A 56,384-nucleotide genomic window follows, 5' to 3' on the forward strand; every position below is an offset into this window, starting at 1 on the left:
CGCAATTAAGCGATGATCTTAGCTACAACACCAGCACCAACTGTACGGCCACCTTCACGGATTGCGAAGCGCAGACCTTCGTCCATCGCGATTGGGCAGATCAGAGTTACTGTCATCTTGATGTTGTCACCTGGCATTACCATCTCTACGCCTTCTGGCAGTTCGATAGTACCGGTCACGTCAGTTGTACGGAAGTAGAACTGTGGACGGTAGCCTTTGAAGAATGGAGTGTGACGACCACCTTCTTCTTTAGACAGGACGTAAACTTCTGATTCGAACTTGGTGTGTGGAGTGATTGAACCAGGCTTAGCCAGTACTTGACCACGCTCTACTTCATCACGCTTGGTACCACGCAGCAGGATACCGCAGTTCTCACCGGCACGACCTTCGTCCAGCAGCTTACGGAACATTTCTACACCAGTACAGGTGGTCTTGGTAGTGTCGTGGATACCCACGATTTCTACTTCGTCACCAACTTTGATGATACCGCGCTCTACACGACCTGTTACTACAGTACCGCGACCAGAGATTGAGAATACGTCTTCGATAGGCAGCAGGAATGGCTTATCGATATCACGCTCTGGCTCAGGGATGTAGGTATCCAGTGCTTCTGCCAGTTCAATGATCTTGGCTTCCCACTGAGCGTCGCCTTCCAGAGCTTTCAGAGCAGAACCCTGAATTACTGGCAGGTCATCACCTGGGAAATCGTACTCAGACAGCAGTTCACGAACTTCCATCTCTACCAGTTCCAGCAGCTCTTCATCGTCTACCATGTCACACTTGTTCATGAATACGATGATGAAAGGTACACCTACCTGACGAGACAGCAGGATGTGCTCACGAGTCTGTGGCATTGGGCCGTCAGTAGAAGCTACTACCAGGATTGCGCCGTCCATCTGGGCAGCACCGGTGATCATGTTTTTAACATAGTCAGCGTGACCTGGGCAGTCTACGTGGGCGTAGTGACGAGTTGGAGTGTCATACTCGATGTGAGAGGTATTGATGGTAATACCGCGCTCACGCTCTTCTGGAGCGTTATCGATCGCTGCAAAGTCACGCGCCTCACCACCGTAAGTCTTAGACAGTACAGTTGAGATAGCAGCAGTCAGAGTGGTTTTACCATGGTCAACGTGACCAATGGTGCCCACGTTAACGTGGGGCTTACTACGTTCAAATTTAGCTTTAGACATGGTATTGCCTCAATCTAAGATTTTCTGGTGGTGAAACCATATATAGTGAAAAAGTCCGATGCAAATGAATGTCATCGAACAGATTATAAAGGTAGAAGTAGAATTTAAGAGAGGCTGGTGCTGATAGGCAGATTCGAACTGCCGACCTCATCCTTACCAAGGATGCGCTCTACCACCTGAGCCATATCAGCATGCAAATTTGGAGCGGGCAGCGGGAATCGAACCCGCGTTATCAGCTTGGAAGGCTGGAGTAATACCATTATACGATGCCCGCGCAACCTACTTAAGGCTACCTACTTACCTTGAAAATGGTGGAGGGAGAAGGATTCGAACCTTCGAAGGCGGAGCCGTCAGATTTACAGTCTGATCCCTTTGGCCACTCGGGAACCCCTCCAATAAAATTGGTGCCGGCACCAAGAGTCGAACTCGGGACCTACTGATTACAAGTCAGTTGCTCTACCAACTGAGCTATGCCGGCACTTCATTTCGGTAGCGGATATTAGGTAAATGTTGGGTCGAGTGCAATAGTAAATTGGTTTTTTTTCGCAAAAAAGCCCTGAATGGTGTTTTTTTACTCTGGCACTGCGTAGCGATTAGACTTCCCCCTAACCCTTTGTACACGGGATAAACAATTCGGTCTGGCATAGGGATTTTTTATTGTTCACGAATAATTCATGGTGTACTGTGCCTTGCCTGAGCAGAGGAAATCAGATGACAACAGCCAACTCAATTCAACAGGCATTGTATATGCCTTTTCACCGCCAGCAATGGGCCGAACTTCGTGAGTCTGTGCCTTTGACCTTGAGCGAAACCGAATTGAAGAAGCTGCGGGGGATTAACGAAAAAGTTTCCCTCACAGAAGTTACCGACATCTATCTGCCCCTCAGCCGTCTGCTTAACTTGATCGTTGGCGCCAAGCAGCAAAGAGGTTTGGTGTTAAATGAGTTTTTGGGGCAAACCCCAGCGAAGAGCCCATACATTATCAGTATTGCCGGCAGTGTCGCCGTAGGGAAAAGCACTACAGCCCGTATCCTGCAGGCACTGTTGAGCCATTGGCCCGAACACCCTAAAGTCGATCTGATTACCACTGATGGTTTTCTCTACCCGCTGGCCGAGCTGAAACAAAAAGGGTTGTTGCAGCGTAAGGGCTTTCCGGAAAGCTATGACATGAAGCTATTGGTGGAGTTTATCGCCGCCATTAAGTCAGGCGCCGAGTTGGTCGAGGCTCCTCTATATTCCCACATCAGTTACGACCGGCTTCCCGAAGTGCAGCAGGTCAGACAGCCGGACATTTTGATCCTGGAAGGCTTGAATGTACTGCAGACAGAGCTGGATTCTCCAGTGAGTATCAAGCGGCCTTTTGTTTCTGATTTCGTAGACTTCTCTATCTATGTAGATGCGGACGAATCACTGCTGAAACATTGGTATATAGACAGGTTCCTGCAGTTCCGGCATACAGCTTTTGCCAATGAACGCTCCTATTTCCACCACTATGCCAAGCTGAGCGATGCCGAAGCCGAACATATAGCCGCCAATATCTGGGACACTATCAACGGCCCGAACCTGAATCTGAATATCGAGCCCACCCGCGAGCGGGCACATCTTATTCTGAAAAAAGGTCAGGACCACCTGATGGATCAAGTGCTACTGCGAAAATAATCAAGCACCGCGTAAACTGATTTCCCCACCAACAAAATGCTGTGTGCCTGTATCTGTCTGCAGGATAACGCCGCCTTGCTCATCCACTCCCAGGTAGTGGCCGCTAATCTGCTGCTCACCCAGCAGCAGTTTGACCTGTTGACCGGCAAAGATATCGGCACTCTGCCACCTGGTGCTGAATGCCGCCAATCCTTGAGTTTCAAACAGCTTAATATCTTTCAATAACTGTTGGTAAAGATTAATAGCCAACTCCGTCTTGTCCGGCATAGAATCAAGGCCACTGAGATCGCTCCAGGGTTGATCCAGTTGTTCACCCAGTTCAGCAGGCATAGCCATATTCAAGCCTATTCCGATCACCAGATCGCATTCGCTGTCGGCAGTACCACTCATTTCAATCAGTACACCGGCAAGTTTACGGCCATCGAGATAGATATCATTGGGCCACTTCACTCCCAAACCTGTAATACCGAAAGACTCCAACACACTAACCAGAGAACAGGCGACCACCAGACTTAAGCCCATCGCCTGGGAAAGACCTTGAGAGAACTGCCAGTACAGGGAAAAGTAGAGGTGACTGCCGTAGGGCGACAACCACTGGCGTCCTCTACGCCCTCGTCCAGCCGATTGGTACTCGGCAATACAGAGATCACCATTACTCAATTCATCGACATGGTTGAGCAGGAAGGTGTTGGTACCAGCCAACTCATCAAAGTAAAAGCAGCGGTTATCTATAGCGGAAAGCAAACGCGGCTTGTCGATAAGATGCAAACTTCTCGCTAACTTATAACCTTTGCCTTTCACGCTGAAAATATCGATCCCAAAGGCGGCCAAGGCGCTGATATGCTTGCTGACGGCGGTACGGCTGATACCGAGCTGTTCGGCCAGTATCTCGCCGGAAACAAACTCACCCTGCTGCAACAGCTGTAATATTTCCCGCTTGCGCTTCCACTGTTCGGTCATCGTCAGAGACTCCTCTCTCCTGTTGCCGCAAAAATTCGCGGCTCGGGTAGTAATTCAACACCGAAACGCGTTTGCACTTGCCTGATAATTTCCCGCGCCAAATTAGCCACATCTTCACCGCTGGCGCCGCCTTTATTCACCAGCACCAAGGCTTGCTTATCATGAACTGCGGCAGCTCCCATCTGGAAACCTTTCAAACCTGCCTTATCGATAAGCCAGCCCGCGGCCAACTTAACAGTACCATCCTGCTGAGCATAACCCACCAAATCAGGAAAGCGTTCGGCCAACTTAAGATAGTCGGCAGCAGCAACCACTGGATTCTTGAAAAAGCTGCCAGCATTGCCAAGCACGGTAGGGTTAGGCAGTTTTTCCTGACGAACCTGACATACCTGCTTAAAAATCATAGGCGCGGTCACTTTTGTCTCTTCAGCAAGTGACTGCAACGGCCCATAACTCAGTTTGGGCTGCCAGTCTTTAGGCAGTTTCAAGCCGACAGAGGTGATCACAGCCCTGCCCTTGAGCTCGTTTTTGAAAATTGACTCTCGATAGCCAAAACCACAATCAGCGGCCTCGAGACGAGTTATCCCCCCGGTTTGCAGATCCAGATACTCAACCCAGTCACATACCTGGCACAGTTCAACCCCATAGGCACCTATGTTTTGAATCGGCGCAGCACCAACCGTTCCAGGGATAAGAGCCATATTCTCAAGTCCCGGCATCCCCAGCTTAAGCGTTTCACAAACCAATTCATGCCAGTTTTCACCGGCGGCAACCTTTAAATAGAAATGCGCTTGGTCCTCACTGACGTCGATTCCCTTGGTAGCGACTTGAATCACGCTCCCTTGATAATCCTCAAGCAACAATAGATTACTGCCGCCACCGAGGATCAGCATAGGGACATCATCATCCTTGTGCTGCATACAAGCCCGGACAAGCTCAGCGGTAGAACTCACTCTGATGAGTTCCCGACAATAACAATCGATTCCAAAAGTGTTCAAGGATTTAAGGGAGTGGACTAGGGCTGACATCTAAAGCTTTCACTGCAAATAAAAGCAGCATTGTAACGGGATTAACCGACTATTTCAGCCTTCAGCGGTTAAACATACTCAAACAAGTCAATCGTCTATCCAATAGAACTGATATCACACTTTAGCGTTCAACAGGAAACTCATTAGGGGGACTATGATGTAGCGATCATAGTGGTAAAAAGCTTCCGGTGTTATGACAGGCAATTGCAGATTAACTTTACCGGGAATGTGTCTGAATCACTGTGCTCCAAGCAAGACAGTCAAACAACAAGAAGCGTTGTTTGACTGCCATGAAAGGATTAACCGCCGAAACCGACATCCTTGATATCGACCCGGGTCACCTCGCCATACTTGGCCGCTATCGGGGCTATCTTGTCGCCACTGCCAATCAGCACCATCTGCAACTTATCCTTGGGGAAGTAGTTGTCAACCAACTGCTTGGTCTGCGCCAGAGTCAGTCCATCCACCCGTTGCTGGAATTGATTGATATAGGACTCATCAAAACCGTACAGGTACATGTCTGACAGCAGACCTGCCAACTGGCCGCTGGTTTCAAACTTGGGCGGGAACTGGCCTTTGACGTAGGCCTTGGCCGAATCCAGAGTCTGCTGATCTATCCCTTTCTGCCACAGGCGGCTGTAGGTCTTGAGTGCCAAGTCAATGGCTTCCTCTGTAGTAGCCGACTTGGTGAAAGTACTGATCATAAACACCCCTGAGTCACGATAGGGGACGAAACCCGAGCGCGCGCCATAGGTTAAACCGGCATTCACCCTCAGCTCATCGTTGAGCCAGGAGGTAAAACGGCCACCGAGTATGGTGTTGACCACAGTCAGGCCCACATAGTCAGGGTTATCCTGAGTCACACCCAGGCCACCTATGGTGAAGGTGGTCTCTATCGCGTCCGACTTATCCACCAGCAAGACTCGGCTGGCAGACAGAGTCGGCAGCCCCTGCTTGAGGTCAACGGCACGCAGCGATTCACTGTTGCTCCATTGACCGAATGCCGCCTGCAGCTTGGCCTTCATCTGCGCCGGGTCGAAATCGCCCACCACGCTGATAGCGGTATTGGCCGGTTGATAGTAGCCCTTGTGGAAGGCTCTCAGCTGGTTGACCGTCAACTGGGACACAGATTCGCTGGTTCCCGAAGTGGCATTGCCATAAGGATGCTGACCGAAGACCAACTTGTTGAAGTAGCGCCCAATCACAGACTTGGGACTCTCTTTCTCCTGCGCCAGCTCGGCGACTCTGCGGTTCTTGAGTTTATCAAACTCGCTAGCATCAAAGTCGGGACGGGTCAGCACATCGGCAAACAATCCCAGCATGGTATCAGCATCTTTGGCCATAAAATCGGCACTGAGGTAACTGCCCTCACGGCCGGCATCGGCATTCAGACTGGCACCGAGAAAGTCCACCTCCTGCTCTATGCTGGCCTTGGTGCGACCGGCGGCGCCAAGCAACAAGCCCTGAGCCGTCACCTCTGCCACACCGGCTGTGGTGTCATTGACGCTGCCGACTTTCACCACGGCGTTCAGGGTGATCAACGGCACCTCTTTCTGCGGCATCAGCATCAGCGTCAGGCCGTTACCCAGAGTGACTCTTTCATAAGTTGGCAGTACAAAGTGGCCGGTATCCTGGCTCACCTTCACCTGGGTAGACTGACAACCTGAAACCATCAAGGCTGCAGCAATGGCCACGGCGCCCAGAGAGGCCTTGAGAGAAAAAACCTTGCTCATTGATCCGCCTCCTCTTGTGCAGCCAGTACCCCCACAGTGCGGTTGGCCCGGCGCAGGTATGTTTCTGCCACCCTTTGAATGTCGGCCACTGTGACCTGGTTATAGGCATCCGGTGCCTGGAACAGCTTGTCGAAGCTACCGAAATAAAGTTCGTAGGTGCCCAGGGTATTGGCCTTGCCATTGATGGTTTCCATACTGCGATAGAAATCCATCAGCTTGATATTTTTGGCTTTTTCCAACTCTTCAACCTTAACGCCGTCACGGGCAATACGGTTGACCTCTTCAATCAATGCCTGTTCCAGAGTGGTGGCGCTGACACCTGGGGCCGCCACCCCAAGGATGTACAACAGGTTGGGGTCAAAAGACATGGGCATATAAGTCTCGGCGGCAATCGCCAACTGCTGGTCCACCAAAGCCTTGTAGAGACGCGAGCTGTTGCCTTCACTCAGAATCGAGGTCAGCAGATCCAGCGCGTAATAGTCTTTATTGGTGGTGGCCGGTACGTGATAGGCCAGCATGATATTAGGCGTGCTGACAGACTCTTTCTTGACGAAGACCCGTCGTTCCCCTTTTTGCAGCGGCTCGACTGTCTTCACCGCCTTGGGTGGCTCTTGCGCCGGGATAGGGCCAAAGTAACGCTGGGCCAGACGCTTGACCTCGGCCAGCTTAACGTCACCGGCAATCACCACAACCGCATTGTTGGGGGCATAGTAGGTCTTGTGATACTGCACCAGATCTTCCAAGGTCCAGGCCGCAATATCAGATTCATGGCCAATCACTGACCAGCTATAAGGATGCGCCCTGAAGGCCACACCTTTTACCTCTTCCTGCAGGGTACGCCAGTTGGAGTTTTCCAGCCCTGTGGTACGTTCTGAGGCAACTACGCCGCGCTCACTCTCTACCATCTCTGCATTGATATCCAGCGCCGCAATCCGATCGGCTTCCAGATCAAAAATGGTTTCCAGAGCATTGGAAGGGAACCAGTCGGTATAAACGGTCACGTTTTCAGTAGTGTAGGCGTTGTTGGCGCCACCGGCCGCTTCCATGGTGCGGTCAAACATCTTGGGGCCGTATTTCTTGGAGCCATTGAACATCATATGCTCGAAGAAGTGAGAGATCCCTGTGATCCCGGGCACCTCGTTGCGTGAGCCCACCTTCCAAAACAGATACATGTTGGCATTGGGAATGGATGAATCTTCCAATACCATGATTTTCATGCCGTTATTCAGGGTAAAACTCTGAATATCTTCGGCCGTGGTCGCCTGTGTTGTCGCCGCCCCAAGAAGGCTGGCTGACATCAGCAGGGCGGTCAGCGTACGCTTCATTGGGTCGCTCCTTGGCTGATTGCTGATTTCAAAAGATCCAATATCGGGTAAAAAAGCACTGCAAATCAAGTAACAAGTGATACAGAATTGTCAGATTTTGTAAGCAAAGTGCTTTATCCCGTACGGTTTATTTGCTGCTTAAGCTGGAGAGTGCCAGTGTGGTCAACGCCTCTATCCCCGTATTGAACGCTGCTTCATCGGCATAGAAATAGGGGGAGTGATTGCTGGCCGCCGTTGACGGGTCAGTCCCCTTAGGCGTTACCCCAAGAAAGAAGAAAACTCCCGGGGTTTCTTGCGCGTAGAAAGCAAAGTTCTCAGCCCATGTGATAAGCCCGGGTTCCACCAGCCTCTCCCCTTGCCGACCACTTGCTCCAGCAAGGGCCTGACTTCGGCTACCAATTCAGCACTGTTCACCAGCACAGGATAGCCTTGGACTGCCTCTGTCTTCGCCTCAGTGCCATTGGCTTGCGCTATCATTTCAGCGGTCTTGCTCAGTTGCCGTTTAATATTGGCTCGGCTAGAGGTTCTACTAATAGTAAATTGAGCGTCAGCCGTTATTGAAGACCTCCAAGTTTAGTTAAACGGCAAACACTTTAACTTGGGGGGCTGAAGTACTGATTTGGCTTAAGGCTCTATTTTCTTCTGTTTCAGCTTCTTCATCTTGGGCTCGTCGATTTTACGCTCTTTGGCCGCCGCCTCTTTGGCTTCCTGCAGGTATTTCTGTTCCCGCTGCGCCCTCTCATCAAACTGTTTACTGGCTTTTAACCTTTGCTCCTCCTGCCAATCTCCCGATTGCTGGCGTTTGAGCACCTTCTGTTCCCGCTCGGCAGTTTCCGTGGCGGCGGCCCTGGCTTTTTCCAGTTGCTCCTGCTCCAGACGCCGGGCATCTTCACTGGCCTTTTCACTCAGTTGAGTCAAATCAGCCGCACTCACGCCAAAGGCCAGCAACCAGCTCAATAACAGTATTAATCTCGCCAAAATTCGCTCCTGCTTAGAGAGAACAAAAATCCATCTTCCAAGGACTATCACACATTTTTTCACCAGTTTGACCGATAATGAAGGTTTTTAGCAACAAAACGAAATTTTGATTGAGCCAAAGAGTAGATCTGTTTAGCTTTAAACTAACGGATTGAAATGCTGTTCCACATAACCGTTTGCCCAACCAATAAGCTATAGGGTGCAAGGCAGGTCACCACATAGTCGGAAGTGTTAGCTTCCTTCCTGTTGGTTGAAAAGCCGAATATGCGGAGCTGTGTAAACATAACAAAGGGAAGTGGTTCTCAACGGAGAACGACAAGGGAGTATCCTGGATGATCCGATGGACACAACTGTTACAGAGCCTGGTGGCCGACACAAAACTCGGCCCCCAGTTGCAACTCTGGCGCAGCGAGCCTCACTCGACACCTCTGGCCTTATTCATGGGGTGCAAAATTTTTGCCGCCAATCAGGCAGCATTGGATTACTTCGCCTGTGTTCACCAGGAAATTCTCGATGCCACTCTCTACGACTTTGCTCCCCGACTGCAATTAGGCGGTCAGAGCAGTATAGAGTTGGCCAAAAAACTCATGCAAGCCGCGGCGGCCAGCTCTCAAGTACAGGAGTGGTTACACCTCAATCGCCACGGCAAAGAGCTGCCAACCCGCCTCTACCTGGAACCCGTCAGAATAGATAGTAATAAGATGATCTTGGTGAGGTTCGAAGCCTTGGATCGTCGCCTTAGTCCCAGAGGTGAAGCTCAAGACGTATTCGGCCTGCTGCCCCGCAGCGTATTGGCCGGAATTCTCGAAGAAAGTGCCGAAGCCGTTGTCATCAGTGATACCTCGGGCAAAATCCTTGCGGTCAATCGAGCCCTCTGCCGTCTTTGCGGCTTTAGTCAGGCGCAGCTGATAGGTCAGCAGTTGCAGATCCTCGAAACCGCAAACGATCCCAAGCAGAGAGAATGTCGTGCTGCGCTGGCGCAGCGGGACTTCTGGCAGGGAGAGGTCAGCCATACCCGGGTCGATGGCAGTCACTTCCCCGCCTGGCAGAGCAGTCGCAGGTTGCAGACTGAATCCGGTTGTTATCTGGTCACCATCTTCAGCGATATCAGCGAGCGTAAACAGCTGGAATCACGCCTGACAGAACAAGCCATGTTTGACATGCTGACAGGGCTTCCCAATCGCCGTCATATGAAGCGCAAGCTGCGCCAGGTTCTCAGAGCCAGTCTAGAGGCCTTCAACCAAGGAAAGCCAACCACGGGAGCCTTGATGTTTCTGGACCTCAACGGCTTTAAACATGTCAACGACTGTTTCGGTCATTCCATGGGGGACAGAATACTGCAACTGGTCGCCGCCAGGCTGGAAGCCGGTTGTATAGAGAGAGCCGATATCGCCCGTATGGGCGGCGATGAATTTACTCTGGTGTTGCAAGATTGCCGCGACAGGGAAGATATCTACCTTTTTGCACAGCAGATATTGGCTCTATTCGAGACCCCATTTGAACTGGAAGGACAAAAGTTTTACCTGGGTACCAGTATAGGTATCAGCCTTTTTGGCAACCAGGAGATAGACCCTTCCGAACTGCTGAGCCAAGCCGACACAGCCATGTACAGTGCCAAACGCAGCGCCAGCCATATCAATTTCTATGACAGCTCCATGAGTGAGGCCGCCGAACATAAACTTAAACTGCTCGGCGATCTGCGTCACGCCTTGGGTCTGGGACAACTAAGCCTGTTTTATCAACCCATAGTCAGGCTCAAAGATAACCATATGGCCGGTGCCGAAGCACTGCTGCGCTGGCACAAGAGTCCTCATGAACTGTTGGAAGCGGCCGATTTTGTACCCTTGCTTGAAGAAACCGGTCTAATAGTCACTGTCGGCAACTGGGTCGTAGAGCAAGCCTGCCGACAACTGGCTGTTTGGCGGCAACAGGACAACGACTTTATTATTTCAGTCAATATATCGCCGCTGCAATTAGAGCACCTGGACTTTTACCAACAGGTAAAATCTGCACTGCAACATCATCAGCTTCCCGCAGAAGCCTTGATTCTGGAGATCACCGAATCGGCATTGCTGGGCCACCCACGTCAGGCCAAACAAACCCTCAAACAGCTCAGGGCACTGGGCGTCAAAATAGTTCTCGATGATTTCGGTACCGGGCTGTCATCATTGAGTCGTTTGGGCAGTCTGCCACTGGATGGGCTAAAAATTGCCGGTGAATTTGCCGAGCAATTACAACATCAAAAAGGCAAACGTTTGTGCCAAGCCATAGTACAGCTGTCACAAGCACTTGAACTCAAATTTGTTGCCGAAGGAATAGAAACCGAATATCAAAATAATATGGTACGACAAATGGGGGATGGACTGGCTCAGGGATTCTTTTTCGGTTACCCCTTGCATCCAGAACAGTTTGCCTTGGCGCATTTTGATCTATAAGAGCTCGATACTAAGAAGGGTGAACAGAACTGTCGGCAACAGAGTTACTCTGCTACCACTCCCCTGCAAAAGCGGTAAGCCGACAGTCCCACTCCATCATCAAGGATGATGTAGGCTCATTAAAACCGGATTCACTTATAAATGTCGTGATCTACACGGAATTTTCGCGACTACTTACTCACTTACTCAATACCGCTCACGCACTTTGGCCGGCATCCGCCGTAGCCTCTGCTCCACCAGCTCAGCAAGTAATGCGTACATAGGTGCCACATCCAGCCCAGGCTCCAACTGAGACAGAGCTGCAGCTGCAGCCTCGAGTGTCGATAAGCTATCACTGCGATTAGCCTTGCGGATGCGATACGCTGTCGGCACCGCCAGTGGCAAATGCCTTTGAGGCAACGCCTGTAACCAAGGGTTAAGCCGATACATTTTCAAGGTTTTGCGCCAGGTGCCGTCCAGCAGGATAAGCCTTACAGCTTCTGATGAGTCATCCGCCTGCAACAGCTGACTGTTATCAGAAGGATAGAGCAAGAAAGTCGGCATGCTATCTGTTGTCAGTTCAGCTCTCAACTCGGCAAAATCCGCCTCGGTTTCTCCCACTATCACCCGGGTGTCCGGCACGGCCAACTGCAACAAACGCACACTATTTTTGGCATGCTCGACCTCCGCAGGATGCTGCAGCACCAGCAGCTGGCTACCAGGATATATTGCAGACACTGCAGTACAAACACAGGCCGTTTCTGGGTACCCACATTGTTCACAATAACAGCGCGACATACCTAATATCTTTCCTTAATCAGCACTTGCTCTCTTCAACGCCATCTTGCTATTTATAGTCAGGCTGATAGTCGATCATCTGCCAAGACGGCAGCTCAGTAATGCCAATATTAACACATGCCCCAGGTTAAATTCGGCTCAGAGTCCGATGCCAAAATGAAACGGTTAATGAGAGTCCACTGTATGACAACAATGCTTTATAAATAGAACAACTCTGTCCTCATCGCCTTTGCTTCCAGTTAGGTGACTAACAGAACTTGTCGAAAATCCGACCTCAAAAACAATGGTAAAAGATATAAAAAAGCCCCGCTCAAAGAGCAGGGCAAGCCAGTTAGCACATAAATAAGAAGGGAGAAACCCGCAGAGCCCTTAAGCTCTAACCAAAGATCGCCAGCAAGATTAAGCACTCTTGATGACAGCGGCATGACACTGATGCGGGATTTTTATGACAAACTCAATCCTGCTGTGCTTGCAGGTACTGACGCAAGGCGTCTCCCGGAATCGAGGTTTCCGAGGCAACCGCGAAAGCCGCCCACAAAGAGGCTTCCTTCATGGCCTGTTCCACTGCCATTCCCGATACCAAACCATGGATAAGCCCGGCGGCAAAAGCATCACCAGCACCCGTGGTATCCACCACTTTCGCCGGAACAGCAGCTATCAGAGCCTCACCATCCTCCTGATATAACACCGCGCCCTGCTCGCCTTGAGTCACAATAAAGTATTTAAGTGCGTCACCGGCTATCTGACGCCCAAACTGCCAGGGGCTGAGCTCGCTGCGTCCTTGCATATCTGTTACCGAAGACAGCAATACATGGCAGGGTCTTGGCCTGTCATCTTTGGCCAATTGTGCCACCACCAGAGTGTGTTCCAGCGCGGTTCGCGCCCAACTGACCGCACCTTCGGCGGATGAGTTGATATATAAGGCATCCCACTGCGACCACTTGGGCGGCGCCGGCAATTCAAATATCGGCCGTTGCGGCCGAATAATGGTGCGCTCGCCATCCGGGGTCATCACCAACAGCATTTCACAGGTATTGCCTGCTCGCCGCTGCACCCTGCGACAATCCAACCCTTGGGTACTGGCTTCGGCCAGTAGCCAATCGCCCATCTCGTCGCGTCCAACCTGACTCACCAGAGCCACATTATGGCCGGCCCATTCCAGACCTATGCCTGTATTGGCGCCACCACCACCCAAGCGTTGGCCACCATCCTGATAATGGAATCTGCCTCCGGTACGCAAGGGTTTATCCAGCAATAAGATTCGGTCACAGTTAAGGTTGGCAACGAGCAAAATCTTGGCCATAGAAATAATCCACAGAAACGAATGACCCCATCTTACCCCAGGGCAAACACTAAATGCAGCGCAGCCAACAACAAAGGCCACAAGAGGTGATATTGCCAAACGGCTAAAAACACCGTTTTAACTCAGCAAAAATTGCCATTTAAGCGAGTTTTTATTTACATTTATTCAAAGTTAAAACAGACTATTAAACATCCAGACTTTGGTGAAATTTTCTTTCCAAGACAACAAAATAAACTCACTTTACCCGAGCGCTACAGACTCCTATATTCGCGGAAAATTTCACCATTCAGACTTTTTAAACAGATCTCCGTTTAAAAGGTCGTTTTTCTATTTGGAGTCTGAGTTGTCCCAACCTCACGCCACCGCTCACAACAACAGTGCCTGGGTACCTGTTGCGGGTTTGACCCTGTTTGCTCTGGCTTCCGGCTATCATATGAGTCTGCTGCCGCTGGCATTGGACGGTTTTGGCTTGGCAACAGATCTGGCGGCTTGGCTGGCGAGTATTTTCTATTTCGGCTTGCTACTCGGGGCAACTTGTATTTCACCTGTCGTGGCACGCCTGGGACACAGAGGCGCCTTCATCCTGTTTCTATTGCTGCTGGCGGCGACAGTGGCTGGCATGCCCTTGGTGGTTAATGGTCAGTTTTGGCTGGCGGCGCGCTTTATTGCCGGGATTGCCGTGGCCGGCATCTTCGTAGTGGTGGAGTCCTGGTTGTTGATAGCCGACACCGCCAAGCAGAGAGCCAAGCGTTTGGGCTTCTATACAGGCTCACTCTATGGCGGTAACGCTCTGGGACAACTGGGTGTGGGACAATTGGGTGTCGATGGTGCCATGCCGCATATTTTGGTGGCGATAGTACTGGTGTTGGCCGTATTGCCGCCACTGCTGGCCAAGCGCTGCCAGCCACAAAAAATACAGCATCAGAAGATTAGCTTCAAAGAAGTCAGGCATGTCAGTCGCCCTGCCATCATGGGCTGCCTGGTTGCAGGTTTGGTATTGGGCCCCATCTATGGCCTGATGCCTGTGTTTCTCAGCGAGCAAACGGGTGACCATCAACTGACGGGCAAACTGATGGCCATAGTGATCCTGGGAGCCATGTTGGTGCAACCCCTGGTCAGTTGGTTGTCTCCCAGATTCAGCAAGACTCTCTTGATGGCGTTTTTCTGTTTGTTGGGCGCCGCCGGGGTTGTGGGTATTCTGCTGAGTCACAGCACTTTGGTGATGGGCTTCAACCTGTTGCTGCTGGGGGCTGCCGCCTTCGCCCTTTACCCTATCGCTATTACGCTGGCCTGTGACAGCCTCGACAGCAGCAAGATAGTGGCGGCAACCGAACTTATGCTGCTCAGCTACTCTGTGGGTTCGGTTATCGGGCCTCTGGTAGCCAACGGCTTCCAGCAACAGCAGGGGTTGCCCATGTACCTGGGCTTGTGTCTGACCACAACTTGTATCTATATGCTAATGTCCAGTGTGCGACCAACCCGTGGCCGGATGCCGGCACTGCGTCCCTGAGTCCACTTCCCGAGCTTAGTGTCAGCCATTCAGGCTGACACTCACTTGGAATGACCCGCTAAGCTCCTGAGTCATTTATGCTCTGTGGGCGTCGCTAGGCTTGTCAGCATAGCAACAAAACGCCAACACAGCAGGCAATGCCTCACGACCATCGGCCAGCCCTAAATGATACACAGCCTCTACCTTGTTGATGTCGCGCTCCAGCCTCGACAAGTCCAGCGCCATCTTAGGCTGGAGCACCATGGCACTTCCATCGGCAACTGCCTGCTGTAATTGCTGTTGTGCCTGGTTGTACACCTGATGACGCCTCAGCAAAGCATCGACAACCTTGGGGTAACGCCGATAAGCTTTTTGTGCCAGCCATTTAAATTTAAAGGCTGACTTTCTGTAATCTGCGGCCTGAGTCAGGATAATCAGTTGTTTTTGATAGCCATCTACTCTGGCTTGCTCTAGCGGAATAGGTGCCGCAATGCCACCATCAAGATAAGGCACCCCATTGATGACGACGGGTTTGGAGATAAAAGGCAGGCTGCTTGAGGCAATCAGTATCTGCAACAGCTCGTCGTGGCCACCAAAATCACTCATGCCAAAGAAGTCAGTTTCACCGGAAAGGCAGTTGAAAGCCCCTATCTTGAATTCGGCTCCCGAGGACAGGAAGGTCTCAAAATCGAACGGCAGCAACTCGTGAGCCATACGTCTATAGGTGAAGTCAGTATTGACATAATTGCCCGTCTTCAGCAGATGCCTCATGCCCATGTAGCGCTTATCTGCAAGATAACGCTGCTGAATTAACAGGTTACGCCCTTTCTGCCTGGAAAGGTACGAAGCCGGATAGATAGCGCCGGCGGAAACCCCTACCTGATAATCAAACATGACCCCGGCTTCCAAGAAAGCATCCAGCACCCCGGCGGTATAAATGGCGCGCAGGCCGCCGCCCTCCAGTACCAAAGCCGTGCCTTGCTGTTGCCTAAACGCTGTGACCATTATGATTCCCCCAATACAGCCAATAGCGCAGCATAACCAAGCATACCTCACAGGGAAAGCTGCTCTTGAAATACCCATACTTTAGAAGTAAGTGATTTGCCTTTGATTACTTAAGCTTATACTGATTTTCCATTAAGAAATCTGCCAAAAACATTCTAATTGATTACCAGCTTATCCTTGGTAAACCCTGGTGGCATCGGGTTTGGCTATGTTTGGCAAAATCACAACATTACGGTTATCAGGCGAGCCGGCATTATCAAACAACTGATTAAAAAGTAACTTATCTACCGTGGCAGGAAGCCATGCTGTATTGCCGGACAGGAGTTAAAAGAATGGATGCTAGAAATCAAGGGGAAATCTGCTTACTACCGCAGTTGGCCAACAAGCACAAACTCAAGCTCTATCGCTGTTGTCTGGAAGAATTTCGACAGTTGGGCTACTGGGACAAATATGTGCAGCAAGTGCAAGACGAAGTTAATAGGCTCCAAGCCTTGGCGGAACAATAAACAACATGACACCCGGCAACAGGGTGGCGCAGCTCAAATTTAAGTTGAAACATTTCCCGGAACAAGCTGCAATATCGACGCAAAATTTCACCTTGGACTGTCTAGCCACTCAGAAATACAAAGCCAACTTCAATTTGGCCAAGGATGCCGAAATACTTAAGGAAAAAAGATGAAACGCTTTGTTTTTTTATCTTATTTTTGGTTATGCCTGTTATCTGAGTTGGGTAAAGCTCAGCGGTAATGAACCGCAACAGCTGACCGACATTCACCAGAACACCCTAAGCAAGAGTATCCGCGAAGCGGCTCAAACCTCGCCGCGCTATGCCAGTCACTCTGTGGAGATGGATGTCAGATTCCACTGCGATGGACGCCAGTATTGCAGCCAGATGACCTCCAGGGCCGAAGCCGAATACTTCAACCGTTACTGCCCCAACACCAAGATGGACGGCGACAATGATGGCCGTCCCTGTGAAAACGACAGTCGCTGGTGAGTCACGCTATTTTTCAACCAGCGGCTATAGCTCACTCAGAACCAGACAACTGCCAACAGTTGCGGCCAAGTTTCTTGCCTTGATAAAGTGCTTTGTCGCACCACGGCTATCATGCTGGAAAGCTCATCGTCACATCCAAATCCAGTTCTGAGTATCAACACTTAAGTGACAAGCACAGCTTGGTGTTACTGATACAAAAACGTTTCATCCGTGAGCGGATTTGGTGATAAAACATACTATATTTCAAGGTTTAAAATCTGGACGAGATCCATGAGCGGCGAAACATGCCCCCAGGGTCGCTATCGCCTCACGGATTTTTGGCGCCTGCCCCTCACGCCCTGCGGTCAGGGCATAGACGCTGTACTGTGGCAGTTGCCAGTCAGGCAATAGAGGCAACAAAGTGCCCTGCTGCAAAAACTGCTGCACTTCAGGCTCCGGTAAGGCCGCATAACCCAAACCATCCAGGGTGAAGCGGATCAGACTCTGCATATTGTTGACCGCCAGACGCCCAGGCGTTAAAGACAGCTGCTCACCACTGACGGTATGACTCAACATATTGTCCTGCACCATACTTCCCTTATGGCACAGACGCTCCCAATCCTGCAGTTCACCAGGATGGCTTGGCATAGAGCGCCCTCGCCGATGCAGAAAGTCTGGTGCCACGCACAAGAGCATCTGCCAATCGGCCAGATGATGAGCCACCAGCGCCGAATCGGCCAAGGGCCCGATACAGATAGCCAGGTCTAGGGCGCAACCCACCAAATCTACCACCTCATCCTGCAACTGCAGCGTCAATTGAATGCCGGGATGCGCCTCCAACAGACGCCTTAACGGCTCACTGAGAAGGCCGCCACCAAATCCCACGGGGGCGGCTATCCGCAACTCACCGGCCGGAGAGTCCTTCAATCGACTCAACTGCAGCTCAGTCTCATCGGCAAGTGCGATCATCTGCACACAACTCTGGTAAAAGAGTTTTCCAGCCTCAGTCGGCGTCAACGCCCTGGTGCTGCGGTTAAGTAGCCCAAGCCCTAGTTGCTGCTCCAGCTTGAATATCTGCTGACTAACGGCAGAAGTACTCATGCATAACTGCCTGGCGGCGGCATTCATAGTGCCCTTCTCTACTGTGGTGGCAAATACCAGCATCGCCTTGACCATCTGCCTATTCATCTTTCAGCCCCATCAAAACAGCCAAAACATCTCAGTTACGGCAGTCGCTATAAAGCAATCCTTAACTGTGTTTTCAGAAAAATGCGCTTGAGAGGATTGTATCATCGGCGTAAATTCTCGCCATTGAAAATCATTCTCATTTACATAGTTTGCATTTATCATTCAGGAGTCAGAAACCTATGCCTTTGTGTCGAATCAGCCCACTGGCCAGCGCCATTGCCGCACTCTTACTCATACCTGCGGCTCAGGCCGATGAAGCGCCCCAAGACATGGAAGTCATAGTGGTCACAGCCTCCGGCTACGAGCAACAACTCAAGGATGCTCCCGCCTCTATCAGCGTGCTTACCCGAGAACAGCTGGATAGCCGTTTCTATCGCGATATTACCGATGCCATGCTGGATGTTCCCGGCGTTGTGGTTACCGGCGGCAGCGATCGCCGTGACATTAGCCTGAGGGGCATGGGAAGCCAATACACACTGATCCTGGTAGACGGCATGCGCCAGTCATCCCGGGAGACTCGTACCAACAGCGATGGCCCGGGAGTCGAAGGCGCCTGGACTCCGCCATTGTCGGCAATAGACAGAATCGAAGTGGTGCGCGGCCCTATGTCATCCCTGTATGGTTCTGATGCCATAGGCGGGGTGATCAATATCATCACCCGCAAGGTTCCGGAAAACTGGCAAGGCGAACTCAGGCTGGACAGCACAGTTCAGGAACGCAGCGAATCCGGCAATATCTATCAGGGTAACTTCTTTGTCAGCGGGGCCCTGATCCCGGACTGGCTGGGTCTACAACTCTATGGACAATACACCAAGCGAGAAGAAGACCAGATCACCGGCGGTTACCGCGGCCGAGATGCCAACAATCTCAGCGCCCGTTTCTCGCTGACTCCGAGTGACGACCACGACATCATTTTGGAGGTCAGCAGTGCCATTCAGGAATTGGACAGCACTCTTGGCAAAACAGTCGCCCCTCTCGCTCCCGGCAAACCCTGCGGCCGTTTTGGCTGCCCGGCGTCCTCCACCACAGAATATGAAAGCCGCAAGTATTCCTTGGCACACACGGGCCGCTGGGAAATAGGTACGAGTAACACCTGGGTCAAATATGAAGAGTTTGAAAACAAAAGCCGGGCAATGACCATCAAAAACACTGATGCCCAGACCAGTCTGATCACCGGCTTTGGAGATAGTCATACCACCACCTTTGGAGCTGCCTTCAATTACCAGGATCTCAGTGATAAAACAGGTAATCAGGTAGGTGACCGTAGCGACATCAGCAGACGCCAATGGTCGGTATTTGCCGAAAACGAATGGCGCATGAGCGACACCTTTGCCCTGACGGCCGGTTTACGCATGGATGATGACGAAAACTTTGGCGAGCACTTCAGCCCCCGTATCTATGGAGTCTGGAACCTGACTGACAGCACAACCCTCAAAGGTGGTGTTTCCACCGGCTTCAGGGCGCCAAGCCTGAGACAAACAGTGCCGGATTGGGGCCAGGTCAGCCGCGGTGGCAATATGTACGGTAACCCGGATCTAAAACCCGAGACCTCAATCAACTACGAGCTGGGGCTGCACACCGGCTTCGGCGAGAATATCACCACGGCCATGACAGTCTTCTATAACGAGTTTGAAGACAAAATTACCCGAGTACCCTGCCCCGAGAGTCAGTGTACCGATGGTCCGAACCGGTTTGGCTCGGATCCCACCACTTATGTGAATGTGGATGAGGCGGTAACCCAAGGGTTCGAGTTGGATTTCAGCTATGACATCAATGATGACATCCAACTTTCGGCCAACTACACCTATACAGACTCAGAGCAAAAAACGGGTCGCTATCAAGGCAGCCCTCTGAATAAACTGCCCAAGCACTTGCTGCAAACCTCCCTTAATTGGCAAATCAACGACAGCTGGGGCAGTTGGGCCAGAGTGCACTACCGAGGTGAAGAGAGCCAGCCCACCACAGGCCCTTCGTCATCGACTCTGGTAGCCCCCTCTTACACACTGCTGGATATAGGTGCCAACCTGCAACTGATGGAAAACCTCAAACTCAGCGCCGGTATCTATAATTTACTGGACAAAGAGATTACCCAGGAAGAATACGGCTATATCGAAGACGGCCGCCGCTATTGGCTGGGGATGACCTGGAGCTTCTAACGAGAAAGCCTTATGCCGTTTTTATAAACCAGGACAATTCTGGGATATACTGGCGCAGTTCAACTCTCTTACTCCAAAGACCGCGCACCGTCGCGGTCTTTTTATTACGGTTGCAAAAAACGTCATGACAGCGTTTACTGTGTCCGCGCCAACTTCTCAAGGTTAAGGAAAACAATGAAACTGATACTGATTATTATCGCGTTTGTGGCCTTCTTTATTGCCCTGAAAAAGTGGCAACGAGCCCAAGCGGTAAAAAGTGGCGACCCGGATGCCATGGCCAATGAAGGCTTGAGACTGATTGGCAGAAATAGCGTCGATGAAGGCATAGCGCTGCTGGAACAGGCCGCCAATAAAGATCATCCCGCCGCCGCCCAAATGCTCTATGAGTTCTATACCCGTCCCGAACTGGAGATGGTCCCCAATGATGCCGACAAGGCGATGCACTGGGCCGCCAAGGCCTCGTCATTGGACAATGAATTTGCCAAGCTCCATGACCTGATGCTGGAGCTGAACCAACACCCTGCTTTTGGTGACAATATTCAGCTACTGGAGCAAAACTTACTCCCCAGAGCCGAAGCCGGTGATATTGAGAGCCAAAGCCAACTGGGACGGGTCTATGCCCGTAACCCGATACTCGATAAAGATGGCAGCAAGGCGATAAAATGGCTCGAGTTGGCCGCTGCCAAAGATGATCCCGAGGCCTGCTTTCATCTGGGAAAATTACTGCAGGAACCCAGACAAGGTGAAGCCGATTTGCAGCAAGCAAGATTCTGGCTCACCAAGGGGCACCAGCTCGGTGAAACTGCCAGCGGCGGTCATCTGGCGGAAATGATGTTGCAAGGCCAAGGTGGCCCGGTGGATAAACGCCAGGCCGAACGACTCTTGATTGAGCAGGCAAAAGACAGCAGTTACTCGCAACTGACATTAGGGCAGCGCTACCTGAACGGTGACCAATTACCCCAAGATCTGCACAAGGCCAGAGAATGGTTGGAAAAAGCCGCAGCCGACGAAGAAAACAGCGTGGCGGCGACTATTTGGGCCGGTTTCCTGCTCGAGCACTCCCGCGATAGCCAGGATCACCTGCATGCCAAGGCATTACTGGAGCCCCTGGCGCAAGCCTGGGATCTTGGTGCCCACTTTCAGCTCGGTAAGCTCTATGAACAAGGGTTAGGTGTCAATCGCCAACTGCCGCTGGCACTGATGCATTTCGAGTTTGCCGCCATGGGCGAAGAAGCCGAATATTTCGCCGCCAAAGAGACTCTGGCAGCACGTCTGAGCCAATCGGAAAAGCAGCAAGCCCAAGCTCTCAAACAGGAATATTTGACCCTGCACCCCATAGATAACCTGGCCCAGGCCAGATTGGACCTGCTCAAGGGCCAAGCTCTACTGTATGCGGATGAGCAAGAATACCAGGAGCTGCAACAAGCGCTGCACTGGCTGGAAAAGGCCGCCTTCGGCGGAGAAACTCTGGCCTATGAAGAGCTGTATGAAACCTGCCTCAAGCTGGATAAACGGGTAGATGCCGCCGTATGGCTGTATCTGGAACTGGCAGAACATAACCAGTTTGGTTTTCAGGGGAATCTAGTGCTAAAACAACAGGAACTGCTGCAAAGCTTTACCGAGGCCGAAACTGCCTGGTATGAGCAGCGTCTCGAAGAGGTTCGGGCGCAGTTGCCGCAAAATAACCCCGAGGCCGCCTGAGCTGTGTTAAACCTTTGAAGACAGACCCCGGCCTTGGCCTGGGTTTGTCTTTTCTGAGATGATTGCCAAAACCGCTAACCCAGCAGTTCAGCCTTTATTCTTGATGGTCCAATAGGCGGCGTTGACACCATCTTCACGAAACTCGATATCCACCGGGTACTCACGCTCACAACCTTCTACTATCCAGCGTTCATGCCAGTAGCGCTCACCGACTTCGCCTTTGGGCATCGCCAGCACAAAGGCAAAAAACTGCTCCGGCACCTCGCAGCCGCGGCGAGCCACTTCGGCGGCCACGCCCGGCATAGCATCCTTGAGCAGAGTTTCATTGGCTAAAGTGCCTTGCTGAACTATCTCCTCAGAGAAGTATTCCCCTTCGGCCGCGGCTACCGGCAGTGACACCAGCAAGCCACACAAGATCCCAATCCATTTCATCTGCTTTCCTCCCTGATAGTTTCAGTATCAATATTAGCCCGTCATCCCGCCACAGGCTCAACCAGCCTAGTAGAAGATGGGTCTGCTTTAGGTCGCCGGAGTGTGAACAAAGCTGTAGTTTCATGTAAAACAATATCTTAAGCTTTAATGTCTTTGGATTTATGCACCGAGGCAAAATACCATTAAGGAATCCATGGCAGCGACCTTCCCTATATCCACTGCCACTCTCAGCTTGCCAGACGTCAGAGGCTTGGCTAGACTGCCGCATCGGCGACGATTCAGTTGGCAATATCTCTATTCTATAAACCGGGCGATGTAATGAAAGCAAAGCAGTATCAGGGCTTTACCCTAATTGAACTTGTAGTGGTGATTATTATCCTCGGGATCCTGGCAGTGGTGGCCGCACCCAAGTTCCTCAATCTGCGCGACGACGCCACAGAGCAGGTACTTAAAGGCCAGTATGCCGCCTTTGAATCTGCGGTGAAACTCTATCACAGTGGCTATCTGGCCAAAGGATATCAGGGCGCCATCGACAACCTCGCCAGCTTTGGTGATGGCAGTGTTGATTCCAGTGCCAACGGCTGGCCCTATGCCACAGCAGGCAAAGACACCCATATTTTCGACGCCTGCGAACAGTTGTGGCATGGCCTCACAGATACCGACCTCAGCATCGCCTATGTGGAAGATGCCAATCTGCCTACAACCACTGTCGACGTGGCCTATACCTATAAGCAAACGCCCAATACCTGTATCTACCGCTCAGTGTATTTTATCCAGCAAAATGAAGAGACACTGATCATGGAATATCTGCCGGATACGGGTGAGGTCTCGGTTAGCAAAACCTTCTGGAGTCAGCCTTAAAGCCTGGCTGTTTCCCCCGGACTCTGGTCAAAGTAACGCTTGAACTCCCGACTGAATTGGGCCGGGCTCTCATAGCCCACTTCCAGTGCCGCTTCCTTCACCTTGAGGCGCTGTCTTTGCAGTAGCTCTTTGGCCTTATTGAGGCGGATCTTCTTCAAGTACTGAATGGGCGATGAGGCGGTTACCTCCTTGAAACAGCGATGAAATGCCGAGGGACTCATGTTGACCAACTCGGCCAGCTGCTCTACCTCCACACTTTCACGATAGTTCTGGTGCAGATATTTGAGCGCCTTCTCTACCCGGGATAAACGGGTATGACTGAGCGCCAGCGCATATAAAGGCGCCGCATTGTCGGAAGCCAACACCCGAAACAGCAACTCCTGCACCATGGCCTTACCCAAGATCTCGGCTTCCAACGGCGACTGCAGAGCCAGCAGCAAACGCTCGACACAGCAAAGCATATCTTCGCTGTTGGCGGCAACAAAGAAGCCGCTCTGACGGGCATCATCGAGATCCTTGGGCATCTTGTGGTGTTGATCCATCATGCGGATCAACTGGTTCAGTTGCTGCAGATCTATATCCACCATGAGTACCAATACCGGTTCTTCCTCGGAAGCAAAGGTTTCACACTCCACCGGCATAGGCACTGTCATCACCAAGGTGTTCTGCGGATCATAGTCGTAGATCTTATCTTCGAGATAGACACGTTTACGCCCCTGGCCGACTATCATGATCCCTTGGGAATAACACATGGGGCCACGGCTGCCATAGGCCGAACTGCGAAACAGATGCACCCCTGGCAGGCTGGTGCTGTTGACCCCTTCATGCACCGCCAGGGCCGCCATTAAAGCTGCAATATCACTCATAACACTCTCCAATCATCAGGGTTTTGATACTAGCACCATCACAGAAAAAAGCATCAAAATAGCCAAATTTAAGCCCCTATTAACCAAACCAGGCAGGAATAGGCATAAACGCTCCAGCAATGTGTATTTCAATCCAAGCTGAGAGGACTAAGATGGCAACCATAGTTTTTCGGCTGTAGAAGAGAGATATATCATGCTCAATTTCGACTATCGCAACCCTACCCACATAGTATTTGGTAAAGACAGACTGGCAGAACTGGACCAACTGGTACCGGCCAATGCCAGAGTGCTGGTGACTTACGGCGGTGGCAGTGTCAAACGCTTCGGCACCCTGGACAAGGTCATAACCGCGCTGGGCGACCGTGTTGTATTTGAATTCGGCGGCATTGAAGCCAACCCCAAATACGACACCCTGGCCAGGGCTGCCGAGCTGGCGCGGCGCGAATCCATCGACTTTCTGTTGGCCGTCGGTGGCGGTTCAGTGATGGACGGCACCAAGTTTATTGCCCTGGCGGCAAAATTCGATGGCGACAGCAGCAGCTTGCTGCATCACGGTTTCAACCCGGTTCCTGTGACAGAGGTACTGCCTGTCGGTACAGTGGCGACACTGCCGGCTACAGGCTCAGAAATGAATGCTTTTGCCGTGGTCAGTCATCAGGGTGGCAAGTTCCCTGTAACTCATCCACAGAGTTTCCCGGTATTCTCCGTGCTGGATCCCAGCCTGACCTTCAGTTTGCCGAAGATCCAGGTCGCCAACGGCGTAGTCGACTCTTTCGTGCACGTGGTCGAGCAATACGTCACCTTCCCCGTGGATGCCAGAGTTCAGGACAGAATGGCCGAAGGCATACTGAAGACCCTGATTGAAGTGGGCCCTGTCACCGTGGCCGAGCCGGAGAACTATAATGCCCGCGCCAACCTGGTGTGGAGTGCCACCTCGGCGCTCAACGGTATGATAGGCTGCGGCGTACCGGCAGACTGGACCACTCATATGATAGGCCACGAACTGACCGCCATGTTCGGCATAGATCATGCGCAAACGCTGGCCGTAGTCCTGCCCTCTGTATGGCGGGTGCGCAAGGAACGGAAACGCGCCAAGCTGCTGCAATATGCCGAGCGGGTTTGGGATATCACTTCGGGTGATGAAGACAGCCGTATCGAGCAAGCCATTGCAGCCACTCAGGCCTTCTTTGAACAGGTCGGCCTCAAGACTCGCCTGCGCGACTATGATGTGCCGCAAGAGCGTATCGCCGACGTTGTTGCCGCACTGGAAGCTCACGGCATGACGGCCTTGTCTGAAACCGGCGATCTTGGTCTGGACAGCAGCCGTGAAATCCTTGAGCTTGCCTGGTGACCGACCGATAAGACTGAACTTTGAGTCAGTGAATTAACCCACTCAGCTAAATCAAAAATCAGCAAAAGGTGCGAGAAATACCGAGATTATCCAGGTACAAAACGTCTGGATAATACTTTAAACGCCCGTCAAGAAAGCATAATGCCGTTCACTTGAGGTGAACGGCATTCATTAGCAATCAAAACAACACACTAAATAAGTTAGGTTATACGTCCATACAAGCCTTGAGCTTGTTCATGGCGTTTTTCTCCAACTGGCGGATCCGCTCGGCAGACACCTGATAGGTATCGGCCAATTCCTGCAGTGTGGTCTTTTCATCGTCCAACCAACGGGCCCGCAGAATATGCTGGCTGCGCTCATCCAAGGTCTTGATGGCAGACAACAGCTTGTTCTGGGCATTGGATTCCCAGTTGTCATTTTCTACCTGAGCCGCCAAGTCGGAAGAGTGGTCTTCCAGATAAAGCGCCGGGGCAAAGTCATGATCATCATCGTGATCATTGGTCAGGTCGAAGGCCGGATCCTGCGCCGCCATCCGCGACTCCATCTCGGTCACATCCTGTTTGGATACGCCAAGATTTTCGGCCACCATGGTGACTTCTTCATCGCTGAACCAACCCAGACGTTTCTTGGCCTTACGCAGGTTGAAGAACAATTTACGCTGTGCCTTGGTGGTGGCAACTTTAACTATGCGCCAGTTCTTCAGCACATATTCATGAATTTCTGCCTTGATCCAGTGCACGGCGAAAGACACCAAACGCACACCCACATCAGGGTCGAAGCGCTTGACCGCCTTCATCAGGCCTATGTTGCCTTCCTGGATCAGATCTGCCTGAGGCAGACCATAACCCGCATAGCCGCGGGCAATATGCACCACAAAACGTAAGTGCGACATAATCAGTTGCTTAGCCGCCTGCAGATCACCGGTTTCCTGCAAACGCTTCGCCAGCTCATACTCCTGCTCGGCGTCCAGCATGGTCATGCTGTTTACCGAATGGATATAGGCCTCGAGACTGCTGCTCCCTTGGGGAACCATCAGTGCCATTGATTGCGTTTGATCAGTCATTCACGCTCCTGTTTCTTACTGCTTTGATGCTCATTTCGGGTCGAAAAAAATGCTGATGAGCCGATGCACTATCGGTCAATTGACATATATTGTCAACGCCGTATCCAACACCCGGGGTTATTTTTACCCCGAAAATAGGACAATGCAAGTGAAGATAAGTTCATTTTTACATCAGTGAGGCTCTATGGCTCGCAGGTGTTGGCGCACCGACAGGAAAGACCCCAGCCAGCCCAAAAATGACGCCAGTGCCATCATCTGCAGCAGCTCGACAAAACTCAGGGACTGCATCTCAAGTTGGCTGCCATATAGGCCCAAAAGCGAGGCCAGCGCTCCATCCAGATACCAGACCAAGAGGTTGATTATCACCCAGGCGAGCATACCGCCGATAACACCATACCAGATGCCGGTATAGAGAAAAGGCCGTTGAATAAAGGCTTCTGTGGCCCCGACCAGCTTCATGACCTCAATTTCACTGCGCCGATTCATGATAGCCAGGCGAATCGTGTTGCCTATGACCAGCACCACTGCCAGGATCAGCAGCGCCGCCAACGCCAGCACAGTACGTTCCAACAAGCGCACCAGCGCCTGTAAGCGCTCCAGCCACTCGATATCCAGACGGCCAAAGCTCACCTCTGGCTCACGCTCCAGCTTGGTCAAAAGCTCTCTGGCGCCTGTTGGGCTGGAATACTTTTCGGTGGGGATCACGCTGATCACCGCCGGCAAAGGGTTGCTTTCCAGATAGGAGAGCGCCTCGCCGAAACCAGACAGCTGTTGGAACTCCGCCAGTGCCTCGTCACGATTGATATAGTCGACCTCATCGATTTCCGGGTAGACCTTAATCCGCGCCAGCAGGCTCTGAATACTCTGCTCTGAGCGGTTCCCCTCGATAAACAAGGAGATCTGTGCCGCGCTGTTCCAGGATTGGGTAATGGTCTCGGCATTTTTTACCAGCACCTGCAAGGCGGCCGGCAAACTCAGGCTGACCCCCAGCACTGCCATAGTCATCAGCGATGAGATAGGGTTGCGCCACAACTCACCCATGCTGGCCATGGCATGCTGTATATGGCGGATAAAGAACATCACTATCCGGCCGGAAAGCGGGAGTTTACTGCGGGTCAATGAAGGCTGGGCAGACATAGCTTATTCCTTAGCGCTCATGGGGCTGGTCCCCAGTTCTTCACCACCTATCATCCGTCCCTGCTTCAGGGTTAGGGTGCGGTATTTCATTCTGGCGATAAGACCGAGATCATGGGTGGCAATCAACACGCTGGTGCCCGCATCATTGAAGGTTTCAAACAGCCTGAGAATATCCATGGATAGCTTGGGGTCCAGGTTACCGGTCGGTTCATCGGCCAGCAATAGAGGGGGTTTGTTGACTATCGCCCTGGCAATGCCTACCCGCTGCTGCTCACCGCCCGAAAGCATGATGGGATTATGGCGCTCTTTACCATAGAGCCCCACCATATCCAGAGCACCGGCTACCCGCTTGCGGATCTCCCCCAGGGTAAAACCTTCGATAACCAAGGGCAGCGCCACATTGTCAAACACGCTGCGGTCCATCAATAGATGGTGGCTTTGGAAGATCATCCCGATATCGCGGCGCAGATAAGGCACATGGCCGCGCTTGATACCGGCGATATCATGACCGTTGATCCATACCCGGCCGGCACTGGCGCGCTCGATAACAGTGATCAATTTGAGCAAGGTACTCTTACCGGCTCCGGAATGTCCGGTAAGAAAGGCCATTTCGCCCCGCTGAAGATGAAAACTCACATCAGACAGTGCCTTTTGGCCCCCGGCGTAAATTTTGCTGACCTGCTCAAATCGAATCATATATCAATTATCCGTCTTCTCCTGACTGAACAGGGCTTCGATAAAGTCTTTGGCATTGAAGGTACGCAGATCGTCTATCTGCTCTCCCACGCCTATGTAACGAATAGGAATACCAAATTTATCGGCAATGGCAAAGATAACTCCGCCTTTGGCTGTGCCATCCAGCTTGCTGATACTGATACCGGTAACCCCGACTGCTTCCTGGAACAGTTGCGCCTGACTGATGGCATTCTGACCCGTACAGGCATCCAGGGTCAGCATCACTTCATGGGGAGCGTCCGGATCCAGTTTCTTCATCACCCGAACCACTTTCTTCAGCTCTTCCATCAGATGGCTCTTGTTCTGCAATCGACCTGCGGTATCGGCAATCAACACATCGATATTTCTGGCCTTGGCAGCCTGCAAGGCATCAAACAGCACAGAGGCGCTATCGGCACCTGTATGCTGGGCAATCACAGGAATATCGTTGCGCTGGCCCCAAACCTGCAGCTGCTCAACCGCAGCCGCGCGGAAGGTATCACCGGCTGCCAGCATGACAGACTTGCCTTCGCGCTGATACTGTTTGGCCAGCTTGCCTATGGTGGTGGTCTTGCCAACGCCGTTGACACCCACCATTAAAATAACGAAAGGCCCGGCGGCATTGTCCGGCACCAGAGGCGCACTCACAGGCTCCAGCGTCGCCAGCATCTCCTGCTGCAGCAATTCATATAAGGCTTCGGCATCCTTGAGCTGCTTGCGTGAAGCATGATCTGTCAGGCTGGAGATCAACCGACTGGTGGTTTCCACCCCAACGTCGGCAATAAGCAGTTGCTCTTCCAGCTCTTCAAACAGGTCATCATCAATCTTTTTACCACGAAACAGCCCGATAAAACCGCTACCGATATTTTCGCTGGTGCGCATCAGCCCCCGCTTGAGGCGGGCAAAGAAGCCCTCTTTAACAGGTTTTGCCTGTGGCTCAGGTTGAGCTTCTTCCTCGGCAACCTGTTCAGCCTGGGCTTTTTCAGCGGCCAAACGTTCAGCTTCGGCTTGCTCTGCCTGCGCCTTTTCAGCAGCAATACGCTCGGCTTCTGCCTGTTCTGCCTGCGCCTTTTCAGCTGCCAGACGCTCGGCTTCTGCCTGTTCAGCCTGCGCCTTTTCAGCAGCAATACGCTCGGCTTCTGCCTGTTCAGCCTGTGCCTTTTCAGCTGCCAGACGCTCGGCTTCTGCCTGTTCTGCCTGTGCCTTTTCAGCCGCCAAACGTTCAGCTTCGGCTTGCTCTGCCTGTGCCTTTTCGGCCGCAATACGCTCGGCTTCAGCTTGCTCGGCCTGCGCCTTTTCGGCAGCAATACGCTCGGCTTCAGCTTGTTCTGCCTGTGCCTTTTCGGCAGCAATACGCTCGGCTTCAGCTTGTGCCTTTTCGGCAGCAATACGCTCGGCTTCTGCCTGTTCTGCCTGTGCCTTTTCGGCAGCAATACGTTCGGCTTCTGCTTGTTCAGCTTGTGCCTTTTCGGCAGCAATACGCTCGGCTTCTGCCTGCTCGGCTTGTGCCTTTTCAGCTGCCAGACGTGCTGCTTCTACCTGCTCGGCTTGTGCCTTTTCAGCCGCCAGACGATCAGCTTCGGCTTGTTCGGCCTGCGCTTTTTCAGCAGCTAAACGTTCGGCCTCTGCCGCGGCTTCTGCGGCTTGTTGTTCGGCGAGTTTGGCCGCCTGCTCGGCTTCGTCGTTGCGTTTGTCTTTACGAAACCAGGAAAAAAAACCTTTCTTTGCCATCAGTGCTACCAGTGCTCAACATCGTGGGGGATCTTCAGGAGCCGGGCTCCCGCTTGAGGTCGCAACTATTTCCCTGGAGCAACGGGGCCTGTTACTGGCATTCCCGAGCGATAAAGGGCTTTAGCTTCATCTCACCTTTTCGGCTGAGTTTGTTATAAAATAGCGACGCTTTTAAGGTGGCATAGTCTACCACTTTCTTTCTTCAGGCAAAATCACGGGGGCAAGATGGCCAAAAATAGACCGGGCAGCGGTCAGGTTCGTATTATCGCAGGCCAATGGCGCTCGAGAAAATTACCCATCCAAGATCTGGAAGGGCTGAGGCCAACCACAGACAGAGTGCGGGAAACCCTATTTAACTGGCTGGCAGGAGAACTCAGCGGCAGCTCGGTATTGGACTGTTTCGGTGGCAGTGGTGCTCTGGCATTGGAAGCCCTGTCTCGCTATGCCGCTTTTGCCAGAGTCTATGAGCTGCAAAAAACTGCCGCTCAGCAACTGCAGCAGAATCTGCAAACCCTAAAATGCGATAGTGCCGAGGTCATTAACGGCGATGTATTGGCCGGTTTGGCGCGCCCTGCCGATCGCCGTTTCGATATCGTGTTTATCGATCCCCCTTTTCGCAAGGGGCTGGCCGAGCAAACCCTAACCCTGCTGGCCCGGCATCAATGGCTCAACCCAGGCGCCCTTATCTATCTCGAAGTGGAATCAGAATTGCAGCAGTTGCCGATACCGGCTGACTGGGAAGCATTGAAAGAGAAGCAGGCCGGCCAGGTCAGCTACCGCCTGTATCGCTTCCCGGGAGGAGTAGAGTCATGAAAGCCGTATTAGTGTTGGGAAAACTGGCGACCCTATTGGCCTGGGTGTTGATGTTTTTCAACCTGTTCAGCCCGTTTGAAGGTAATATCGGCGTGATACTCACCATACTTCTCGGGGTAACCGCCATGATGCATGGGCTGCAGGTGCTGATATTTCACACGATATTTTGTCAGTTGTTGCCGCTCAAGGCAAAAGACTATCTCAACGCCTTTCTATTCGGGGTGTTTGCCTTGCTGGATTACCGCCAACGAGCGCTGAGTCAACTGGCTGCAGAAACCTCGGCAAACACTCAGGATTGAGGCGGCAAAGGCGCCTCTTTACCCTTGGCCAATATTTCCAGAATTTGCTGCAAATGCTGGCTCAAAGCATCAGCCTCAGCTGCCGCAAACCTTTGCTTAAGGGATGCATCGAGTTGAGTCGCCAGCTCAGCCTTCACAGCAGAGAGAGCTGGTTGGTTCTCTTCAACCTGTAACTTGGCAATGCTGAGAGCCAACAACTTAAGCTCAGGCAACAACTCTATTTGCTTCAATGGTGCCAATAAACCTGGGTCGTCATCACTGAGTCGTTGATCCAGAGTCATCAGCAGTTGGTCGACCCGCGCCAACGTCTGCTCTCCGCGCTGATACAGAGGGGTTATGGCAACATCATTGGCAAAGCCAGTGAGTTGATAGAGGGTCACGCTCAGCGTCAGCACGATTAACAACAGCGGCAGTGACAACCCGAACACCAGACCGACCCAAAAGTTATTGATACCGGATAAAAAGGCTCGCATTGCTCCTCCGCTGTCTGCAACAAGGCCATCCAATGGATGGCCCGGGATCATAGGAATTTGATTGCCAAGGGGTACTTGTATTCCACCCCCTCACTGGCCTTGACCGCTGCGACTATGGTCACCACCACATCGAAAATCGCCAGTACAGCCACCAGCACCAAACCTATGCCAACAAAGATCAGGATCAGGCTGATGATGGTGTAAATGATCATACTGATTTTGAAGTTCAGGCAATTACGGCCGCAAACATCGACAAATTCAAACTCTTCCCGTTTCATCAACCAAACGATCAACGGCCCCAAGATAGTGCCGAAAGGGATCAGGTAACCGGCAAAACTCGCCAGGTGCACCAACATTCCCATGTCTCTTTCCTGCTTTTCCATGCTGTTTCCTAACTTTTTCAGTTCAAAGCCAAACTATCCGGGCCATAGAGGCGCATCTGCCAGTCTTCTATGCTGCCCCGCTCCAGTCGGCGCTGCAAGCTGCCAACCCAACTGGCCGCCAAACCTTCACAGCTGAGCAGCCTGTCATAGGCGGCCGCATCAAATTCGGGGCGAAAATACAGCTTCATCGCCTCGGCGACACTGATATCGGTACGCCTTTGTTTCAGTATCAGGGCATCCTGACAGCTTATGATGCCAGGCTTAAGCACCCGATAGAACCAACCTGACATACCTGTTTGCTGCATGGCAAGGGCAAAGTCCCTCTGACCATATTGGTGATTGAGCTTAAAACAGGGTGAACGTGGTTGGGTGACCTGCAGCTCGACTTCGCCAAAGCTGAGGATATCGCCGATATGAATATCTGCCTCGGTCAGGCCAACACTGCTGATGTTTTCTCCCATGGCCGGAGCATCCTGCCCCGCGGTTATCAGCCCCATGCGCCGGTAGTGGCCATAGTGCTCGCGAGGGAAATGATGCAGTACCCTATCCGGGCCACCATGATGTTTGGGATCCGCCTGGGCATCACCCGCAACCCTGTCGCCGAAAACCTCCAGTGTCTCCATCCGAGACTTGTTATCTATCCCGCTTGCCAGCTTGTCCCTGAATGTCAGTTTATCACCGGCATACAGCCCAGAAATCTTGTCAATCAAACACTTGGTCACGTTACGTCTCCCTTCGGGTGCCAAAGCCCGATCATACTCCAAGCTTACGGGACAGATCACGGACATTTCCATACAAAGCGGCACTATTGTATGGCCGCAGCGCCGAGGACAATGCCCTGGATTTCTTATGTATTCAGGAGAAGTAATATGAAAGCATTCAGATTCAGCGCCCTGGCCCTCATTGGCGCTGCAGTAAGCAATGCCGCCTTGGCGGACAACACTGACGTTTATATCCGTAATGGCCAGATTTACAGCCATGAAAACAGTTTCTTTGTCTCTGCCGGTGCCTATCAGGGCAGCGAACTCTATCAAGGCGTCGATTCCAAGCTGCGTCCCTTTGGCAACCTGGGTTATAACGGCAAGGACTTCAACGCCTCACTGGCCAATATCAACTACCGCTTCTTCGGTAATGATAAAGATCTGTTCAACCTGAGTCTGTATCTGGGTAGTCCTGGTATTGCCTTGAAAGGCTCAGACGCTGCAGCGCTTGGAGGCATCCATGAACGTAAGCTGAGTGGCGATCTGGGTATCAATCTGGATACCCAACTGGGATTCGGTACTCTGTCCACCTCGGTACAACATGACGTAACCAACAGATACAACGGCTTTATCGGCCAGGTCCGTTACGCCGTACCACTAAACCTGGGCTGGGGCACTGTCGTTCCCTACGCCGGCGTCAGCTACTTAAGCCGTGACTTTACCCAATACTACTTCGGAGTCAGCAAGGCTGAAGCCAATAAGCAGCATAAGGACTACCAACCGGGCAAAGCCTTCACCTACAACGCAGGTTATAAGCTGATTGTGCCTCTGAGTGAACATCTCGAACTCAGCCAAAGCAGCAACTTCAACTACCTGGATTCCGCCATTGCCGACTCGCCGATTGTCGATGGCAAACAACAGTGGAACGCCAACCTGGCACTGACTTATTACTTCTGAATCTGAGGTCATTGGATGAAATCGCTTAAAAACCTCTTTCTTACCATAGGTTTAGCCATAGTAGTCAGTGGCTGTGCGACCCATTATGACACCCAGAAATTTTCCTGGGATCTCGACAAAGACTTAACGAGAACTCAGGTGGACTCAAATACTTGGTGGAATAACTACGTTAACAACCATAACGACAAATACATAATGGCGGCACTCTGTCAGAAACACCGCTACTCCCAGTACTGCAAAAGTTAATTTATAGCGATCTATAACTTGGATTTTCGGCTGGCTATATTTTCAATACTGTCAGCTGCATTACTGGATGTTCGTGGGTAAAGGGGTGACCAAGTCCCCCTTTTATGTCAATTGAGCTGTCACTTATGTAACCGGAGTGATAATTTTGCTTTATCTAAACCCGCATGCTTATCGGCAGGAAATGGCAAACACTCGCATAACACTCGTAGAAGACGATAATAAGATCAGTGACCTTCTGACAAATTATCTCAGAAACCAACATTTTGATGTAGAGCGAATAAACGATGGTAGTTGCGCAGGACAACTTATCCTCGAGCGTCAGCCTGAACTGGTGATCCTGGATCTTATGTTGCCGGGAAGCGATGGCTTGAGTATTTGCCGTGAAATCCGCGCCCAATACCAAGGCAAGATACTGATCCTGACCGCCAGTGAGGACGACATGGATCAGGTGGCCGCGCTGGAGATGGGCGCCGATGATTTTGTCAATAAACCAATCCAACCCAGAGTACTGCTGGCCAGGATCCGCATGTTGCTGAGACGTCAGGAAAATGTGCCAACGGAAAGCAATCGCGAACGCCAGTTCGGAGAACTCTACCTGGATAATGCCCGCAAGCTTTGCACCATCAGTCAAACAGAAGTCAACCTCACCACTGCCGAATTTGACCTGCTATGGCTGCTGAGCTCACATCCGGATGAAATACTGTCACGAGAGTATCTGGTCAAAGAAACCCGCGGCATAGAGTACGACGGAATAGACCGCAGTATAGATAACAAAGTAGTGATTTTAAGAAAGAAATTAGGTGACAACCCCAGCTTGCCGCGCAAGATAATCACGGTAAGAGGCAAGGGTTATCTATTTGTACCGGATAGGTGGTAATGAAACGGCTGTTTATCTTCTCCTACCTGGTGCTGGTGTTTCTGTTTTTCACCTGCTTCATTTTTGTCTTTCAACTGGACTTCTTTTCCTCCGATGAGTGGGAAGCCGACTATCAGGATCGCTCCTATATATCACTGAGCCAGTTGTTATCGGATATTTCGGCGGCCGAGGGCGTTGCCAGTGCCGAGTCATCACTTCAACAAGTACTAGGCAACCTGCACAAACAGCTGAGGGTCATCTCGCTGGACTCGGATGAGCTGTCGGCTGACGAAAAACAGCGCCTGAGAGAAAACCAGCGTTATATCAAAGATGTGGAAGAGGATATCTCCTACATCATGTTCCAAGGCTCAGACAAGGTGTATGCCATCAGCCGCGATGAGTCCGCACCCTTCTGGCAGGAATACTACTTCAAAGAATCCATTGCTTTCTGGGTGCTGTTTCCGGTACTGGCTTTTATCAACTTTGTGCTGCTCTACCTATTGGCCCGGCGTCTGCGCCGCTTGGAGCGGGTTCACAACGCCTTTGCCAATGGTAATTTCAAAGTTAGAGCCAAAACAGGTGTTTGGCACAAAGTGGGGCACCTGAACCAATCCTTCAACCAGATGGCTGACAAGATAGCCAAACTCATCGACAGCAACAAACAACTCACCAATGCCGTAGCCCATGAAGTGCGTACACCTATATTCAGGATCCGTTGCAATCTGGACATGCTGGACGATTCAGGCGTTCGCCCGGAGCAAATGCCCTATCTGGAAGGCATACATCAGGATCTGGATGAACTTGGCACCATGGTGGACGAATTGTTGCATTACGCCAAGATGGAACGGCGTCAGGCGCCATTGCAATTGAGCTGCCAATCATTGAATACCTCGCTACAAGAGCTGATTGCCCACCTGCAGTTTGAAACCGATATCGCCCTTGAACTCACCACCACAGAACCACTGGAGGCCCTGGTAGACCTGCGCCTCTGGCACAGAGCAATCAGTAATATCATCCGCAACGGCTACCGTTATGCCAGCCAAAGCGTCAGCATAAAGCTGAGCGGCGACACTGACAGAATCAGGCTGCATATTGCCAACGATGGCCCGGGGATCCGGGATGAAGACAAACAGCGCATTTTTGATCCCTTTGTTCGCATCGACAAGTCACGGGATCGCGACAGCGGCGGTCACGGCCTGGGACTGGCCATCAGCGCCCAGATCATTCGCCAACATGGCGGAGACATCACCATTAGCGACACCGCAAACGGCGGCCCAAGTTTCGATATCTGGTTACCTAAACCGACAACAAGCTGCCAAAACAGATAAAAAAAGCCCCGTTAAAAAACGGGGCACCAGCAAATCAGTGGGGAATCAGCGAGTGAATCACCGCGCCATAAAGAAGACTCGCAATCGAGATTAAGCCCATCACATGACAAGCTTGTTACTCTAATAAGACATTGGTATGAAAATAAAAAATGCCCGCTGCAGCGGTCAACTGCAACGGGCCAAGGGTGAAACCTTAATCTGTTGAAACTAAAGCTCAGTGATGCGCACACTGTTGCTCCTGATGCCAAGCATTAAAACGGCTCTGGGCCATGACCAGCAGCAGCACCATAGACAGGCTGCCCATCACCAAAGTCACGGCAAATGGCGCACCGAGGTCGGTTTGCTGCACCAGACCGGCCAGCAAAGAAGCGCCGCTCATCTGAATGAAACCAAGCAAGGCCGCCGCAGTACCGGCGCGCTCACCGAAGGCCGCCAACGCCATACTGGTTGCCGGACCCAGCAGGAAGGCAAAGCCGACACACAGCAACATCATGGGCAACATAAAGCTCATGGCGGCAGCCATACCTTGCTGAGGACCATAGATCTGCAGTACAGGTTGTATGGCGGCAGAAGCCAGCAACAACCAGAGCGAAAACACAACAGTCGTGCGATTTCCAAGGCGTTTGGTGACCACTGGCGCAGCAAAACAGGCAATAATATTCACCAAGGCGTTAAGGCCAAACAGGCCACTGAATGCCAGTTCTGACATACCCAGATGATCAATCAGCCACACAGGAGCGTAGGACACATAACTCAATATTGAGGCCATACCCGCCATGCAGCAGAAGGCATAAAACAGGAAGTGGCGTTCGGCCAATACAGGCTGATAACGGCCCCAACGGTACAGCGGCCCACTGCTGACGGTATTCTGCGGCCGGGTTTCTGGAAAACGCAGGCTCACCAGCAGCAGGATCACCAAGCCGTAAACAGCCATCAGCCCAAAGGTAGAGCGCCAACCGAAGTGCATCGCCATCACGCCGCCAATCGTTGGTGCCAGTGCGGGGATGACGCAAATCGCACCGTTGAGATAGCTGTAGATGCGGGTACTTTCAGCCGGTGTGTAACAGTCACGCACCGCGCTAAACACCACAATAGAAGTGGAGCAAGCTGCCAACCCCTGCAATACCCTGGCAATCTGTAACCATTCGAACTCCATGGCAACCACAGCCAACAGCGCACTGAGCACATAGAGAGCAATTCCTCCCAATGCCACAGGCCTGCGGCCAAATCTGTCTGCCAAGGGGCCTATGAGGATCTGTCCCACCCCCATGGCGAACAGGAAAAGCACCAGAGTCGACTGGACTTCGCCGGCACTGACGCCATATTCACTGGCCATGGTTGGCAGAGAAGGCAGATAAATATCGATGGCCAGCGGGCTTAGCAGCACCATGGCCATCAGCATAGGCAGGAGTCTTTTTGCCATAGGTTGTCGTTCAATCCTGAGTGAAAACTGAGATGGGGCACATTCTAATGAACTGGTGGTATGAAAAGAAATGATATAATCTCACAACATAATTTCCTCTGAGGAATATCAGGGTGAATCTGGATAACCTGGCCCGTATCGACCTCAACCTGTTGGTCATGTTGCAGGTGCTGCTGGAAGAGCGCAGCGTGACCCGCGCCGCCAATCGGCTGCACCTGAGTCAATCTGCATTGAGCAAGAGTCTCAACCGTCTGCGCGACATGTTGGGCGATCCTCTGTTTCAGCGCACCGCTCACGGTCTCAAACCGACAGCGCACGCCGAACAGTTAGCACAACATCTACCTATCGCCTTACAAAGTTTGCATCAACTGACCCAACCTCCCGTGTTTACCCCGGCCAGCAGCAACCGGCAGTTTTCGCTCACCATGGTAGAAAGCGCCTATGAAACTCTGCTGCCCAGTTTTATCGGTCGCTTGCTCAGCAACGCCCCCAATGTCAGGCTCGACTCCTACGTCTGGACCGAAAAATCCATGCAGGCACTGCAGCAAGGGCAGATAGATTTGGGTATTTCGGGAAGGGATCTGCAGCCCAGCTCCAGCTTTCACTTCAGCCAGTTGCCGGAAGGGATCCTGTATCAAACTCTATTTCAGGATCATCAAGTGTGTCTGGTACGCGAAGGACACCCGGCGCTGCAAGCTCAAAAGAACAAAGTCTGGGATCTGGCGGCCTACCTGGCGCTACCCCATGTACAGGTGCGTTGTGAGGGTAATGATTGGTGGGCGCTGGACTACTTTCTGGCGGATCTCGGTCATCATCGCCGCCTCAGTGCTACAGTGCCCGACTTCTACGGTGCTGCCAGTATTTGCGCTCACAGTGACTTGGTATTTACCCTGCCCTCCAGTTTTGCACTGCACGCCTGCAAGCTTTACTCGCTGCAGCAATTGCCGCTGCCGATAGACTTTATGCCCATGGCTTATGTGTTGCTCTGGCATGAGCGCAATAACGACGACCCCGGCCACCGCTGGATGCGGCAGCTGATAGGTGACAGCATGAGCAGTAAAAAAACCGCCTGAGCAGCGGTCTTGGGTTAAATGTGATTAGAGCACGAAGGTCGCAACCTTGGCATTGAGGTCGGTCGCACGCACCTTGAGCGCCTTGGCGTGCTCTAGGTCGTCCATGGCGGTGGCGGTGATCTCATCGGTAACGTCCTTGATGGCCGTGGTGTTTTGGGTAATCTCTCCCGTTACCTGAGTCTGCTCTTCCGCCGCCGTGGCTATCTGCCCCGCCATATCGGATATCTGCGCCACAGCAATAGCTATCTCTTCCAGCGCCTTGCTGGCCTCTTCGGCATCGCCGACACTGCGACCTGCCATCTGGCGACTGTTTTCCATGGAGGCAACCGCCCTGGCAGTGGTATGCTGCAAAGCCTCTATGGTGTCGTGGATTTCGGAGGCCGATTCCTGAGTACGCTGAGACAGAACCCTCACTTCATCGGCCACCACGGCAAAACCGCGCCCTTGTTCACCGGCACGGGCAGCCTCGATGGCGGCGTTCAACGCCAACAGATTGGTCTGTTCGGCCACCCCTTGAATTGCGGTGAGAATACCGCTGATAGCCTGGGCATGACGATTGAGCTCATTGATCACTTCGGTGGTTTGGCCGACTTCCTCGGCCAATGAATGTATCGAGTTTCGGGTCTGCAGTACCAAACTCTTACCCTGCTGCGAGCTGCAGGAAGATTGCTGCGCTGCAGTAGCGGTCAACTCGGCGTTGGCAGCAATCTCCTGGGTGGCACTGGCCATTTCAGTAACTGCGGTCGCCACCATGGTCACTTCCTGCTGCTGCCTTTGCAGCTCAGCAACCGAGCTCTGGGTGGTGTTCAACCCCCGCTCAGCATCCAGATCCAGTTCGGCCGCCAACTGACGTATATGGCTTATCAGCTGATGCTGGGCCGAGACAAAGCGGTTGAAGTTGTCGGCCAGCTCGGCCACTTCATCATTGCTGTCGACCGTGATCCTTTGGGTCAGATCGCCATTGCCGTCGGCAATCCGTGCCAGCGCCTGGGATACCCGCCCAAGGGGAGCCAACAAGAGTCCGAGAAACCAAGAGATAGCCGCCGTACTCACCAGCAGCACAAGCGCCGCCAAACCAACCTGGGTCCAAAGCAATTTGCCGAGCGGTGCTTCAAGTGTCGCCTTGTCCAGCAGCAGCAAGAGCTGCCAGTCGGTATCCGGAATAGCCGTTGCCCAAACAAGTTTGTTCCGACCATCGGCATCAAAATACAGGGATTGCAACTGCGCCGTTTTTTGAATATTGGCCAAAATGCCCGCACCGAGATCATCATCAATTTCGGCAACCGGACGCATCGCCTTGCTGCCATCCTTATAAGCGATTACGGTACCGTCGTTATGCATCATGATGGCAAAACCAGCAGCCGGGATCGCCATGCTGTTAACCTCAGCCACCAGAGTATCAATTGCCAAGTCGCCACCTATCACCCCTTTGGCGGTTGGCTGCGCCAAAGAGATCACCTGAATACCATAGCCGCTGTCGATATAGGGTTTGGTGATAATGGCCCGGCCTTTAGCCATGGCGTCCTGATACCAGGGACGACTGCGGGGATCGTAATGACTGTTGTCCACATTGGGGTCGGCATCCTGCATTTTGCCATCATTGCCACCGAAGTAGACAGACTCCAACTTGCCGGCTGCACGGGCCTGCTGCAGTGCAGGTACAAAGTCATCACTTATGTATTCCTGCAAGGATGAAACCACGTTGGTGCGAATCGCCAACCACTCGGTGACCCGCTGAGCCTGCATCTCACCAATACGCATTAACTCTTGCTGACTGGCTTGCAGCAATTGTGTTTTCTGAGTGCTGTAGCTTTGCCAGGAAAGCAGCACCACGATCAGAGTCAATGCCAGTGCCACACACACCAGCAACTTGTGTTTCAATGAGCGGAGTTTCATCTTCAGCGGGGTCCGATATTTGAGAAAAGGCAACAGCCATAGGCGCGGTACGATTTGGTCGAAATGATTACATATTCTGTCGCTGCAGTTGAGAGTTAGTTCACAATCATTTGAAAAACCAGCCTAAGCTGCAACAAAAAACACTTTTCAAGTATTAAATCACAGTTGATGAATAAATATTTATTCGGGGAACTCCTACCTCTTAACGCTTTCTTAATAAAGCGGTATTAAACATGATAAATAATGAAGTAGATTTAGACCTGACCTGAGCCAAGCACGGGGTCATACTTGGACCCAAGCAAGTCCGGAGGAAGAAACATGTATCGACAGTTTGTGCAGAATCTGCCACTCAACCCCAGAACCTTGACGGGAGCATTGCTGAGTCTCTGCGCTTTTAGCCTGGCCCTCTTGCTTATGCCCCTGGTATTGATATTGGCAGCAACCACACTCCTGTGTCTGAGCCTGTTTGGCCGCAACTACTTAAAGCGTCAATTGGCTAGTATCCAGCAGTGCCGCCACAAAGGCAGACAAAGAGATCTCTATGACTTGGATCCCAACCTGTGCCGGGATTCTGGATTGGGTTCAAGAGGTCGAATCCTAGAACACGAACCGGACTAATCGGCGAGTAGTTCCTGCGCCCGTTTCAGGGCACGCCGCTCATCCGCAGACTGGCTCAGTTGCAATACGCTCTCCACCTGTTGTTGCAGTGACTGCCACAAGGGGCCTATCACCTCCAGTTCACGCTCATCGGCACGCTCTCGCGCCAGTCGCAACCAGGCAACAGCCTCCACTACATCTATGCGTCCAAGGCAACCATCGGTCAGGGCTATCGCCAATTCAATCATGGCGGTCACACTGTGACCATAGCGAATAACCTGCCTTAAGTAACTCTCCGCCTGAGACAGATCCGAACCAAATGCAGCATCATCGTTAAGCATATGCTGCGCCCGCGCCAACATAGCATCCAGTTGCCCCTGCTCTGCCGCTTCAGCCAACCATTGTTCACTGGCCCCAGGGTCGGCTTCACAGCCTTCGCCACGGGCCAACATCAGGGCTAGGTGGTATTGAGCGTGGGGATCTCCGGCTCTGGCCGCCCGGGTGATGTGTTCAAAAGCTTGTTGCAGCTCGCCGCGTTGATAGCAGAGCACCCCGAGATTGGCCATAGCCTCAGATTGTTCGTTGGCGGCAGCAGCACTGAGGAAACGCTCTGCCTCGGTTTCATCTTTAGCCAGCTCACCGCTACCTACCAGATAAAAGTAACCCAGGAGTGCCATGGCATCGGTCACGCCGGCCTCGGCGGCTTGGCTAATCGCCTGCTGCCCGGCGGCGATATCAACGTCGCCGCGATAGCCATGAATTAGGGCGACTCCGTGCTCAAACAGTGCCTTGGGTTCGTTTGCTGCCGCCTCGGCAAACCAGTGTGCTGCCTTGGCCAACATGCGCGCCGAATCGCCGGCAAGCGGCTCGTCAGCCTTATCTTGCAGGGCCTGCTCCTGGCCCCGAGCAATCAGAGCACGATTCTTGAGCGCCATCCCCAACAGATATTGCGCCTCGGCATCATCTTTCATTACGGCCCGATAGCAGAGCTCACGTCCGGCCTGTAAATCAAAGTCATCGAAACGGTATTCAGGAGCTTCCCGGCCCTTTAGCCTGGGATAGGCCAGTTCCATCAGTTTCAGCAGATCGCCGATGGCTTTTTTGGCCAGCGCCAGCAACTGAGTTTCGGTAAGGTGAAACTTTTCCGGATGGGCACCGCGGTTGCCATCGGCTCGCAGCCTATGCAGCGCCCGGGTGATACGCACATCTATCAGCCGCAGGCGATTGAGCTGTTCGATACGATCATAAAGGTTAGGGCTATCAAAAGTGAGCTCGGCGGACTCGGCCAACAGCCCAGTCAATTTGTGAGCAAAACTGCGAACATGCAGCAACGCCTGGGTTGGCACATCCTGCACATAACGCTTGGCAGTCCGGTACTCCCGGGCCAAGTCTTCTGACACACTGGCAATAAAGGCAACATCATCCAGCACAGTCTAACCTCACAGGGCCGCAGGAGCGGCCGGCAGAGAGTTGATGATTAGCCCTTGCGGGCAACGCGATAGAGGCGGAATAAGGCCACATTGACGAACAAACCAATGAAAGCCACCAAGGTATCCACCACCAACTGCAGTGGCATACCACCTGCCTGCCCCAGTTGCGACAGCACACTCCCTATAATAAGCAGCGGAAAGTAGCTCAAAAGCACCAAGATTGTCTTGCCGGTGAGACCGCTACTGAACTCAAAACTGGCCTTAATCGCCTGTAGCGGGGTCAGACGCTCGACCACCACCATAAAGTTAACAAAAGCCAGGCGGGCAAACAGATACAGACTAATCCCCATCCCCAGGATCCATACCGGCCCAATGGCTGCCAGGATCATGGTCGGTGCAGCAATCGCCATGCCGGAGAACACCCCGGCCAACATCAACCCCGGCACAAATGCCAGACTGGACTTTAATACCTGGCCCGTACTGGGCTGCATTCCTTCGGTACGCAGTTCCATAAATAGTGTCAAGGCCGCAATAAGCACAGAGAAGATCACCATCAAGGCGATCACAGCCAGCATATGAGGGGTACCGAATTGTGGGTTTTCAGGATCGGCACTTTGCAACTCGGTACCGAGCCACATTTGAATACCCACCTGCAGTAGCAGCAAGGGAACGGTCAGCATTGCCAGCTGAACGATATGATTACGGAAGAAGTTATAAGCTTCGGTCAGGATGGCAGACAGAGACATGCAGCTTTCCCAAAAAGGTTGTAATTAAAGGATCAAGATAGACGCCAAGGATACCCAAATTCCCACGCCAATGCACAAATGAAATACAGCAAAACGACCGCCTGTCACGCAAAAGCCGTGCATCAACGCCTGAGATAAGACTAGAATATGGCCCCAGAAGACCTTTTATATGCACAGGAAAGCAGAAATGAAAGCTTATATCACAGCAGCCGTAATCATGGGCTCACTGTTGGCGACACCAGCGCAGGCCGGTTGGTTCGACAAACTCACCAACAACACCCAGACCCAAAACGATACGGCTACCAATAACCAGACCACCACTCAAAACAGTGAACTGGTTGGCACCGTGATGTCACAGCTGGGTCTGACTCAAACCCAGGCCGAAGGTGGCCTTGGCAGTCTACTAGGACTGGCCAAGACCTCATTGGGGCAAGAATCTTTCTCCCCTATTGCCGACAGCATTCCCGGTATTGATGGCTTGCTGGCCGCGGCGCCCAAACTGGATGGCAACTCAGGGATGACGGGCCTGCTGTCCAAAGCCGGAGACCTGGGTAACTCTCTACAGGGCAGCGCCATGGTCTATGATGCCTTTGCCAAGCTGGGAATTTCCAAAGAGCTGGCAGCACCCATGATAGATATAGTCAAAAACTACCTGCAAAGCAGCGGCGGTGAAGGCACAGCCGATCTATTGACTAAAGGATTGGGCTCACTGCTGTAAAGCAGCCCGTACTATCAGTGGGAACCTGCAGCCACTGATAACGTCTAAAAAGTGTGGCCACTCGGTTTAAGCGCGCATCGGCAGGGCCGGATTTTATCCGGCTCCAAACCGCAAACCACGTGGCCCGACACGTTTAGAACCTATACTGAACCAACTGACAAGAGAAGCCTATGATCGCCAAGCTCAAGCAGTTTTTGAATGCCCACCAACAAAGTCAGTCCCCGCAGGAACAACAGAAACAACTGGAACTGGCAGCCGCCAGCATGTTGTTGGAAGTGGTTTATGCCGATGAGGAGATGTCCGGCACCGAATCCCAGCTGTTACCCGAACTCCTTGAACAAACGCTGGGTATCGCCACCGAAGCAGCGGCCGAGCTGATAATTGAGGCGAAACAAAGCCGTCACGATGCCACTTCACTGTTTGAGTTCACCTCAGCCATCAATGATAGCTTTACCCTTGATCAGAAGCAGCAGCTGATCCTGGCGATGTGGCGTGTGGCCTATGCCGACGGCGAACTGTGCCGCTACGAAGACCAGATCATTCGCCGCTGTGCCGACCTGCTGTATCTCAAACACTCTGAGCTGATCCAGCTGCGCAACCAAGCCATGACTGGCGGCACAAACTGAGCCCGTCCTATATTGCATGCTTTATTGCACGCTTTTATTGCATAGGGATCACCGGCGGCAATTGGCGTTTCTGCCACTGCTGCTGCAACGTTAGCAATACGGCCAGCACACACAGCAACCCCAGGGCGTAGGCCATGGCGCTGCCGAGTGCAAACGCCAACAAGACACAAAGCGCGCAGCTTAGCAGTACCAAAGGCAGGTAGCGTTTGCTCAGCAAGCGAATGGCAGCCAGCATGGACAAAAGATAGATCACCACAAATACCCCGTTGCTCCAGGCAATCAGCTGCTCGAGTTGTTGGCCTGAAATATAGGTCAGCACTATCACCAGCCCCATCACCCCCAGCACGGCCGACAAAGCCCTGACCGGTACCTGATAACTGTTACGCTCACGGAACCAGGCCGGCAATATTCCCTCGGTACTGAAGCTCCAAAGCAGCCGCGATACACTGGCGGCATAGACGTTCACTGCCGCCAGACCACTGGCAATACCCAGCACTCCTATCACCTGAGCACCGTATCCGCCGAGCAAGGTATCGAATGCGCCTATCATGGCGACCTTGGTATCCACTTCCACCAGCAATAACAGCAAGGTACAGACCAGATAAACCGCACCGACCAAAATCACCCCTATCACCATAGCGGGAATCAAGTCCCGATCCGGGCGCCGAAAATCGTTGGCCAAGTGAGTCATGGCCTCCACGCCGAGGAAACTCCAGAAGGCAATGCCTATCGCCAGCATCACACCGTCATAGTCAGGAGTGGAATGAGCGGTCAAAGACACCAGCTCACCTGCCTTGGCACCACCGGCGCCGAACATCATCACCACCACGGCAACAATCCCCAGTGTCAGGGCAAATTGCGCCTTGGCCGACACTTGAATGCCCCTGAGATTGAGTAGCCAAAGCCCGAGCAGAACCAAGAGTTCACAGCCCACCTGCACCCAACCGGACACGGGAACCAAGGCGTTAACGAATTGGAAAGTCATCAAAATGGCGGCGGGCGCGCCGATAGGCACAGCCATCAAAAAGCTCAGGCCTATGGTGCGGCCCAGGGTACGGCCAAAGGCTCGTTCGACAAAATAAGCGGGGCCAGCAGCGTGAGGGAAACGGCTGGCCAAACGGGCAAACACCAAGGTCACCGGAATAATGGCTAGGGTCAACAGAGCCCAAGCCAGCAAGGCGCCACTACCGGCTTTGGCGACTGTCATCTGTGGCAAAATAAACACCCCGGTACCCAACAATGTGGTGGCCATTAAGCCAGCACCCTGCCAGCGTCCGATAGTTCCTGTAACTTGATTCATCTGCTAAATTATCAGTATCTTGAATGGCGCCAGTATAGTCGTTCTCCGGCAGAATTTCTGTCATTCGTTTCCGTCAAATACGGCTTTTAAGCCGACGAAATGACGGCAAATCAGCAAAAAACACACAAAACGTCAGGTAGCATGGATAAGTTCGATAAAGCAATCATTAATGCGCTTAAAAAAAACGCCCGCCGGAGCATTTCAGATGTGGCAGCCGAAGTGTCACTGTCCCGCAGCGCCGTCTCGGACAGGATCAAGAAGCTCGAGCAAAATGGGGTGATCCGTGGTTACCAATTGCTGCTCAGCGAATCCCAAAAAGAAGCTGTGAGTGCCTACTTTGAAATTCAACACAAATGCCCCCGCTGCAGCGATGTGGTGCATGTATTTCATGCCATTCCGGAAGTCGTGACCTGCCATGGTATCTCCGGCGACATGGATCTGCTGGTGTTTGTCAAAACGCCATCCATGCGACGACTACATGAGATCCGCGAGTATATCGATACTCATACCGAGATAGTGAAGATTAAAACCCATGTGGTGATGAGCGAGTGGATTAATAATCAGTGAGCTAAAACCAAGAAAAGCCACCCGCGTGCTCAATAGGTGGCGAGTCCCGTGGAGGATCGGGAAATGCGTCAAAAGCGCAATAACAAAGTGGCTTCCTGCCCAATCACTTCCTTGTCTGCAACGTAATAACGTTGCTTCAGGATGCGGCGGTGCTTGTTCTTGACTGCAAAGCCGCCGCATTCCTTAACCTCTTATTAGTGGCAGTCTTTGCAACCCGCTGCCGGGTCTTTTTCTTCGTGAGCTGTGTGACAGTCAGTACAGCTGAGCACGCCATCATGTTTCTTGTGTGCCTCACCTTCGAGCGACTTCATATCACCGTGACAGGAAGCACATTGCTCGTTTTCAAAGGCATAATCGGCGGAAGGCGAACCATCTTTATGGCAGGCTTCGCAGCCGGACATTTCCGTGTGAGAATCAGCTATTGGGGCTGCCAGCAGTGAACCGGAGAAACCCAGAGCCATCATCAGAAGCATTTTTTTCAACATCACATTTTCCTTTTTATGGGGGTTAAGCAATCGTCATTTGTCCTGTGTACAGGATGAAGTGGCGCAGCAAAATGACCCCCAACAGACTCAGGGTTGCTGTCGCTGCCACATAAGACCATTTACGCTTGGCCGTGGCGGTCATAAACAGATTCATGGCTAATGGGATAGAGAGACCACAACCCAGGATACCGAGCCAGAACACCCAACCCCAGAAACCTTCCCCTATGGCATTGAAGGCCGCAACCTTGCTTTGTCCACCGGTAAGCACCAGCCCGACAAAGAAGGTGAAGATCACCGCAATTTCCACCAGGATCAGTGGGATCTCTATCTTGTGAATAAAGTGCACTTCTTTGCCATCGGGGTTACCCTTGAGCAGCACACCACCGAGCAGAGACGCCGCCGCACCGGAAGATAGACCGGAGATCAGGAACAGCAGCGGTAATACCGGATTCTTCAGCATGGGGTAACCGGGCAGAGCCGACAGCAGGAAGCCGGTATAAGCCCCCAGCGCCAGAGACAAGATCACCAATAAACCTGTTAAACTGGGTTCATGTTTGGCCAAAAATCCGGTCACTTTGAGCACCACGGGGAAGCGCTGCTCACACCAGTCATCTATCGGTTGACGGAACACCATGGCAATCCAGGCGAACATAAACACCATATAGACCATGAGGATCATCACCCCGATGGACATCACCGAAGTGGGGTTATAGAACACCAAAATCTTCCAGAAATGGAACGGCTTGGTCAGGTCAATGACCAAGATCCCCAAACCCGCCATCACAGTAAGTGGGGCGACCAAACAAGCGGCCTGGACAAAGCCGGAACGCCAGGCATCCTGTTTCAGGCAACGGTTTTTCAGCAATACGGCAAAGAACATGGCGCCCGCCGATACCCCGGCGAAGAACAGATAAAACGCAATGGGCCAGTGCCAAACCAAAGTATCAAAATGAAAAGGACTCATAGCTTAATCTCCCCCTGTTTGGCCACAATCTTGAACAGCTTGGGCCGGGTGCCGAGATCAACCTTGGATCTCTGGGTTGGGTTGGCCCGAATCATCTGCACCACTTCTGAACTCGGATCTTTCAGGTTACCGAATACCAAAGCCTTGGTTGGGCAGGCTTCTACACAGGCCGGCTGTTTGCCCTGCTTGAGTTGAGTCTCACGGCAGAAATCACATTTGTCGGCCGCTTTGGTAACCGGGTTAATAAAGCGCACCTGATAGGGGCAAGCCGCAATACAGTACTGGCAACCAACACACTTCCAGGCATCCACAGTCACAATGCCGGTTTTCTTGTCTTTAAACGCCGCACCGGTTGGGCAAACGTTGACGCAAGGCGCGTCTTCACAGTGCTGACAAGACTTACGGCTAAAGTGGTAAAACTGGTTCGGGTATTCACCATATGGGCCAGTGCGAATAATCTCCAACCGGGAAACCCCTTCAGGTACCTGGTTCACTTCCCGGCAGGCATCACTACAGGCATTACAGCCAATACACTTGGTTTCATCATGGAGCAGGGCATAGTTGATGCCAGAGTCATGATCGGCGCTGGCAACCGCCTCATTGCCACTCAATGGATAGAGAGAGGCACCGGCCATCAGGGCACAGCCCCCTTTTAAAAAACGTCTTCTGGAATTTTCCATTACTCTTACCCCTTAGTTGACCGTATGACAGTCACGGCACAGCTTGCTGTGCTGTGTGCCAGTTGCTTGCTTCATTGGATCGTCCAACGGGTGCAGCTTGTGGCAGGCGGCGCAGCTCAACTTGTCGGCGTGAACATTGTGGGTCCACTCTTTCTCAGCCAATTTCTGTGGCTGGTGACACTTGAGACAAGTGGCATTCTGGGTTGCAGGAGCAATCCCTTCCTGAGGAGTAAAAACTCTTAAATCATTAGGTTTTCTTGGATGTTTTCCTTTTTCCCCATGACAGGTGCTGCAACTCATATTGAGCTGATCCTGACCATGGTGTCCCTGCATTAAGCCATTGCGTTTGTGACACTTCACACAGGGATCACTGTTGATTTTCAACGCGGTCTCGGCATATGCAATGCCGCTTACCCCCAACAAACAGGTCATAGAGGCCGCGCCTAATATTGCACGCCATCGAATACTGGACATCTCGGGTCCTCACTTTCAATTGGATATAACAGGGACTAAAGGGTAGCGGTCTAAACCGCCACCCGTTATTGCAGCCTAAGCCGTCAACATCTGCTCAAGGTGCTGTGCATCCAGAGGATTAGAGCGTTTCATATCGATGAGGCGAACGTTGAGCTTTTCGAGTAGGCTCTTTGAGTTGGCGCTTTCAGCATCACTGAAATCTGAAATTACCATTTTTATTTCTGAAGAATTCTGATCTATCAATACATAGTCCAGGCGCGAGTGACTCGCGGTCGCATGTGGGTCAATATCAACCACTGAGTCCAACGCCACATTGCTACAAACTTCGTATCGACCATTGGTTAAAGACTTCAGAGATTTAAAAAAGTCTAAACTCTGCTTGTCAAAGAACCGATTTTTGAGCTTTATCTCTTCGGCGTTTTTTTCGTCTGACTTAAAGAACTTGATACAAGTCATTACAAATACCACCAGCACGAATGGCACTGCAATAAAAAGCACGAAATAGATAAAGGCATAACTTAGAATAACTGAAGTATCCATATAATAACCCTCCAAACATCATTTTTAGTTTTAATACGCTTAATTGCGCAGTTGAATTATTACTATCTACAGCAATATGAATTTTGATCACCATCAAATAACCGTTGAGGAAAAGACTGAAAGTTCAAAACATAAGACATTGACTACATTACCATTTTGCAGAAAACATACTGCTAAAAATTAGAAATAGCATTTAGACAATGCGATATTTGAAAATGCACTATTTCACTATTTGAAATATACAGAGTTAATGAGAATCTCTCTCACAAACCTCCTTGAATCAGTCAAAAAAACAGCATTTAGTGATCTAGAATACAGAATCGGAAATAGCTTCGAATAAAATTATTCTTTCTGAAAAAACAGGTTAATATAGATGTCGGATGTACCACTAAAGGAGTATTGCAGATGAACCATATTGACTTTGAAAAACTGGATATTTTAAGTCTTTCCATTCTTGTTAGCTTATACGAGAACAAATCTGCAACACACGTTTCAAAACTTTTAAACGTACCCGCACCTAAAATAAGCCGTTGTTTAAAAACAGCCAGATCTATTTTTGGTAACGAACTATTTTTAAGAAAGAAATATGGCCTTATTCCCAATGAATTTGCGGCCAAGGTTTACCCTATTGCAAAAGAAATAGTGAACTGTGCCAAGGGCTTCAATCAGCTTGGCAATCCAGCATTTGCAGGCAACAAAAACTTTGAGCTGGTCACCCCTGGGCTTATCTCTTACGCCTACCCCAAGGCGTTGATGCAGGCCATTAAACAACAGAACAAGCAGTTGCATATCAATTTGAACTCCTGGGGCTGCAACTCATTGCAAGGGATAATAGACGGCAACATCAGTGCAGGACTCTGCAGTTGCCATTACCCTCAAGAGTTGCAAGCTATCGGCAGCAAATTACAGATAGAAGCCCTGAGAAAACTGGATAGCCTCTACCTTATCTGCAACAAAAATCATCCGCTGCTCTCCCGTGAGCTAACCCTGGAAACCATTGCCGAATATCCCTATATCAATACGGATCTGGGCCTTGGGCCCAACAGTCTTAGCCCATTTGAAGACTACTGCCGGATCAACAATCTGGATCTGAATGTTGAGATGACTATCACCGGGATCTCATCTCTGAGTGCCTATCTCGAAGCCTCACAGGCGGTGGCCTTGGTGCCCTATAAGGCGGTATTCGATCTATTGGGCGAAGAGCCCCTGTTACACCTTTGCAAGCTGTCGGAAATGGAAACCACCCGGCTGTTCAATGTCACTGAGCCACTGACACTGACACTGCTTAGCCCCAGCGGCCAACAAGACCCGGATCTGGAATGGATTCGTTCACAGTTGCGTTTGGTGAGCGGGACCTTGCTGTAGACTTGTGATAACAATCTAAACAGGATCTCAGCCTGCTCTTTACGACTTGAAGTATACAGACAGATTTGCCCAAGAGTTCATACAATAGCGTTGCCAAAAGCGGTACACTAATGAGCATTCGATACTGGGTAAGCTGTTTATGCAAATCAATTCTCACGCCGAACTCAATCTCCTTTGGGGTTCCCTCATACTTGAAGAACTGGCACGCCTTGGGGCTCAGCATGTGTGCATGGCGCCGGGCTCGCGCTCCACGCCTCTGACGCTGGCAGCCGCCCGCCAGGACAAACTGAAACAACATCTGCACTTCGATGAGCGAGGACTGGGCTTTATGGCACTCGGACTCGCCAAAGCCAGTCGGGCTCCGGTCGCCATTATCACCACCTCGGGAACAGCCGTGGCCAACTTGTATCCGGCCATCGTTGAGGCCTGGTTGACTCAAGTCCCCTTGGTCGTGCTTTCCGGCGACAGACCGCCGGAGCTGATAGCTTGCGGCGCCAACCAAGCCATACTCCAACCGGCAATATACGGCCAATATGCCAAGCAGTTGAACCTGCCGACACCGGATCTGGCCATAGCCCCTCAGGCACTGCTGACTCAGATTGATGAAGCCGTGGCCAACCAAAGCATGCCGGTCCACATCAATTGTATGTATCGTGAGCCGCTTTACCCAAGCAGCCTGGATGCCCCCAGAAGCCAAGCCATAGAGCACTACCTGCAACCTCTGGCGAGCTGGCAACAGGCAAGCACACCCTATAACCAATATGCCACCAAAGGCATGGGACAAGTCCCAAGTTGGGATACCATGGCGCGTTTTGTTCACGGCAAGGGGGTTATCATCGCCGGCACTCTGGACAGTGCCGATAATCCACAAAAGTTGGTCGAACTGGCCAGCAAACTCGGTTGGCCGCTGCTGACAGATGCCCAGTCTCAGCTGCGCCAACATCCTGCCGCGATAGGCAATGTCGACCAACTGCTGCTCAACCCCAAGGGCCGAGCCCTGCTGCAACAGGCCGACCGGGCACTGGTGTTTGGTGGACGCCTGCTGTCGAAACGCTTGATAAGTTATCTGGAACAGCAGAACTGGCACCAATATTGGCAAGTATTGCCGCAGCAGATGCGCCTGGATCCCAGCCATAAACCCAAGCAGATCTGGCTGGCAGAGCTGCAACAGATAGCCGCCCTTGAGTGGCCACGCTCGTCCTCCGCCAATTGGGCGCTGGAGCTCACCGCCCAGAATGAGGCGCTCAATGAGCTCTTTGTACGCCAAATCGATAACGGCGAGTTCGGTGAGGCTCAGGTGATAAGAGCCATAGCGGCAACCCGCACCGGTGAGCAGCAGCTGTTTATCGGTAACAGCTTACCGGTACGGCTTTATGATATGTTCGCGCCCATCAGTTGCTGCGCCGCCATCACCTATACCAACCGCGGTGCTTCGGGGATAGATGGCCTGCTGGCCAGTGCCTGCGGCGTCGCCAACCACAAGGGCCAGGCCACCACCTTGGTGCTCGGCGATCTATCGGCGCTGCACGACCTCAACTCTCTGGCATTGGCACGCCAGGCTCAGGGGCCATTAGTGATAGTGATACTCAACAATGATGGCGGCAATATCTTCAATATTCTGCCGGTACCAGATGAGCAAGTAAGGGCTCACTATTACCGATTAAGCCACGGGCTGGAGTTTGGTTATGGCGCGGCCATGTTTGGCCTACCCTACAATAGGGTGGAAGACTTCCAGGGCTTTATGGATGCCTACAGTGAAGCGCTCAACTATAACGGCGCCTCGGTTATTGAGGTTTGCGTCAGCCAAACCCAGGCCAGCGACCAGATAGCCAGCATAGGCCAATGGGTAAAGCAAAGCTAATGTTAGCCACAACGACTCAGGGTTCAGCAACCCAGCCGCCTTTGGTGCTGCTGCACGGTTTTCTCGGTAGCAGCCATGATTGGCACGAGTTGCTGCCGCACCTGAGTCAGGACTACTACTGTATTGCGGTCGATCTCCCGGGCCATGGCCGCAGCGGTGATATCCAAATCGACAGCCCAGGCTTCAATGACTGTATTGCCTTGCTGCGTCATACACTGCTCAAGGTTGGCATCCCACGTTTTCACTTATTGGGATACTCGCTTGGCGGCCGTATCGCGCTGCATCTGGCGCAAACCTGGCCCGAAGCACTGCTGAGCCTGCATCTTGAGTCCTGTCATCCTGGCCTGTTATCCCATGATGAACGTCACCAGAGGGCGATGGCCGATAAGCTGTGGGCCGAACGTTTTAACACTATGCCGATTGAGCAAGTGCTGGCCCTCTGGTATCAGCAAGCGGTATTTGCCGACCTATCAAGCGCCGAGCGAGAAGGTTTAATCGAAAAACGCCGCCATCAGCAGCCACTGGGCCTAATTAACTGTTACCAGGCCACCTCACTGGCACTGCAACAGGATCTGCGCCAAGTGCCGGCCAAGCTTGCCTGCCAAAGCCACTACTACCTAGGGGATCTGGATGCCAAGTTTAGCGCTCTTGCCAAGGCCTGGCAGCCGCAAGCCGGATTCAAGCTGCATACCATTGCCGATGCGGGCCATAATAGCCATCAGGCCCAACCCGGCGCTTTTGCCATGGCGCTCAAAGGCGCCCTGAACGCGATTTCAAGGGGTGAATGATGCATCCAGACTCACTGTCACTGGCCCGCTATAGGCTGCCGCTGGAAACCTCACTACCTGTGGGCAAGCAAAGAATCGAACAGAGAGCCGGGCTGGTTATCAAGGCCAGTTGCGGCAATGAAGAACATTTTGTGGAAGTCGCCCCCTTGAGCGGCCTGGATGCCAACGGCGAGCCACTGCTGGGGTTCAGCCGTGAATCACTGACAGAGGTGACAGAAGCAGCCTTGGCGCTGATGCCAGCACTGGCCGCCAAAGAACTTAAGTTGAGTCAGGCGGCCGATGCCTGTCAGTATCCCTCGCTCGCCTGGGGGCTAAGTCTGCTCGATGCCAAACTCAAAGGACAACTGCCACAGCGTTGGCCGGCCTTTGAAACCATTCCACTCATCTATCACAGGGAAGAAGAGCCACTGGCGCTACTGCAACAAAGGCTGGCGGCGCTTCCCGATACGGTTCTCAGAGCCAAGATCAAGGTCGCCCAGACCAGCATGGAGCAAGAGCTCAGACTGATCCATGCTGTATTGGCCGCCAAACCTCATCTCAAACTCAGGCTGGATGCCAATCAGGGCTTTGAGTATCAACAAGCTGTGGATTTTTGCGCTTGTCTGCCCAAGGCCTGCATTGAATATATTGAGGAACCCTGCCGCCGCGCCGACGATAACCCTGCCCTATTCAAGGCCACAGGGATCCGCTATGCCCTGGATGAAACTCTGCTGCAAAGTGAGTTTGTACCTGACTGCAATGACTTCGCAAGCGGTCTCACGGCGCTGGTGCTTAAGCCGATGTTGCTCGGCAGCTTAACCAGACTGCAAACCCTGATCGAACAGGCCGAAGCGGCCGGCGTGCGCGCCCTATTGAGTTCCAGCCTGGAATCTTCTCTGGGAATTGCCGATCTGGAGGCGGTCAGTGCCCTCTTGACCCCCAACGAAGCCCCCGGACTGGATACTCTGGCGCCTTTCGGACGCGATATTATCGTCGGCCAAGGCCATAAGCCCCGTCTGGACTTTGCTGAGCTGGAACTCTTGGGTCAATGGCCCTGTCTGTAACCGCCAAGCTCTGACAGCCTCTGCAACCCCCAATTTCAGTAACAGGAAAGCACATGACCTACTCGCCCCTTCACCTCAGTGGCCAACAGACTCCGGATGCCGTCGCCTTGGTAGAGGGCGGTATCAGCCATAGTTATCAGGCAGTAAGCCGGCAAGTATTGGCGCTCGGCGCTAAGCTTCGAGCCTTGGGGTTGCAGCGCGGGGATAAACTGGCCTGTGTGGCCGCTAACTGCCGCGAGCTGATGTTGTTGTATTGGGCTTGTTTGGATCTGGGGCTGCTCTTTTGCCCGCTGTCACCCAAGTTTCCGGATAGTCAGCTCCAGGAGCTGCTTGAACGTTTACATATTCGCTTTATCTGGTGTCCGGATAATGCCAGGAATAAGCTTTGGCAAACGCGGGATATCACCCGAGTGCAGGCGGATTTTGCCATTCTCGAATCGAATTGTATCCCAGCCGAGATAGCCACTGTCTCGGCCGATACGCCGCTCAATATTATTCTTACCTCGGGCTCCAGTGGCTGCCCCAAGGCCGCAGTCCACTGCCTTAACAACCATATCGCCAACGCCAATGGTAGTCGGCAGTTGATTCCTTTGGCGAGTGGTGATGCCTGGTTACTCTCGCTGCCGCTGTTCCATATCGGTGGCCTGGCAATCCTCAATCGCTGCGCCCTGGCGGCCGCAGCCGTGGTGCTGCCGGACAATAAGCTGACTATGGCGGCGCAGTTGAGGCGTGATGCCATCACTCATCTCTCGCTGGTGGCCACCCAGTTGCAACGCCTTTTGGACGACAGCCCGGAAAGCCTTATGGGAGTGAAGTGCCTGCTACTCGGCGGCGGCGCCATAGGCCAAGGCCTGCTGGACAGGCTATCCCCCTTGAAGGTGAAAGCCTTTACCAGTTACGGCATGACAGAGATGGGCTCGCAGATCACCACGGGAATGGCCCGCAGCGATGGCAGCAGTGGCCGCCTGTTACCCGGGCGCGAGCTCAAAATAGAACAGGGAGTTATCTGGGTCAGGGGCGAGACCCTGTTTATGGGTTACCTGCAGTCGGATGGCAGCATAGTTAAAGAGACCCAAGACGGTTGGTTTTGCACCAAGGACAAAGGCTTCTGGAGTCAGGATGGGCTACTGCATATTCAGGGGCGGGTCGACAATATGTTTATCTGCGGCGGCGAGAATATTCAACCGGAAGAGGTGGAAGCGGCGCTGAAACAGCACCCTGCCATCCTGGATGCCATCGTCTTTGGTGAAGATAACCCTGAGTTTGGCTTACTGCCGGCCGCCATTTTGCGTTATCAAGGCTCACAGGCGCCGAGCGAAGCCGAACTGACCGCCTTCCTGGCAGACAAGCTGGCTCGCTTTAAGCGCCCGAGACACTATTATCCCTGGCCGCAACAGGTTGCCGAGGGGCTCAAAGTGCAGCGCCAGCAGCTTATTGCGGCGCTAAATTCAACCATGAAGCCTTAAAAGTTCATTTTGTAAGAAGTGTTTACAAAAGTCAGCCTCGCTCAATGGATGAGAAAAGTAAAACCCCTGGCCCAGATTGCAACCGAGGTTTTGCAATAGCTTGAGCTGGGCAGCCGTTTCAATACCTTCGATAACCAACTGCATGTCGAGCGAGTCAGATAATGCTATCACACTGGATATCGCAGCTTTGCATCTGGGCTCAGTATCCAGACCGGCCACAAAACAAGC

At 52.3% G+C, this 56,384-nt stretch carries 55 protein-coding genes and 4 tRNA genes (1 of these 59 running past the window's edge); 24 read left to right on the forward strand and 35 right to left on the reverse strand.

The annotated features are described in order from the left end of the window. Positions 1 to 5 precede the first annotated feature (5 nt). The 5 genes from tuf to ACMHXE_RS10960 form a co-directional block, all read right to left on the reverse strand. Positions 6 to 1,190, reverse strand: a complete 1,185-nt coding sequence (gene tuf, locus ACMHXE_RS10940) for an elongation factor Tu (protein ID WP_071239068.1) — start codon at positions 1,188 to 1,190, stop codon at positions 6 to 8. Positions 1,191 to 1,305: 115 nt separating this feature from the next. Then, a tRNA-Thr gene (locus ACMHXE_RS10945) sits at positions 1,306 to 1,381 on the reverse strand. Between the two features lie 9 nt (positions 1,382 to 1,390). Next, a tRNA-Gly gene (locus ACMHXE_RS10950) sits at positions 1,391 to 1,464 on the reverse strand. Positions 1,465 to 1,499: 35 nt separating this feature from the next. Further along, positions 1,500 to 1,584, reverse strand: a tRNA-Tyr gene (locus ACMHXE_RS10955). Positions 1,585 to 1,592: 8 nt separating this feature from the next. Continuing rightward, positions 1,593 to 1,668, reverse strand: a tRNA-Thr gene (locus tag ACMHXE_RS10960). 233 nt (positions 1,669 to 1,901) lie between these two features. Here ACMHXE_RS10960 and coaA point away from each other — a divergent pair. Further along, positions 1,902 to 2,849, forward strand: coding sequence for a type I pantothenate kinase (gene coaA / locus ACMHXE_RS10965; RefSeq protein WP_039036033.1), 948 nt, complete (start codon positions 1,902 to 1,904; stop codon positions 2,847 to 2,849). On the opposite strand, the gene birA is transcribed toward coaA, so the two are convergent. The 6 genes from birA to ACMHXE_RS10995 all read right to left on the reverse strand — a co-directional run bounded on the left by birA (position 2,850) and on the right by ACMHXE_RS10995 (position 8,873). After that, positions 2,850 to 3,809, reverse strand: a complete 960-nt coding sequence (birA, locus tag ACMHXE_RS10970; protein ID WP_101053117.1) for a bifunctional biotin--[acetyl-CoA-carboxylase] ligase/biotin operon repressor BirA — start codon at positions 3,807 to 3,809, stop codon at positions 2,850 to 2,852. A 2-nt stretch (positions 3,810 to 3,811) separates the two neighbouring features. Further along, positions 3,812 to 4,837, reverse strand: coding sequence for a UDP-N-acetylmuramate dehydrogenase (murB, locus tag ACMHXE_RS10975; RefSeq protein ID WP_101053119.1), 1,026 nt, complete (start codon positions 4,835 to 4,837; stop codon positions 3,812 to 3,814). Positions 4,838 to 5,136: 299 nt separating this feature from the next. Further along, positions 5,137 to 6,510, reverse strand: coding sequence for a M16 family metallopeptidase (locus tag ACMHXE_RS10980; RefSeq protein WP_373296787.1), 1,374 nt, complete (start codon positions 6,508 to 6,510; stop codon positions 5,137 to 5,139). Between the two features lie 56 nt (positions 6,511 to 6,566). Further along, on the reverse strand, positions 6,567 to 7,895 hold the full coding sequence (locus ACMHXE_RS10985) for a M16 family metallopeptidase (protein WP_101053123.1): 1,329 nt from the start codon (positions 7,893 to 7,895) through the stop codon (positions 6,567 to 6,569). A gap of 127 nt (positions 7,896 to 8,022) precedes the next feature. Continuing rightward, positions 8,023 to 8,238 (reverse strand): hypothetical protein, encoded by a 216-nt coding sequence (locus tag ACMHXE_RS10990; RefSeq protein WP_146225985.1) that lies wholly within the window; start codon positions 8,236 to 8,238, stop codon positions 8,023 to 8,025. Between the two features lie 281 nt (positions 8,239 to 8,519). Next, complete coding sequence (locus ACMHXE_RS10995) at positions 8,520 to 8,873, reverse strand: hypothetical protein (RefSeq protein ID WP_226565614.1); 354 nt, start codon at positions 8,871 to 8,873, stop codon at positions 8,520 to 8,522. Positions 8,874 to 9,205: 332 nt separating this feature from the next. On the opposite strand from ACMHXE_RS10995, the gene ACMHXE_RS11000 reads away from it, so the two are divergent. Beyond that, complete coding sequence (locus ACMHXE_RS11000; RefSeq protein ID WP_101053127.1) at positions 9,206 to 11,308, forward strand: putative bifunctional diguanylate cyclase/phosphodiesterase; 2,103 nt, start codon at positions 9,206 to 9,208, stop codon at positions 11,306 to 11,308. A 186-nt stretch (positions 11,309 to 11,494) separates the two neighbouring features. Here the strand turns inward: ACMHXE_RS11000 and ACMHXE_RS11005 are convergent, their stop codons facing one another. Continuing rightward, positions 11,495 to 12,085: a tRNA-uridine aminocarboxypropyltransferase gene (locus ACMHXE_RS11005; RefSeq protein WP_101053129.1), complete on the reverse strand. Its 591-nt coding sequence runs from the start codon at positions 12,083 to 12,085 to the stop codon at positions 11,495 to 11,497. Positions 12,086 to 12,539: 454 nt separating this feature from the next. After that, positions 12,540 to 13,388 carry a PfkB family carbohydrate kinase gene (locus ACMHXE_RS11010; protein ID WP_101053131.1) on the reverse strand — a complete coding sequence of 283 codons (849 nt, stop codon included), beginning with the start codon at positions 13,386 to 13,388 and terminating at the stop codon, positions 12,540 to 12,542. Positions 13,389 to 13,731: 343 nt separating this feature from the next. Between ACMHXE_RS11010 and ACMHXE_RS11015 the strand changes: the two genes are divergently transcribed. Continuing rightward, entirely contained in the window at positions 13,732 to 14,898 is a 1,167-nt protein-coding gene (locus ACMHXE_RS11015; RefSeq protein WP_101053133.1) for an MFS transporter, read from the forward strand. Positions 14,899 to 14,973: 75 nt separating this feature from the next. Here ACMHXE_RS11015 and ACMHXE_RS11020 read toward each other — a convergent pair whose 3' ends face one another. Continuing rightward, positions 14,974 to 15,882 carry a patatin family protein gene (locus ACMHXE_RS11020; RefSeq protein ID WP_101053135.1) on the reverse strand — a complete coding sequence of 303 codons (909 nt, stop codon included), beginning with the start codon at positions 15,880 to 15,882 and terminating at the stop codon, positions 14,974 to 14,976. Between the two features lie 332 nt (positions 15,883 to 16,214). Between ACMHXE_RS11020 and ACMHXE_RS11025 the strand changes: the two genes are divergently transcribed. Together ACMHXE_RS11025 and ACMHXE_RS11030 are read left to right on the forward strand one after the other, a co-directional pair. Then, on the forward strand, positions 16,215 to 16,388 hold the full coding sequence (locus ACMHXE_RS11025; RefSeq protein ID WP_157822656.1) for a hypothetical protein: 174 nt from the start codon (positions 16,215 to 16,217) through the stop codon (positions 16,386 to 16,388). A 179-nt stretch (positions 16,389 to 16,567) separates the two neighbouring features. Further along, positions 16,568 to 16,879, forward strand: coding sequence for an excalibur calcium-binding domain-containing protein (locus ACMHXE_RS11030; RefSeq protein WP_373296786.1), 312 nt, complete (start codon positions 16,568 to 16,570; stop codon positions 16,877 to 16,879). A 243-nt stretch (positions 16,880 to 17,122) separates the two neighbouring features. Here ACMHXE_RS11030 and ACMHXE_RS11035 read toward each other — a convergent pair whose 3' ends face one another. Then, on the reverse strand, positions 17,123 to 18,046 hold the full coding sequence (locus ACMHXE_RS11035; protein ID WP_101053137.1) for a LysR family transcriptional regulator: 924 nt from the start codon (positions 18,044 to 18,046) through the stop codon (positions 17,123 to 17,125). A 179-nt stretch (positions 18,047 to 18,225) separates the two neighbouring features. Here ACMHXE_RS11035 and ACMHXE_RS11040 point away from each other — a divergent pair, with 179 nt between their 5' ends. Both ACMHXE_RS11040 and ACMHXE_RS11045 read left to right on the forward strand, forming a co-directional pair. Beyond that, on the forward strand, positions 18,226 to 20,202 hold the full coding sequence (locus ACMHXE_RS11040) for a ligand-gated channel protein (protein ID WP_101053138.1): 1,977 nt from the start codon (positions 18,226 to 18,228) through the stop codon (positions 20,200 to 20,202). A 174-nt stretch (positions 20,203 to 20,376) separates the two neighbouring features. Next, positions 20,377 to 21,903, forward strand: a complete 1,527-nt coding sequence (locus ACMHXE_RS11045) for an SEL1-like repeat protein (RefSeq protein WP_101053140.1) — start codon at positions 20,377 to 20,379, stop codon at positions 21,901 to 21,903. Between the two features lie 87 nt (positions 21,904 to 21,990). Here ACMHXE_RS11045 and ACMHXE_RS11050 read toward each other — a convergent pair whose 3' ends face one another. Continuing rightward, positions 21,991 to 22,335, reverse strand: coding sequence for a hypothetical protein (locus ACMHXE_RS11050; protein WP_198552039.1), 345 nt, complete (start codon positions 22,333 to 22,335; stop codon positions 21,991 to 21,993). 318 nt (positions 22,336 to 22,653) lie between these two features. On the opposite strand from ACMHXE_RS11050, the gene ACMHXE_RS11055 reads away from it, so the two are divergent. Beyond that, the gene (locus ACMHXE_RS11055; protein ID WP_101053142.1) at positions 22,654 to 23,196 is read left to right on the forward strand and encodes a type II secretion system protein; all 543 of its coding nucleotides are present in this window, start codon (positions 22,654 to 22,656) and stop codon (positions 23,194 to 23,196) included. Here the strand turns inward: ACMHXE_RS11055 and ACMHXE_RS11060 are convergent. Then, a complete protein-coding gene (locus tag ACMHXE_RS11060; RefSeq protein ID WP_101053144.1) occupies positions 23,193 to 24,062 on the reverse strand; it encodes an AraC family transcriptional regulator in 870 nt (289 codons plus the stop codon). The two genes, ACMHXE_RS11055 and ACMHXE_RS11060, sit on opposite strands and share 4 nt — an antisense overlap. A 193-nt stretch (positions 24,063 to 24,255) precedes the next feature. Between ACMHXE_RS11060 and ACMHXE_RS11065 the strand changes: the two genes are divergently transcribed. Next, positions 24,256 to 25,413, forward strand: a complete 1,158-nt coding sequence (locus ACMHXE_RS11065; RefSeq protein WP_101053146.1) for an iron-containing alcohol dehydrogenase — start codon at positions 24,256 to 24,258, stop codon at positions 25,411 to 25,413. A gap of 205 nt (positions 25,414 to 25,618) precedes the next feature. Here the strand turns inward: ACMHXE_RS11065 and rpoH are convergent, their stop codons facing one another. The 4 genes from rpoH to ftsY all read right to left on the reverse strand — a co-directional run bounded on the left by rpoH (position 25,619) and on the right by ftsY (position 30,058). Next, positions 25,619 to 26,476 (reverse strand): RNA polymerase sigma factor RpoH, encoded by an 858-nt coding sequence (gene rpoH, locus ACMHXE_RS11070; RefSeq protein WP_028780766.1) that lies wholly within the window; start codon positions 26,474 to 26,476, stop codon positions 25,619 to 25,621. Between the two features lie 171 nt (positions 26,477 to 26,647). Beyond that, positions 26,648 to 27,613 (reverse strand): permease-like cell division protein FtsX, encoded by a 966-nt coding sequence (ftsX, locus tag ACMHXE_RS11075; RefSeq protein WP_101053148.1) that lies wholly within the window; start codon positions 27,611 to 27,613, stop codon positions 26,648 to 26,650. A gap of 3 nt (positions 27,614 to 27,616) precedes the next feature. After that, positions 27,617 to 28,309, reverse strand: coding sequence for a cell division ATP-binding protein FtsE (ftsE, locus tag ACMHXE_RS11080; RefSeq protein WP_025012145.1), 693 nt, complete (start codon positions 28,307 to 28,309; stop codon positions 27,617 to 27,619). Between the two features lie 3 nt (positions 28,310 to 28,312). After that, positions 28,313 to 30,058: a signal recognition particle-docking protein FtsY gene (ftsY, locus tag ACMHXE_RS11085; RefSeq protein WP_101053150.1), complete on the reverse strand. Its 1,746-nt coding sequence runs from the start codon at positions 30,056 to 30,058 to the stop codon at positions 28,313 to 28,315. A gap of 225 nt (positions 30,059 to 30,283) precedes the next feature. Here ftsY and rsmD point away from each other — a divergent pair, with 225 nt between their 5' ends. Beyond that, on the forward strand, positions 30,284 to 30,871 hold the full coding sequence (gene rsmD / locus ACMHXE_RS11090) for a 16S rRNA (guanine(966)-N(2))-methyltransferase RsmD (protein WP_025888876.1): 588 nt from the start codon (positions 30,284 to 30,286) through the stop codon (positions 30,869 to 30,871). Beyond that, a complete protein-coding gene (locus tag ACMHXE_RS11095; protein WP_044735467.1) occupies positions 30,868 to 31,170 on the forward strand; it encodes a DUF1145 domain-containing protein in 303 nt (100 codons plus the stop codon). The genes rsmD and ACMHXE_RS11095 overlap by 4 nt, the downstream gene beginning before the upstream one ends. Here the strand turns inward: ACMHXE_RS11095 and ACMHXE_RS11100 are convergent. From ACMHXE_RS11100 to ACMHXE_RS11110, 3 genes are read right to left on the reverse strand one after another with little or no spacing between them, the layout of a single operon-like run. Continuing rightward, on the reverse strand, positions 31,161 to 31,643 hold the full coding sequence (locus ACMHXE_RS11100) for a hypothetical protein (protein WP_101053152.1): 483 nt from the start codon (positions 31,641 to 31,643) through the stop codon (positions 31,161 to 31,163). The genes ACMHXE_RS11095 and ACMHXE_RS11100 overlap by 10 nt on opposite strands. A 47-nt stretch (positions 31,644 to 31,690) precedes the next feature. Further along, positions 31,691 to 32,026, reverse strand: a complete 336-nt coding sequence (locus ACMHXE_RS11105) for a DUF4870 domain-containing protein (protein WP_037436274.1) — start codon at positions 32,024 to 32,026, stop codon at positions 31,691 to 31,693. Positions 32,027 to 32,043: 17 nt separating this feature from the next. Further along, on the reverse strand, positions 32,044 to 32,748 hold the full coding sequence (locus ACMHXE_RS11110) for an MOSC domain-containing protein (protein WP_101053154.1): 705 nt from the start codon (positions 32,746 to 32,748) through the stop codon (positions 32,044 to 32,046). A gap of 147 nt (positions 32,749 to 32,895) precedes the next feature. Here ACMHXE_RS11110 and ACMHXE_RS11115 point away from each other — a divergent pair, with 147 nt between their 5' ends. The 3 genes from ACMHXE_RS11115 to ACMHXE_RS11125 all read left to right on the forward strand — a co-directional run bounded on the left by ACMHXE_RS11115 (position 32,896) and on the right by ACMHXE_RS11125 (position 36,114). Then, positions 32,896 to 33,684 (forward strand): MipA/OmpV family protein, encoded by a 789-nt coding sequence (locus ACMHXE_RS11115; protein WP_157822657.1) that lies wholly within the window; start codon positions 32,896 to 32,898, stop codon positions 33,682 to 33,684. Between the two features lie 427 nt (positions 33,685 to 34,111). After that, positions 34,112 to 34,807, forward strand: a complete 696-nt coding sequence (locus ACMHXE_RS11120; RefSeq protein ID WP_101053158.1) for a response regulator — start codon at positions 34,112 to 34,114, stop codon at positions 34,805 to 34,807. After that, complete coding sequence (locus ACMHXE_RS11125) at positions 34,807 to 36,114, forward strand: ATP-binding protein (RefSeq protein WP_101053160.1); 1,308 nt, start codon at positions 34,807 to 34,809, stop codon at positions 36,112 to 36,114. The genes ACMHXE_RS11120 and ACMHXE_RS11125 overlap by 1 nt, the downstream gene beginning before the upstream one ends. Positions 36,115 to 36,328: 214 nt before the next feature. On the opposite strand, the gene ACMHXE_RS11130 is transcribed toward ACMHXE_RS11125, so the two are convergent. Continuing rightward, entirely contained in the window at positions 36,329 to 37,537 is a 1,209-nt protein-coding gene (locus ACMHXE_RS11130; protein ID WP_101053162.1) for a multidrug effflux MFS transporter, read from the reverse strand. Between the two features lie 113 nt (positions 37,538 to 37,650). On the opposite strand from ACMHXE_RS11130, the gene ACMHXE_RS11135 reads away from it, so the two are divergent. Next, a complete protein-coding gene (locus ACMHXE_RS11135) occupies positions 37,651 to 38,610 on the forward strand; it encodes a LysR family transcriptional regulator (RefSeq protein WP_025888907.1) in 960 nt (319 codons plus the stop codon). A 24-nt stretch (positions 38,611 to 38,634) separates the two neighbouring features. On the opposite strand, the gene ACMHXE_RS11140 is transcribed toward ACMHXE_RS11135, so the two are convergent. After that, positions 38,635 to 40,506 carry a methyl-accepting chemotaxis protein gene (locus ACMHXE_RS11140; RefSeq protein ID WP_101053164.1) on the reverse strand — a complete coding sequence of 624 codons (1,872 nt, stop codon included), beginning with the start codon at positions 40,504 to 40,506 and terminating at the stop codon, positions 38,635 to 38,637. A 318-nt stretch (positions 40,507 to 40,824) separates the two neighbouring features. Between ACMHXE_RS11140 and ACMHXE_RS11145 the strand changes: the two genes are divergently transcribed. After that, entirely contained in the window at positions 40,825 to 41,124 is a 300-nt protein-coding gene (locus tag ACMHXE_RS11145; RefSeq protein WP_101053166.1) for a hypothetical protein, read from the forward strand. Here the strand turns inward: ACMHXE_RS11145 and ACMHXE_RS11150 are convergent. Beyond that, on the reverse strand, positions 41,121 to 42,533 hold the full coding sequence (locus tag ACMHXE_RS11150; protein WP_101053168.1) for a tetratricopeptide repeat protein: 1,413 nt from the start codon (positions 42,531 to 42,533) through the stop codon (positions 41,121 to 41,123). The two genes, ACMHXE_RS11145 and ACMHXE_RS11150, sit on opposite strands and share 4 nt — an antisense overlap. A gap of 47 nt (positions 42,534 to 42,580) precedes the next feature. Then, a complete protein-coding gene (locus ACMHXE_RS11155; RefSeq protein WP_101053170.1) occupies positions 42,581 to 43,279 on the reverse strand; it encodes a hypothetical protein in 699 nt (232 codons plus the stop codon). Positions 43,280 to 43,466: 187 nt separating this feature from the next. Between ACMHXE_RS11155 and ACMHXE_RS11160 the strand changes: the two genes are divergently transcribed. Both ACMHXE_RS11160 and ACMHXE_RS11165 read left to right on the forward strand, forming a co-directional pair. Beyond that, complete coding sequence (locus tag ACMHXE_RS11160) at positions 43,467 to 43,997, forward strand: DUF2780 domain-containing protein (protein WP_101053173.1); 531 nt, start codon at positions 43,467 to 43,469, stop codon at positions 43,995 to 43,997. A gap of 170 nt (positions 43,998 to 44,167) precedes the next feature. Then, the gene (locus ACMHXE_RS11165) at positions 44,168 to 44,623 is read left to right on the forward strand and encodes a TerB family tellurite resistance protein (RefSeq protein ID WP_101053174.1); all 456 of its coding nucleotides are present in this window, start codon (positions 44,168 to 44,170) and stop codon (positions 44,621 to 44,623) included. 34 nt (positions 44,624 to 44,657) lie between these two features. On the opposite strand, the gene yjeH is transcribed toward ACMHXE_RS11165, so the two are convergent. Beyond that, complete coding sequence (yjeH, locus tag ACMHXE_RS11170; protein ID WP_101053177.1) at positions 44,658 to 45,923, reverse strand: L-methionine/branched-chain amino acid transporter; 1,266 nt, start codon at positions 45,921 to 45,923, stop codon at positions 44,658 to 44,660. A 141-nt stretch (positions 45,924 to 46,064) separates the two neighbouring features. Between yjeH and ACMHXE_RS11175 the strand changes: the two genes are divergently transcribed. Further along, entirely contained in the window at positions 46,065 to 46,490 is a 426-nt protein-coding gene (locus ACMHXE_RS11175) for an Lrp/AsnC family transcriptional regulator (protein WP_028780007.1), read from the forward strand. 194 nt (positions 46,491 to 46,684) lie between these two features. Here the strand turns inward: ACMHXE_RS11175 and ACMHXE_RS11180 are convergent, their stop codons facing one another. From ACMHXE_RS11180 to ACMHXE_RS11200, 5 genes are all read right to left on the reverse strand, one after another. Beyond that, a complete protein-coding gene (locus tag ACMHXE_RS11180) occupies positions 46,685 to 46,975 on the reverse strand; it encodes a cytochrome c3 family protein (protein ID WP_025010747.1) in 291 nt (96 codons plus the stop codon). 22 nt (positions 46,976 to 46,997) lie between these two features. Then, the gene (nrfD, locus tag ACMHXE_RS11185; RefSeq protein WP_101053179.1) at positions 46,998 to 47,939 is read right to left on the reverse strand and encodes a cytochrome c nitrite reductase subunit NrfD; all 942 of its coding nucleotides are present in this window, start codon (positions 47,937 to 47,939) and stop codon (positions 46,998 to 47,000) included. Further along, positions 47,936 to 48,619 (reverse strand): 4Fe-4S dicluster domain-containing protein, encoded by a 684-nt coding sequence (locus ACMHXE_RS11190; protein ID WP_025010745.1) that lies wholly within the window; start codon positions 48,617 to 48,619, stop codon positions 47,936 to 47,938. Before ACMHXE_RS11190 ends, nrfD begins: the two co-directional genes overlap by 4 nt. 12 nt (positions 48,620 to 48,631) lie before the next feature. Continuing rightward, positions 48,632 to 49,093, reverse strand: a complete 462-nt coding sequence (locus ACMHXE_RS11195) for a cytochrome c3 family protein (protein ID WP_039035724.1) — start codon at positions 49,091 to 49,093, stop codon at positions 48,632 to 48,634. A 75-nt stretch (positions 49,094 to 49,168) separates the two neighbouring features. Beyond that, positions 49,169 to 49,633: a hypothetical protein gene (locus ACMHXE_RS11200; protein WP_101053181.1), complete on the reverse strand. Its 465-nt coding sequence runs from the start codon at positions 49,631 to 49,633 to the stop codon at positions 49,169 to 49,171. A gap of 642 nt (positions 49,634 to 50,275) precedes the next feature. On the opposite strand from ACMHXE_RS11200, the gene ACMHXE_RS11205 reads away from it, so the two are divergent. From ACMHXE_RS11205 to menE, 5 genes are all read left to right on the forward strand, one after another. Next, the gene (locus ACMHXE_RS11205) at positions 50,276 to 50,998 is read left to right on the forward strand and encodes a LysR family transcriptional regulator substrate-binding protein (protein WP_224866838.1); all 723 of its coding nucleotides are present in this window, start codon (positions 50,276 to 50,278) and stop codon (positions 50,996 to 50,998) included. Positions 50,999 to 51,137: 139 nt separating this feature from the next. Continuing rightward, the gene (menD, locus tag ACMHXE_RS11210) at positions 51,138 to 52,859 is read left to right on the forward strand and encodes a 2-succinyl-5-enolpyruvyl-6-hydroxy-3-cyclohexene-1-carboxylic-acid synthase (RefSeq protein WP_101053185.1); all 1,722 of its coding nucleotides are present in this window, start codon (positions 51,138 to 51,140) and stop codon (positions 52,857 to 52,859) included. Continuing rightward, positions 52,859 to 53,647 carry a 2-succinyl-6-hydroxy-2,4-cyclohexadiene-1-carboxylate synthase gene (gene menH, locus ACMHXE_RS11215; protein ID WP_101053187.1) on the forward strand — a complete coding sequence of 263 codons (789 nt, stop codon included), beginning with the start codon at positions 52,859 to 52,861 and terminating at the stop codon, positions 53,645 to 53,647. Before menD ends, menH begins: the two co-directional genes overlap by 1 nt. Then, positions 53,647 to 54,690, forward strand: a complete 1,044-nt coding sequence (gene menC, locus ACMHXE_RS11220) for an o-succinylbenzoate synthase (protein WP_101053189.1) — start codon at positions 53,647 to 53,649, stop codon at positions 54,688 to 54,690. Before menH ends, menC begins: the two co-directional genes overlap by 1 nt. 53 nt (positions 54,691 to 54,743) lie before the next feature. Next, on the forward strand, positions 54,744 to 56,156 hold the full coding sequence (menE, locus tag ACMHXE_RS11225; protein ID WP_101053191.1) for an o-succinylbenzoate--CoA ligase: 1,413 nt from the start codon (positions 54,744 to 54,746) through the stop codon (positions 56,154 to 56,156). Here menE and ACMHXE_RS11230 read toward each other — a convergent pair. Continuing rightward, positions 56,139 to 56,384, reverse strand: the end of a protein-coding gene (locus ACMHXE_RS11230; protein WP_413732265.1) for an EAL domain-containing protein. 969 nt of this gene lie beyond the right edge of the window; the window shows 246 of its 1,215 coding nt (coding positions 970–1,215); its start codon lies beyond the right edge, outside the window; it ends in the stop codon at positions 56,139 to 56,141. The two genes, menE and ACMHXE_RS11230, sit on opposite strands and share 18 nt — an antisense overlap.

The organism is Shewanella sp. BJSY2023SW007, assembly GCF_047314525.1.
GTDB classification, from domain to species: domain Bacteria; phylum Pseudomonadota; class Gammaproteobacteria; order Enterobacterales; family Shewanellaceae; genus Shewanella; species Shewanella chilikensis.

Bases quoted from the DNA above. Each gene is read 5' to 3' on its own strand.
- tuf (WP_071239068.1), bottom strand. From the start codon at position 1,190: ATGTCTAAAGCTAAATTTGAACGTAGTAAGCCCCACGTTAACGTGGGC.
- coaA (WP_039036033.1), top strand. From the start codon at position 1,902: ATGACAACAGCCAACTCAATTCAACAGGCATTGTATATGCCTTTTCAC.
- birA (WP_101053117.1), bottom strand. From the start codon at position 3,809: ATGACCGAACAGTGGAAGCGCAAGCGGGAAATATTACAGCTGTTGCAG.
- murB (WP_101053119.1), bottom strand. From the start codon at position 4,837: ATGTCAGCCCTAGTCCACTCCCTTAAATCCTTGAACACTTTTGGAATC.
- ACMHXE_RS10980 (WP_373296787.1), bottom strand. From the start codon at position 6,510: ATGGTTTCAGGTTGTCAGTCTACCCAGGTGAAGGTGAGCCAGGATACC.
- ACMHXE_RS10985 (WP_101053123.1), bottom strand. From the start codon at position 7,895: ATGAAGCGTACGCTGACCGCCCTGCTGATGTCAGCCAGCCTTCTTGGG.
- ACMHXE_RS11000 (WP_101053127.1), top strand. From the start codon at position 9,206: ATGATCCGATGGACACAACTGTTACAGAGCCTGGTGGCCGACACAAAA.
- ACMHXE_RS11005 (WP_101053129.1), bottom strand. From the start codon at position 12,085: ATGTCGCGCTGTTATTGTGAACAATGTGGGTACCCAGAAACGGCCTGT.
- ACMHXE_RS11010 (WP_101053131.1), bottom strand. From the start codon at position 13,388: ATGGCCAAGATTTTGCTCGTTGCCAACCTTAACTGTGACCGAATCTTA.
- ACMHXE_RS11020 (WP_101053135.1), bottom strand. From the start codon at position 15,882: ATGGTCACAGCGTTTAGGCAACAGCAAGGCACGGCTTTGGTACTGGAG.
- ACMHXE_RS11025 (WP_157822656.1), top strand. From the start codon at position 16,215: ATGGATGCTAGAAATCAAGGGGAAATCTGCTTACTACCGCAGTTGGCC.
- ACMHXE_RS11035 (WP_101053137.1), bottom strand. From the start codon at position 18,046: ATGAATAGGCAGATGGTCAAGGCGATGCTGGTATTTGCCACCACAGTA.
- ACMHXE_RS11040 (WP_101053138.1), top strand. From the start codon at position 18,226: ATGCCTTTGTGTCGAATCAGCCCACTGGCCAGCGCCATTGCCGCACTC.
- ACMHXE_RS11045 (WP_101053140.1), top strand. From the start codon at position 20,377: ATGAAACTGATACTGATTATTATCGCGTTTGTGGCCTTCTTTATTGCC.
- ACMHXE_RS11050 (WP_198552039.1), bottom strand. From the start codon at position 22,335: ATGAAATGGATTGGGATCTTGTGTGGCTTGCTGGTGTCACTGCCGGTA.
- ACMHXE_RS11055 (WP_101053142.1), top strand. From the start codon at position 22,654: ATGAAAGCAAAGCAGTATCAGGGCTTTACCCTAATTGAACTTGTAGTG.
- ACMHXE_RS11060 (WP_101053144.1), bottom strand. From the start codon at position 24,062: ATGAGTGATATTGCAGCTTTAATGGCGGCCCTGGCGGTGCATGAAGGG.
- ACMHXE_RS11065 (WP_101053146.1), top strand. From the start codon at position 24,256: ATGCTCAATTTCGACTATCGCAACCCTACCCACATAGTATTTGGTAAA.
- rpoH (WP_028780766.1), bottom strand. From the start codon at position 26,476: ATGACTGATCAAACGCAATCAATGGCACTGATGGTTCCCCAAGGGAGC.
- ftsX (WP_101053148.1), bottom strand. From the start codon at position 27,613: ATGTCTGCCCAGCCTTCATTGACCCGCAGTAAACTCCCGCTTTCCGGC.
- ftsE (WP_025012145.1), bottom strand. From the start codon at position 28,309: ATGATTCGATTTGAGCAGGTCAGCAAAATTTACGCCGGGGGCCAAAAG.
- ftsY (WP_101053150.1), bottom strand. From the start codon at position 30,058: ATGGCAAAGAAAGGTTTTTTTTCCTGGTTTCGTAAAGACAAACGCAAC.
- rsmD (WP_025888876.1), top strand. From the start codon at position 30,284: ATGGCCAAAAATAGACCGGGCAGCGGTCAGGTTCGTATTATCGCAGGC.
- ACMHXE_RS11095 (WP_044735467.1), top strand. From the start codon at position 30,868: ATGAAAGCCGTATTAGTGTTGGGAAAACTGGCGACCCTATTGGCCTGG.
- ACMHXE_RS11100 (WP_101053152.1), bottom strand. From the start codon at position 31,643: ATGCGAGCCTTTTTATCCGGTATCAATAACTTTTGGGTCGGTCTGGTG.
- ACMHXE_RS11105 (WP_037436274.1), bottom strand. From the start codon at position 32,026: ATGGAAAAGCAGGAAAGAGACATGGGAATGTTGGTGCACCTGGCGAGT.
- ACMHXE_RS11115 (WP_157822657.1), top strand. From the start codon at position 32,896: ATGAAAGCATTCAGATTCAGCGCCCTGGCCCTCATTGGCGCTGCAGTA.
- ACMHXE_RS11120 (WP_101053158.1), top strand. From the start codon at position 34,112: ATGGCAAACACTCGCATAACACTCGTAGAAGACGATAATAAGATCAGT.
- ACMHXE_RS11125 (WP_101053160.1), top strand. From the start codon at position 34,807: ATGAAACGGCTGTTTATCTTCTCCTACCTGGTGCTGGTGTTTCTGTTT.
- ACMHXE_RS11130 (WP_101053162.1), bottom strand. From the start codon at position 37,537: ATGGCAAAAAGACTCCTGCCTATGCTGATGGCCATGGTGCTGCTAAGC.
- ACMHXE_RS11140 (WP_101053164.1), bottom strand. From the start codon at position 40,506: ATGAAACTCCGCTCATTGAAACACAAGTTGCTGGTGTGTGTGGCACTG.
- ACMHXE_RS11145 (WP_101053166.1), top strand. From the start codon at position 40,825: ATGTATCGACAGTTTGTGCAGAATCTGCCACTCAACCCCAGAACCTTG.
- ACMHXE_RS11155 (WP_101053170.1), bottom strand. From the start codon at position 43,279: ATGTCTCTGTCTGCCATCCTGACCGAAGCTTATAACTTCTTCCGTAAT.
- ACMHXE_RS11160 (WP_101053173.1), top strand. From the start codon at position 43,467: ATGAAAGCTTATATCACAGCAGCCGTAATCATGGGCTCACTGTTGGCG.
- ACMHXE_RS11165 (WP_101053174.1), top strand. From the start codon at position 44,168: ATGATCGCCAAGCTCAAGCAGTTTTTGAATGCCCACCAACAAAGTCAG.
- yjeH (WP_101053177.1), bottom strand. From the start codon at position 45,923: ATGAATCAAGTTACAGGAACTATCGGACGCTGGCAGGGTGCTGGCTTA.
- ACMHXE_RS11175 (WP_028780007.1), top strand. From the start codon at position 46,065: ATGGATAAGTTCGATAAAGCAATCATTAATGCGCTTAAAAAAAACGCC.
- ACMHXE_RS11180 (WP_025010747.1), bottom strand. From the start codon at position 46,975: ATGTTGAAAAAAATGCTTCTGATGATGGCTCTGGGTTTCTCCGGTTCA.
- nrfD (WP_101053179.1), bottom strand. From the start codon at position 47,939: ATGAGTCCTTTTCATTTTGATACTTTGGTTTGGCACTGGCCCATTGCG.
- ACMHXE_RS11190 (WP_025010745.1), bottom strand. From the start codon at position 48,619: ATGGAAAATTCCAGAAGACGTTTTTTAAAAGGGGGCTGTGCCCTGATG.
- ACMHXE_RS11195 (WP_039035724.1), bottom strand. From the start codon at position 49,093: ATGTCCAGTATTCGATGGCGTGCAATATTAGGCGCGGCCTCTATGACC.
- ACMHXE_RS11200 (WP_101053181.1), bottom strand. From the start codon at position 49,633: ATGGATACTTCAGTTATTCTAAGTTATGCCTTTATCTATTTCGTGCTT.
- menD (WP_101053185.1), top strand. From the start codon at position 51,138: ATGCAAATCAATTCTCACGCCGAACTCAATCTCCTTTGGGGTTCCCTC.
- menH (WP_101053187.1), top strand. From the start codon at position 52,859: ATGTTAGCCACAACGACTCAGGGTTCAGCAACCCAGCCGCCTTTGGTG.
- menC (WP_101053189.1), top strand. From the start codon at position 53,647: ATGCATCCAGACTCACTGTCACTGGCCCGCTATAGGCTGCCGCTGGAA.
- menE (WP_101053191.1), top strand. From the start codon at position 54,744: ATGACCTACTCGCCCCTTCACCTCAGTGGCCAACAGACTCCGGATGCC.